This window comes from Rhizobium sp. JAB6 (assembly GCF_003024605.1).
Classification (GTDB): Bacteria; Pseudomonadota; Alphaproteobacteria; order Rhizobiales; family Rhizobiaceae; genus Rhizobium.
Genome location: NZ_PYJQ01000001.1, coordinates 830,391 through 883,983 on the forward strand (window position 1 = coordinate 830,391; position 53,593 = coordinate 883,983).

The 53,593-nt window shown below is 60.6% G+C and carries 62 protein-coding genes (1 of these 62 running past the window's edge); 33 read left to right on the top strand and 29 right to left on the bottom strand.

Going from position 1 to position 53,593, the window contains the following annotated elements; all coding sequences use genetic code 11:
• The 3 genes from C7U61_RS04015 to C7U61_RS04025 form a co-directional block, all read right to left on the bottom strand.
• Positions 1–381, bottom strand: the beginning of a protein-coding gene (locus C7U61_RS04015) for a pirin family protein (RefSeq protein WP_106996809.1). 543 nt of this gene lie to the left of the window's left edge; only the first 381 of its 924 coding nucleotides appear in the window; its start codon is at positions 379–381; its stop codon lies beyond the left edge, outside the window.
• Positions 382–465: 84 nt separating this feature from the next.
• The gene (locus C7U61_RS04020) at positions 466–717 is read right to left on the bottom strand and encodes an exodeoxyribonuclease VII small subunit (RefSeq protein WP_106996810.1); all 252 of its coding nucleotides are present in this window, start codon (positions 715–717) and stop codon (positions 466–468) included.
• Positions 718–719: 2 nt separating this feature from the next.
• Entirely contained in the window at positions 720–1,661 is a 942-nt protein-coding gene (locus C7U61_RS04025; protein ID WP_106996811.1) for a histone deacetylase family protein, read from the bottom strand.
• A 168-nt stretch (positions 1,662–1,829) separates the two neighbouring features.
• Here C7U61_RS04025 and C7U61_RS04030 point away from each other — a divergent pair, with 168 nt between their 5' ends.
• Complete coding sequence (locus C7U61_RS04030) at positions 1,830–2,231, top strand: thioesterase (protein ID WP_106996812.1); 402 nt, start codon at positions 1,830–1,832, stop codon at positions 2,229–2,231.
• An 8-nt stretch (positions 2,232–2,239) separates the two neighbouring features.
• Here the strand turns inward: C7U61_RS04030 and C7U61_RS04035 are convergent, their stop codons facing one another.
• From C7U61_RS04035 to C7U61_RS04045, 3 genes are read right to left on the bottom strand one after another with little or no spacing between them, the layout of a single operon-like run.
• Positions 2,240–2,797 (bottom strand): biotin transporter BioY, encoded by a 558-nt coding sequence (locus C7U61_RS04035; protein WP_106996813.1) that lies wholly within the window; start codon positions 2,795–2,797, stop codon positions 2,240–2,242.
• A 28-nt stretch (positions 2,798–2,825) separates the two neighbouring features.
• Positions 2,826–3,428: an energy-coupling factor transporter transmembrane protein EcfT gene (locus C7U61_RS04040; protein ID WP_106996814.1), complete on the bottom strand. Its 603-nt coding sequence runs from the start codon at positions 3,426–3,428 to the stop codon at positions 2,826–2,828.
• Positions 3,428–4,105: an ABC transporter ATP-binding protein gene (locus C7U61_RS04045; RefSeq protein ID WP_106996815.1), complete on the bottom strand. Its 678-nt coding sequence runs from the start codon at positions 4,103–4,105 to the stop codon at positions 3,428–3,430. Before C7U61_RS04045 ends, C7U61_RS04040 begins: the two co-directional genes overlap by 1 nt.
• Positions 4,106–4,212: 107 nt before the next feature.
• Here C7U61_RS04045 and C7U61_RS04050 point away from each other — a divergent pair, with 107 nt between their 5' ends.
• From C7U61_RS04050 to C7U61_RS04060, 3 genes are all read left to right on the top strand, one after another.
• Positions 4,213–5,403: a winged helix-turn-helix domain-containing protein gene (locus C7U61_RS04050; RefSeq protein WP_181315776.1), complete on the top strand. Its 1,191-nt coding sequence runs from the start codon at positions 4,213–4,215 to the stop codon at positions 5,401–5,403.
• 28 nt (positions 5,404–5,431) lie between these two features.
• The gene (locus C7U61_RS04055) at positions 5,432–6,538 is read left to right on the top strand and encodes a dipeptidase (protein ID WP_280952746.1); all 1,107 of its coding nucleotides are present in this window, start codon (positions 5,432–5,434) and stop codon (positions 6,536–6,538) included.
• Positions 6,539–6,612: 74 nt separating this feature from the next.
• Positions 6,613–7,191, top strand: a complete 579-nt coding sequence (locus C7U61_RS04060) for a GNAT family protein (RefSeq protein WP_106996817.1) — start codon at positions 6,613–6,615, stop codon at positions 7,189–7,191.
• A gap of 85 nt (positions 7,192–7,276) precedes the next feature.
• On the opposite strand, the gene ribB is transcribed toward C7U61_RS04060, so the two are convergent.
• Entirely contained in the window at positions 7,277–8,380 is a 1,104-nt protein-coding gene (ribB, locus tag C7U61_RS04065; protein ID WP_106996818.1) for a 3,4-dihydroxy-2-butanone-4-phosphate synthase, read from the bottom strand.
• Between the two features lie 10 nt (positions 8,381–8,390).
• Entirely contained in the window at positions 8,391–9,488 is a 1,098-nt protein-coding gene (gene aroC, locus C7U61_RS04070; protein ID WP_106996940.1) for a chorismate synthase, read from the bottom strand.
• A 398-nt stretch (positions 9,489–9,886) separates the two neighbouring features.
• On the opposite strand from aroC, the gene C7U61_RS04075 reads away from it, so the two are divergent.
• On the top strand, positions 9,887–10,147 hold the full coding sequence (locus C7U61_RS04075; protein WP_015339036.1) for a DUF1344 domain-containing protein: 261 nt from the start codon (positions 9,887–9,889) through the stop codon (positions 10,145–10,147).
• Positions 10,148–10,253: 106 nt separating this feature from the next.
• Here C7U61_RS04075 and C7U61_RS04080 read toward each other — a convergent pair whose 3' ends face one another.
• From C7U61_RS04080 to C7U61_RS04095, 4 genes are all read right to left on the bottom strand, one after another.
• Entirely contained in the window at positions 10,254–10,850 is a 597-nt protein-coding gene (locus tag C7U61_RS04080) for a histidine phosphatase family protein (protein WP_106996819.1), read from the bottom strand.
• Positions 10,851–10,867: 17 nt separating this feature from the next.
• Complete coding sequence (gene fabI / locus C7U61_RS04085) at positions 10,868–11,686, bottom strand: enoyl-ACP reductase FabI (protein ID WP_069613741.1); 819 nt, start codon at positions 11,684–11,686, stop codon at positions 10,868–10,870.
• Positions 11,687–11,808: 122 nt separating this feature from the next.
• A complete protein-coding gene (locus tag C7U61_RS04090; protein ID WP_106996820.1) occupies positions 11,809–12,954 on the bottom strand; it encodes a DnaJ domain-containing protein in 1,146 nt (381 codons plus the stop codon).
• Between the two features lie 315 nt (positions 12,955–13,269).
• On the bottom strand, positions 13,270–13,668 hold the full coding sequence (locus C7U61_RS04095) for an RT0821/Lpp0805 family surface protein (RefSeq protein ID WP_181315787.1): 399 nt from the start codon (positions 13,666–13,668) through the stop codon (positions 13,270–13,272).
• Positions 13,669–13,792: 124 nt separating this feature from the next.
• On the opposite strand from C7U61_RS04095, the gene pdxH reads away from it, so the two are divergent.
• The gene (gene pdxH / locus C7U61_RS04100) at positions 13,793–14,413 is read left to right on the top strand and encodes a pyridoxamine 5'-phosphate oxidase (protein WP_106996822.1); all 621 of its coding nucleotides are present in this window, start codon (positions 13,793–13,795) and stop codon (positions 14,411–14,413) included.
• A gap of 3 nt (positions 14,414–14,416) precedes the next feature.
• Here pdxH and C7U61_RS04105 read toward each other — a convergent pair whose 3' ends face one another.
• Complete coding sequence (locus C7U61_RS04105; RefSeq protein WP_106996823.1) at positions 14,417–15,475, bottom strand: polysaccharide deacetylase family protein; 1,059 nt, start codon at positions 15,473–15,475, stop codon at positions 14,417–14,419.
• A 227-nt stretch (positions 15,476–15,702) separates the two neighbouring features.
• Here C7U61_RS04105 and C7U61_RS04110 point away from each other — a divergent pair, with 227 nt between their 5' ends.
• Positions 15,703–17,010: a D-alanyl-D-alanine carboxypeptidase family protein gene (locus C7U61_RS04110; RefSeq protein ID WP_106996824.1), complete on the top strand. Its 1,308-nt coding sequence runs from the start codon at positions 15,703–15,705 to the stop codon at positions 17,008–17,010.
• A 108-nt stretch (positions 17,011–17,118) separates the two neighbouring features.
• Positions 17,119–17,424, top strand: a complete 306-nt coding sequence (locus tag C7U61_RS04115) for a pyrophosphatase (protein ID WP_106996941.1) — start codon at positions 17,119–17,121, stop codon at positions 17,422–17,424.
• Between the two features lie 9 nt (positions 17,425–17,433).
• Here C7U61_RS04115 and tldD read toward each other — a convergent pair whose 3' ends face one another.
• Both tldD and C7U61_RS04125 read right to left on the bottom strand, forming a co-directional pair.
• Positions 17,434–18,849 (bottom strand): metalloprotease TldD, encoded by a 1,416-nt coding sequence (gene tldD, locus C7U61_RS04120; RefSeq protein ID WP_106996825.1) that lies wholly within the window; start codon positions 18,847–18,849, stop codon positions 17,434–17,436.
• A 63-nt stretch (positions 18,850–18,912) separates the two neighbouring features.
• Positions 18,913–19,536 carry an invasion associated locus B family protein gene (locus tag C7U61_RS04125; RefSeq protein WP_106996942.1) on the bottom strand — a complete coding sequence of 208 codons (624 nt, stop codon included), beginning with the start codon at positions 19,534–19,536 and terminating at the stop codon, positions 18,913–18,915.
• Between the two features lie 339 nt (positions 19,537–19,875).
• On the opposite strand from C7U61_RS04125, the gene coxB reads away from it, so the two are divergent.
• From coxB to C7U61_RS04150, 6 genes are all read left to right on the top strand, one after another.
• Complete coding sequence (gene coxB / locus C7U61_RS04130; RefSeq protein WP_106996826.1) at positions 19,876–20,763, top strand: cytochrome c oxidase subunit II; 888 nt, start codon at positions 19,876–19,878, stop codon at positions 20,761–20,763.
• A 13-nt stretch (positions 20,764–20,776) separates the two neighbouring features.
• Positions 20,777–22,471, top strand: coding sequence for a cytochrome c oxidase subunit I (ctaD, locus tag C7U61_RS04135; protein ID WP_106996827.1), 1,695 nt, complete (start codon positions 20,777–20,779; stop codon positions 22,469–22,471).
• Positions 22,472–22,529: 58 nt separating this feature from the next.
• A complete protein-coding gene (locus C7U61_RS04140) occupies positions 22,530–23,489 on the top strand; it encodes a heme o synthase (protein WP_106996828.1) in 960 nt (319 codons plus the stop codon).
• Positions 23,486–23,626: a hypothetical protein gene (locus C7U61_RS19445; RefSeq protein WP_174173787.1), complete on the top strand. Its 141-nt coding sequence runs from the start codon at positions 23,486–23,488 to the stop codon at positions 23,624–23,626. Before C7U61_RS04140 ends, C7U61_RS19445 begins: the two co-directional genes overlap by 4 nt.
• Before the next feature lie 9 nt (positions 23,627–23,635).
• Positions 23,636–24,247, top strand: coding sequence for a cytochrome c oxidase assembly protein (locus C7U61_RS04145; protein WP_106996829.1), 612 nt, complete (start codon positions 23,636–23,638; stop codon positions 24,245–24,247).
• Between the two features lie 63 nt (positions 24,248–24,310).
• The gene (locus tag C7U61_RS04150) at positions 24,311–25,189 is read left to right on the top strand and encodes a cytochrome c oxidase subunit 3 (RefSeq protein WP_106996830.1); all 879 of its coding nucleotides are present in this window, start codon (positions 24,311–24,313) and stop codon (positions 25,187–25,189) included.
• Positions 25,190–25,247: 58 nt separating this feature from the next.
• On the opposite strand, the gene C7U61_RS04155 is transcribed toward C7U61_RS04150, so the two are convergent.
• Entirely contained in the window at positions 25,248–25,898 is a 651-nt protein-coding gene (locus tag C7U61_RS04155; protein ID WP_106996831.1) for a chloramphenicol phosphotransferase, read from the bottom strand.
• 154 nt (positions 25,899–26,052) lie between these two features.
• Between C7U61_RS04155 and C7U61_RS04160 the strand changes: the two genes are divergently transcribed.
• The 7 genes from C7U61_RS04160 to C7U61_RS04190 all read left to right on the top strand — a co-directional run bounded on the left by C7U61_RS04160 (position 26,053) and on the right by C7U61_RS04190 (position 32,292).
• Positions 26,053–26,472: a DUF983 domain-containing protein gene (locus tag C7U61_RS04160; RefSeq protein WP_106996943.1), complete on the top strand. Its 420-nt coding sequence runs from the start codon at positions 26,053–26,055 to the stop codon at positions 26,470–26,472.
• A complete protein-coding gene (locus C7U61_RS04165) occupies positions 26,465–27,226 on the top strand; it encodes an SURF1 family protein (RefSeq protein WP_106996944.1) in 762 nt (253 codons plus the stop codon). The genes C7U61_RS04160 and C7U61_RS04165 overlap by 8 nt, the downstream gene beginning before the upstream one ends.
• A 159-nt stretch (positions 27,227–27,385) precedes the next feature.
• Positions 27,386–28,393 (top strand): 4-hydroxy-3-methylbut-2-enyl diphosphate reductase, encoded by a 1,008-nt coding sequence (gene ispH / locus C7U61_RS04170; RefSeq protein ID WP_106996832.1) that lies wholly within the window; start codon positions 27,386–27,388, stop codon positions 28,391–28,393.
• A 205-nt stretch (positions 28,394–28,598) separates the two neighbouring features.
• On the top strand, positions 28,599–29,564 hold the full coding sequence (locus tag C7U61_RS04175; protein WP_106996833.1) for a homoserine kinase: 966 nt from the start codon (positions 28,599–28,601) through the stop codon (positions 29,562–29,564).
• Positions 29,561–30,001 (top strand): ribonuclease HI, encoded by a 441-nt coding sequence (gene rnhA, locus C7U61_RS04180; protein WP_106996834.1) that lies wholly within the window; start codon positions 29,561–29,563, stop codon positions 29,999–30,001. The genes C7U61_RS04175 and rnhA overlap by 4 nt, the downstream gene beginning before the upstream one ends.
• Before the next feature lie 38 nt (positions 30,002–30,039).
• Positions 30,040–31,476, top strand: a complete 1,437-nt coding sequence (locus C7U61_RS04185) for a PLP-dependent aminotransferase family protein (protein WP_106996945.1) — start codon at positions 30,040–30,042, stop codon at positions 31,474–31,476.
• A gap of 108 nt (positions 31,477–31,584) precedes the next feature.
• On the top strand, positions 31,585–32,292 hold the full coding sequence (locus tag C7U61_RS04190) for an NAD(P)-dependent oxidoreductase (protein WP_106996835.1): 708 nt from the start codon (positions 31,585–31,587) through the stop codon (positions 32,290–32,292).
• An 88-nt stretch (positions 32,293–32,380) separates the two neighbouring features.
• On the opposite strand, the gene C7U61_RS04195 is transcribed toward C7U61_RS04190, so the two are convergent.
• Together C7U61_RS04195 and C7U61_RS04200 are read right to left on the bottom strand one after the other, a co-directional pair.
• Positions 32,381–33,271, bottom strand: a complete 891-nt coding sequence (locus C7U61_RS04195; protein WP_106996946.1) for a dihydrodipicolinate synthase family protein — start codon at positions 33,269–33,271, stop codon at positions 32,381–32,383.
• Positions 33,272–33,344: 73 nt separating this feature from the next.
• Positions 33,345–33,953, bottom strand: coding sequence for a LysE/ArgO family amino acid transporter (locus tag C7U61_RS04200; RefSeq protein ID WP_106996836.1), 609 nt, complete (start codon positions 33,951–33,953; stop codon positions 33,345–33,347).
• Between the two features lie 164 nt (positions 33,954–34,117).
• On the opposite strand from C7U61_RS04200, the gene C7U61_RS04205 reads away from it, so the two are divergent.
• Together C7U61_RS04205 and C7U61_RS04210 are read left to right on the top strand one after the other, a co-directional pair.
• Complete coding sequence (locus C7U61_RS04205; RefSeq protein ID WP_106996837.1) at positions 34,118–35,017, top strand: LysR family transcriptional regulator ArgP; 900 nt, start codon at positions 34,118–34,120, stop codon at positions 35,015–35,017.
• A gap of 119 nt (positions 35,018–35,136) precedes the next feature.
• Positions 35,137–35,445, top strand: a complete 309-nt coding sequence (locus tag C7U61_RS04210) for a Dabb family protein (protein WP_106996838.1) — start codon at positions 35,137–35,139, stop codon at positions 35,443–35,445.
• Between the two features lie 47 nt (positions 35,446–35,492).
• On the opposite strand, the gene C7U61_RS04215 is transcribed toward C7U61_RS04210, so the two are convergent.
• The 3 genes from C7U61_RS04215 to C7U61_RS04225 are packed head-to-tail and all read right to left on the bottom strand — an operon-like array spanning position 35,493 to position 38,066.
• A complete protein-coding gene (locus C7U61_RS04215; protein WP_106996839.1) occupies positions 35,493–36,395 on the bottom strand; it encodes a zinc ABC transporter substrate-binding protein in 903 nt (300 codons plus the stop codon).
• A 19-nt stretch (positions 36,396–36,414) separates the two neighbouring features.
• Positions 36,415–37,287: a metal ABC transporter permease gene (locus tag C7U61_RS04220; RefSeq protein WP_106996840.1), complete on the bottom strand. Its 873-nt coding sequence runs from the start codon at positions 37,285–37,287 to the stop codon at positions 36,415–36,417.
• Positions 37,284–38,066 (bottom strand): ABC transporter ATP-binding protein, encoded by a 783-nt coding sequence (locus C7U61_RS04225; protein ID WP_106996841.1) that lies wholly within the window; start codon positions 38,064–38,066, stop codon positions 37,284–37,286. The genes C7U61_RS04220 and C7U61_RS04225 overlap by 4 nt, the downstream gene beginning before the upstream one ends.
• Positions 38,067–38,376: 310 nt before the next feature.
• Here C7U61_RS04225 and C7U61_RS04230 point away from each other — a divergent pair, with 310 nt between their 5' ends.
• Positions 38,377–38,622 carry a type II toxin-antitoxin system ParD family antitoxin gene (locus C7U61_RS04230; protein WP_106996842.1) on the top strand — a complete coding sequence of 82 codons (246 nt, stop codon included), beginning with the start codon at positions 38,377–38,379 and terminating at the stop codon, positions 38,620–38,622.
• A complete protein-coding gene (locus C7U61_RS04235) occupies positions 38,623–38,949 on the top strand; it encodes a type II toxin-antitoxin system RelE/ParE family toxin (RefSeq protein ID WP_106996843.1) in 327 nt (108 codons plus the stop codon).
• A 32-nt stretch (positions 38,950–38,981) separates the two neighbouring features.
• Here the strand turns inward: C7U61_RS04235 and C7U61_RS04240 are convergent, their stop codons facing one another.
• Positions 38,982–39,467 (bottom strand): peroxiredoxin, encoded by a 486-nt coding sequence (locus C7U61_RS04240; protein WP_106996844.1) that lies wholly within the window; start codon positions 39,465–39,467, stop codon positions 38,982–38,984.
• Between the two features lie 82 nt (positions 39,468–39,549).
• Positions 39,550–40,377 (bottom strand): protein-disulfide reductase DsbD domain-containing protein, encoded by an 828-nt coding sequence (locus C7U61_RS04245; protein ID WP_106996947.1) that lies wholly within the window; start codon positions 40,375–40,377, stop codon positions 39,550–39,552.
• 140 nt (positions 40,378–40,517) lie between these two features.
• On the opposite strand from C7U61_RS04245, the gene C7U61_RS04250 reads away from it, so the two are divergent.
• The 3 genes from C7U61_RS04250 (at position 40,518) to C7U61_RS04260 (ending at position 42,599) form a co-directional block, all read left to right on the top strand.
• Complete coding sequence (locus C7U61_RS04250) at positions 40,518–41,123, top strand: YqgE/AlgH family protein (RefSeq protein ID WP_106996845.1); 606 nt, start codon at positions 40,518–40,520, stop codon at positions 41,121–41,123.
• A 94-nt stretch (positions 41,124–41,217) separates the two neighbouring features.
• Entirely contained in the window at positions 41,218–41,409 is a 192-nt protein-coding gene (locus C7U61_RS04255; protein WP_106996846.1) for a CsbD family protein, read from the top strand.
• A 134-nt stretch (positions 41,410–41,543) separates the two neighbouring features.
• Complete coding sequence (locus C7U61_RS04260; RefSeq protein ID WP_106996847.1) at positions 41,544–42,599, top strand: putative zinc-binding metallopeptidase; 1,056 nt, start codon at positions 41,544–41,546, stop codon at positions 42,597–42,599.
• Between the two features lie 7 nt (positions 42,600–42,606).
• On the opposite strand, the gene C7U61_RS04265 is transcribed toward C7U61_RS04260, so the two are convergent.
• Genes C7U61_RS04265 through thrC form a run of 4 tightly spaced genes read right to left on the bottom strand, consistent with a single transcriptional unit; the run spans position 42,607 to position 48,898 of the window.
• Entirely contained in the window at positions 42,607–45,489 is a 2,883-nt protein-coding gene (locus tag C7U61_RS04265; RefSeq protein ID WP_245410737.1) for an EAL domain-containing protein, read from the bottom strand.
• 26 nt (positions 45,490–45,515) lie between these two features.
• Positions 45,516–46,130 carry a GNAT family protein gene (locus C7U61_RS04270; protein ID WP_106996849.1) on the bottom strand — a complete coding sequence of 205 codons (615 nt, stop codon included), beginning with the start codon at positions 46,128–46,130 and terminating at the stop codon, positions 45,516–45,518.
• Between the two features lie 51 nt (positions 46,131–46,181).
• Positions 46,182–47,480 carry a pitrilysin family protein gene (locus C7U61_RS04275; protein WP_106996850.1) on the bottom strand — a complete coding sequence of 433 codons (1,299 nt, stop codon included), beginning with the start codon at positions 47,478–47,480 and terminating at the stop codon, positions 46,182–46,184.
• A 20-nt stretch (positions 47,481–47,500) separates the two neighbouring features.
• The gene (gene thrC, locus C7U61_RS04280; protein ID WP_106996851.1) at positions 47,501–48,898 is read right to left on the bottom strand and encodes a threonine synthase; all 1,398 of its coding nucleotides are present in this window, start codon (positions 48,896–48,898) and stop codon (positions 47,501–47,503) included.
• A gap of 313 nt (positions 48,899–49,211) precedes the next feature.
• Here thrC and C7U61_RS04285 point away from each other — a divergent pair, with 313 nt between their 5' ends.
• Positions 49,212–49,832 (top strand): hypothetical protein, encoded by a 621-nt coding sequence (locus C7U61_RS04285; RefSeq protein WP_106996852.1) that lies wholly within the window; start codon positions 49,212–49,214, stop codon positions 49,830–49,832.
• Positions 49,833–49,930: 98 nt separating this feature from the next.
• Here C7U61_RS04285 and C7U61_RS04290 read toward each other — a convergent pair whose 3' ends face one another.
• A complete protein-coding gene (locus C7U61_RS04290; protein ID WP_106996853.1) occupies positions 49,931–50,623 on the bottom strand; it encodes an HAD family hydrolase in 693 nt (230 codons plus the stop codon).
• Here C7U61_RS04290 and C7U61_RS19450 point away from each other — a divergent pair.
• The 4 genes from C7U61_RS19450 (at position 50,622) to C7U61_RS04310 (ending at position 52,824) form a co-directional block, all read left to right on the top strand.
• The gene (locus tag C7U61_RS19450) at positions 50,622–50,771 is read left to right on the top strand and encodes a hypothetical protein (protein ID WP_162703346.1); all 150 of its coding nucleotides are present in this window, start codon (positions 50,622–50,624) and stop codon (positions 50,769–50,771) included. The two genes, C7U61_RS04290 and C7U61_RS19450, sit on opposite strands and share 2 nt — an antisense overlap.
• 109 nt (positions 50,772–50,880) lie before the next feature.
• On the top strand, positions 50,881–51,549 hold the full coding sequence (locus tag C7U61_RS04295) for a GntR family transcriptional regulator (protein ID WP_106996854.1): 669 nt from the start codon (positions 50,881–50,883) through the stop codon (positions 51,547–51,549).
• Positions 51,550–51,811: 262 nt separating this feature from the next.
• Positions 51,812–52,402, top strand: a complete 591-nt coding sequence (locus C7U61_RS04305) for a biotin transporter BioY (RefSeq protein WP_106996856.1) — start codon at positions 51,812–51,814, stop codon at positions 52,400–52,402.
• Complete coding sequence (locus C7U61_RS04310; protein WP_106996857.1) at positions 52,399–52,824, top strand: DUF1284 domain-containing protein; 426 nt, start codon at positions 52,399–52,401, stop codon at positions 52,822–52,824. The genes C7U61_RS04305 and C7U61_RS04310 overlap by 4 nt, the downstream gene beginning before the upstream one ends.
• Before the next feature lie 8 nt (positions 52,825–52,832).
• Here the strand turns inward: C7U61_RS04310 and C7U61_RS04315 are convergent, their stop codons facing one another.
• Complete coding sequence (locus C7U61_RS04315; protein ID WP_106996858.1) at positions 52,833–53,546, bottom strand: helix-turn-helix transcriptional regulator; 714 nt, start codon at positions 53,544–53,546, stop codon at positions 52,833–52,835.
• Between the last annotated feature and the right edge of the window lie 47 nt (positions 53,547–53,593).

Sequence of the window (53,593 nt, forward strand, 5' to 3'; positions counted from 1 at the left end):
GTCGCGCAGGTTCTCCGGCGTGCGCTCGGAATGCACGATGCCGCGCCCGGCGGTCATCAGGTTGATGTCGCCGGGGCGGATCACCTTGGCCGTGCCGAGGCTGTCCATATGGCGGATTTCGCCGTCGAACAGATAGGTGACGGTGGAAAGGCCGATATGCGGATGCGGACGAACGTCGAGTGCTTGGCCCGGCCGTAAAATGGCAGGACCCATGCGGTCGAAAAAGATGAACGGCCCCACCAGCCGCCGCCGGCTGCTCGGAAGTGCGCGCCGCACGGAGAAGCCGCCGAGGTCGCTGGTGCGCGGGATAATCAGATTTTCAATCGCGTCACAGGCGAAGGCATCACCGGCCCGGGGATCGTTGCCTGGGAAAAAGGACATATCGGCTCTCCTTTCGGTTGGAGCACAACCTACCGGGTTAACCTACCGGCAATGTCAACCAAACTCAAATTTTCCGGTTTCGTTTCAAGCGCCATCAAGCACTTCCGTGCCCTGCGGCTTGCCGGCTCGGTCGAGCCTGATCTTCTCGATGCGATTTTCCGCGGCCGAAAGCAGCGCCTCGCAATGCTTCTTCAGCGCTTCGCCACGTTCATAGATCGAAATGGATTCATCGAGCGCCACATCGCCGCGCTCAAGCCGGGCGACGATGCTTTCAAGCTCCGCCACGGCCTTCTCGAAGGAATAGCCTGATACATCTGCCTTGGCGTTCTCGCTCATCGTCAACCTCTCATCATGCGCAGAATATGCATCCCCGCCGACTCGGCGAGGCCTTCCAGATCATAGCCGCCTTCAAGCAGACTGACGACCCGGTTCTTGGCGCTGCGGTCGGCAACCTCGAGCAGCCGCCCCGTCGCCCAGTCGAAATCCTCGCCGGTCAGGTTCAATTGCGCCAGCGGATCGCGGTGATGGGCGTCGAAACCGGCCGAGATGATGATGAGATCGGGGCTGAAGTCAGCGAGCGCCGGCAGAATGCGCGATTTGAAGGCTTCGCGGAAATGATCGCCGCCCGTGTTGGGGGAGAGCGGTGCATTGACGATGGTATTATGGGTGCCGTTCTCGTCCTTTTTCCCCGTGCCGGGATAGAGCGGCATCTGATGGGTGGAGCAGAAGAGCACCGAGGGATCGTCCCAGAAAATATCCTGCGTGCCGTTGCCGTGGTGCACATCCCAGTCGACGATGGCGACGCGCTCGGCGCCGTGTGTCTTTTGCGCGTGGCGCGCGGCGATCGCGGCATTGTTGAAGAAACAGAAGCCCATGGCCTTGGTCTTCTCGGCATGGTGCCCGGGCGGGCGGGCTGCGACGAAGACATTGTCGGCGGCACCTGAGAAGACGTCGTCGACCGCCGCCATCGCGCCGCCGACGCCATGCATGATCGCCTGCAACGTCTTCGGGCTGGCATAGGTATCGGCTTCCAGCTGGCTGATCTCGCCGTCGTCGCCCTTGTCCGGCATCGAGCGCTGCACGAAATCCAGATGCTCTTCGGGATGGGCAAGCAGGACCGCATCCTCATGCGCGGCAGGCGCTTTCCGCCGGTCCAGCCGCTCGAAGTTCGGATGCTCCAGCGCGATATTCAAGGATCGGAGCCGATCCGGCCGTTCGGGGTGACCTGCCGGAACGATGTGTTCAAGGAAGATCGGATGTTCGTAAAGACGTGTGCTCATGGGGCCAATCTATAAACGAGGTGTGACGCCTATTACAGGACATGGACCATGTCACTACAATGTCAACAATCCATCTTAACCACTTTGGAATGGCGCCCGTTTACTTATCGAAGCGTGGTGTTAAGCTTTCATTAAGGTCAGTATGGCGTCGGCCAGGGTTATTGCGTCATGGCGAGAGTAGAACGATCCGATGTCATCGAGGTAAGGGTGCCGCCGCGCGATGTCGACCGGCACGGTCAGATGTTTATCGCCTCCTATATCTCGCAGGCAGAGACGGCACTCTCGAACTTCTGGCGTACGCGGCCGCTGGTCGATGACGAGCCCGTCTATATCGCCAGGAAGGCGTCCTGTTCGCTGCACAGGGCCTTGCACTATGACGACCTTGCCCGCTACTCGATCAGTGTCAACAAGATCGGCGGCAAGTCGGTCGGTTTCGTCGTCGTGGTCGAAACCGGCAACGAACTGGCGGCGGAAGTGGAAATCCTCTGGCTCGCGGTGCGCGGCGACGAGCATGATCCCGTGCCGCTGCCGGAAGACACGCGCGACTGGCTCTATAAATATCTGGCTTGAGCCTAATTCTAGCTCCGCTGCGGCAGCAGCGGATAGCCGGCCATGACAGCGCGGCCGACAAGAGCCGCAACCACCGCCTTGATGATATCGCCCGGCACGAAGCCCAGAGACCCGATAAATGCCTTGTTGAAGCCGATATTGATGGCGAGCCAGGCGATGCCGAACGCGTAGAGCACCACCACGCCGCCGATAACAGCAGCGATGAAGAAGCCGATACCCTGCGTGAGGCTGCTTTGCTCAGGCTTCACCAACCGCTCGCAAAGATAGCCGGTGACGAAGGCTGCGAATATCCAGCCGACGAAGAAACCGGCAGTCGGGCCTGCAAATACGGCAAGACCGCCGCGTCCGCCGGAAAGGACCGGCAATCCGATCGTCACGAGGACCACCACCAAGAGCACCGCGATCGTGCCGCGCTTGGCGCCAAGTACGACGCCGGCGAGCATGACGCCGAGCGACTGGGCGGTGATCGGAACCGGAATGATGCCGATGGGGATGGGCGGCAACAGGCCGAGCGCCACGATGATGGCGGCAAAAAGTGCCGAAAGCACGAGATCGCGGGTGTTCATGGCGGCTCCCTCCAACAAAGATCCATGTTCATTGACGCCGAATGCCGCGCGCGTCAATCGCCGCCGCGATATTGTCAGCATCGCGCAGCGTCAGGATGATCAGCGGCGCGAGCGTGGTTGCCAGGCGCACCTTGATCCCGCGTGCCTGATGCGCTTCGCGGATTGCGCGGTAGCGATCGAGAATTTCGGGCACGAAACGGATGACCAGGCCGACCGCCAATCCGATATCGGCTGCCTTGAGCAGGCCGAGCTTTTCGAGCGGCATGGCGAGGGCGGTGATCTCGTCGATTAAGGCAGCCATCGAGGTCGTGGCCGTGACCGTGGCGGCAAACAGCGCAAGCGCGGTCAAGCGCAGGGCGGTGACGATCGCCGCATGCAGCGGACCGACGAGTGCGGCGAAAATCGCCAGGACAGTAATCGAGATCAGGATGGGCCGCAGCCGCCGCAGCGCCTCTGCGACAGGCAAGCCGCTGCGAAAATAAAGGGCGGCGCCGCCAAGATTTGCACAGGCGAGCACCGGGATAGAGTGGGTCAGGAACAGCAGGAGGCCGAGCGTGGCAAGCGCAAGCAGTTTCAGGCGCGGCGAAAGCCGATGCATCCATGTATCCGCATCCACATGCAGCGTCTTCATCAGCCGGCCATTTCCCTGTAGCGCGCGATCGCTTCCGCAGCAGGAGCGTCGGCGACGAGCCGGCCCTGGTCGAACAGCAGCACGCGCTCAAAATCCTCAAGCAGCGGCAGATCGTGGCTGATGACGATGACATTCTCTGGAAGCGTCGCCATTGTCCTCTGCACGAGTGCCCGGTTCTTGAGATCGAGCTGGTTGGTCGGTTCGTCGAGAATAAGGATATCGGGGCCGGTGACGAGCACCGAGCAGAGCGCCGCCATCTGCAATTCCCCGCCGGAAAGTTCATGCGCCCGCCGCGCGCCGAGATGGCCGACGCCGAACCGCCCGAGAATGCCCTCGACCGCGGCTTCGATCTGCGCCTTGTCAAATCCGCGCGCCTTGAGCCCGAAGGCGATATCGTCGCGCACGATGGGCAGAATGATCTGGTTTTGTGGTGACTGGAAGATATAGCCCACCTTGCCGAGCACTTCGGCAGCGTCGCCAACCGTATCGAGCCCATCGACTACGACGCGCCCGCTCGTCGGCTTGACGAGCCCGTTGATCAACCGCGCAAATGTCGTCTTGCCGGAGCCGTTGAGGCCGATCACTCCGATCCGGCGCTCCTGAAGCGTAAGGTTCAGCGGAACCAGCGCCGTGCGGCTGCCATAGTCGACGCCGGCATTTTCGAAGCGGATGTCCAAGCGGCTTCCCTGTTCGGTGGTGTGCTCGCGGAGCTATAGCGCATCGCCTCGATTTATCAAATCGGCGCCTCTTTGAAAGCATGGGAATTTATGCCTATGATCCCGCAATGACGAATCTGCTCTCGAATCGTGACGCCCGCCGCGTGTTCCTTGCCAAGCAGGGGCTCGCCAATCCGCCCAACCGCGCCTTGACCAAGGCGGGGCTGCTGCAGCTTATCCACGATATCGGTTTCGTGCAGGTGGATAGTATCGCCACCGTCGAGCGCGCCCATCACCAGATCCTGTTTTCGCGTAACCAGACCTATCGGCGAGAGCACCTGACGGAACTCCTTGAAAAGGACGGCGCGCTTTTCGAGAATTGGACGCATGACGCCTCGATCCTTCCGAGTGCCTTCTTCGTCTATTGGAAGCACCGCTTCCGCCGCGAGGAAGCGGCGATCATCGAGCGCTGGCGGAAATGGCGCGGCGAGGGGTTCGAGGCGGCCTTCGAGGAAACCTACGAGCGCGTGCTGAAGAATGGCGCGATCACCGCCCGCGAGGTGAAGGCGGAGGACCATGTCTCCGGCGGCTGGTGGAACTGGCACCCCAACAAGACGGCGCTCGAATATTTCTGGCGCACCGGCAAGTTCGCCATTGCCGGCCGCACGAATTTCCAGAAGGTCTACGATCTCGTGGAGCGCGTGTTGCCGAGCCATTTCCACGAGCCGGAAGTCGGGCACGACGAGTTCGTCGACTGGGCCTGCCGCAGCGCGCTGCAGCGCCTCGGCTTCGCGACCTCGGGCGAAATCGCCGCCTTCTGGGATCTCGTGACGCCGCAGGAGGCGAAGAGCTGGGTCGAGACGCACCGCGATGAACTGACCGAAGTGCTGGTCGAGCCTGCCGCCGGCGGCAAGCCTCGGCTTTCCCTTGCTTTCCTCGATTTCCATGACACGCTCGACAGCCACGCCGAAGCGCCGGCGCGCATCCGCGTCCTCAGCCCCTTCGATCCCACGCTGCGCGACCGCAACCGCACCGAACGCCTCTTCGGCTTCTTCTATCGCATCGAGATCTTCGTGCCGGAACCGAAGCGGGAATATGGCTACTATGTCTTCCCGCTTTTGGAAGGAGACCGGCTGATCGGACGGATCGACATGAAGGCCGACCGCAAGGCGGGCACTCTGGATGTCAAGCGCCTCTGGCTCGAACCCGGTGTCAAGCGATCCGCCGGCCGGCTGGAGAAGCTGGAAGCGGAGCTGGAGCGCGTTGCCCGTTTCACCGGTGTCGAGAAAGTGGTTTTTCTCGAAGGCTGGCGGGGATGACCGACTGTTCCCTTTCGAGAAATCGGTGGTGAGTGGCCTCAGGGAAACTGCCGCTGATTTCGGGGACAGCGATCGGCTGGACACCGTTCGGATTTTCGATGGACATAATGATGCGGTCCAATTCATGCTGGACTATAAAGCTGACGGCCGCGATTTTCTGGTTCGGTCCGAGGCCGGACATCTCGATCTTCCAAGAGCACTCGAAGGAAGCCTGGCCGGCGGATTGTTTGCGATGTATGCCGCGCCGGAGCATGAGCCGGTGGATGATCTGACGATCACCCATGATGGCTATGAAGTTCGCTATGCAGAGGCCTTGAATCCGGACCATGCCCGCCGGCAAATCGACGGGCAGCTTTCGGCCATAAAGAAGCTGATCGGGCGCTCGGGCGATAAAATCCGTCTGGCAACGAGCGTCAGCCAGATCGAAGCGGCACGACATGCCGGCGTCTTTGCCGTCGTGCTCCATATGGAAGGCGCCGACGCCATTGGCCCCAATCTCGGTTATCTGGATAGCCTCTACGATGCCGGTCTTCGATCCCTGGGCATCGTGTGGAGCCGCCCCAATATCTTTGGCTACGGCGTTCCGTTCGCCTATCCAAGATCGCCCGATACCGGGCCCGGCCTCACGGATTTGGGAAAGGATCTGGTCAGAAGATGCAACGAACTGGGGATCATGATCGATGTTTCCCATCTGAACGAGCGCGGATTTTGGGATGTCGCCGCATTGAGCACCGCACCGCTCGTGGCCACGCACGCCTGCGCCCATGCCATATGTCCATCGACCCGAAATCTCACCGACCGGCAATTGGACGCCATCCGCGATAGCGGCGGCGTCGTTGGCTTGAATTTAGCCGTCAACGATATCCGCGCGGATGCCAATCTTGAGGAGGACACCCCGCTCGAGGCCGTCATTCGCCAGATCGACTATCTCGTCGCCCGCCTCGGTGCCGATGGGCTCGCTCTCGGATCGGACTTCGATGGCGCCGTCATGCCGCGCGAGATAAGAGACGCAAGCGGCTTGCCGCGTCTCGTCGATGCCATGCGCAAGAGCGGATTCGACGAGCTGAGCTTACGAAAATTCGCCTATGATAGTTGGTTGCGCGTATTCGACGTGACGTGGCCGGATCGATCGTAAGCTTTGCCACCTCCCCTTGAAGGGACATACCAACAGAGTCCAATAGGCAGAGAACACCCGAAGAGGAGAGTTCGTTGTCGTCGCTAATTCTAAAAGGCCGCAATGTCAGGCTCCGCCCGCCATGTGCCGAGGACGCCGATGTGCGCTTCGCCTTGGGTACGAATGCCGAGATCGCGGAGATGTATGGCGTCAACAGGGAGGACATCAAGCCCATCACCCGTGAGGGCGCGACGCAATGGGTTCAGGGTATCGCCGATCACCCTCACGCATGGGTTATCGAGATCGAGGGTGCCTTTGCCGGCGTGATCAGATTGGATAAGGTCAATCGCCGGGACCGGCGCGCGACGATGGCAATCGGGATTTATGATCCAGCGTTGCTTAGTAAAGGCTTTGGCACGGAAGCGATCACGCTTCTGCTAGCTCATGCCTTCGGCGATATGGGACTGCACCGGATCGGAATACGCGTGCTTGCCTACAACAAGCGCGCAATCCGCGCCTATGAGAAATGCGGTTTTGTTGTCGAGGGAAGGGAGCGGGAAACCGCCTACGTCAACGGCGCCTGGCACGACGACATCATGATGGGGCTGCTCGATCGCGAGTTTTCGCTATTACCCCTTGAGGGGAGGTCGCCGCCCAGCGGCGGGCGGCGGTGATCCTGAGTGCAGGGGGACATCGTCCCGCCCCAGCACTTTGTGCCGACCCTCCCCCTCAAGGGGCCCTCAAGGGGAGGGTCGGGAATCAGCAAATCTCCGTCGTGGCGATCTTGATGCCGAAGCCTTCCAGGCCGACATAGTGCCGTTCGCGGCTGGTGAGCAGCTTGATCGAGCTGACGCCGAGGTCCTTCAGGATCTGTGCGCCGAGGCCGATTTCCAGCCACTCGCTCTCGCGTGTCTGCGCCTCGGCATGGGCTTCCCGACCGGCCTGGCACGATTTTCGGCCGTTGTCGATATGGCCGACGCCGACGGAGCCTTCCCGCAGATAGACGATGATGCCGCGGCCCTCTTCGGCGATCTTTTTCATGTAGAAATCCACCGGGCTGCTCTTGCCGAAAATATCCTCGGCGACGTTTTCCGGATGCAGACGAACCGGAATGTCGATGCCATCGCGGATATCGCCGAAGACGACGGCGAGATGCTGCATTGGATCCCAGGGCAGCGAATAGGTGTGGGCGCGCGCCTTGCCGAATGGCGTCTCGATGTCGAAGCTGGCGCCGAGTTCGATCAGCGTTTCCTTGCGCTGGCGATATGCGATGAGATCGGCGACCGAAACAAGCTTCAGCCCGTGCTGTTCGGCAAAGCTCACCACTTGCTGGCCGCGCGTGACGGTGCCATCGTCATTGACGAGCTCGCTGATGACGCCGATCGGCGGAAGGCCGGCAAGCTTGCAGAGGTCGACCGCAGCTTCGGTATGGCCCGAACGCATGAGCACGCCGCCTTCGCGCGCAACCAGCGGGAAGATATGGCCGGGACGGACGAAATCGGTGGGACCGACATTCGGATTGGCGAGGTTTCGAACCGTCAGGGTCCGGTCGTCGGCGGAAATGCCTGTTGTGGTGCCGTGCTTGAAATCGACGGAAACGGTGAAGGCCGTCGTATGGGCGGAATCATTTTCCGCGACCATGGCGTTGAGGTTCAGCCGCTTGGCCTCCTCGCGCGGCATCGGTGTGCAGACGATGCCGGACGTGTGGCGAACGATGAAGGCCATCTTTTCCGGCGTGCAGTGAACGGCGGCAACGATCAGATCGCCTTCGTTCTCGCGGTCGTCATCGTCCATGACGACGACGATCTCGCCGGCTTCGAAAGCCCGGATGGCATCGACAACGCGCTTCTGGTCGTAAGACATCTCGAAGTTCCTATCTCTGCTGGCCCGTCTGGCCGCGATCCCTCAGATAATGGTCGGCAACGGCGCAGGCAACCATCGCCTCGCCGATCGGAACGGCGCGAATGCCGACGCATGGATCGTGGCGGCCCTTGGTGCGGACATCGACATTGTTGCCATCGGCATCGATCGACTGGCGTTCCGTCAGGATGGACGAAGTCGGCTTGATGGCGAAGCGGGCGACGATCGGCTCGCCTGTGGAAATGCCGCCCAGGATGCCGCCGGCATGATTGGACAGGAATATGCGCTTGCCGTCATTGCCCATGCGCATGGCATCGGCATTTTCCTCGCCTGTGAGTTCAGCAGAGGCGAAACCCTCCCCGATTTCGACGCCCTTGACGGCGTTGATCGACATCAGCAGCGAGGCGATGTCCTGATCGAGCTTGCCGTAGATCGGTGCGCCGAGGCCGGCCGGCACGCCTTCGGCCACGACTTCCACCACGGCGCCGATCGAGGAGCCGGCCTTGCGGATGCCGTCGAGATACTCTTCCCATACCGGCACGATGTCCGGATCAGGCGCGAAGAAAGGGTTTTGATCGACCTGAGCCCAATCCCAATTGGCGCGGTTGATCTTATGCTTGCCGATCTGCACCAGCGCACCGCGGATCGTCGCGCCGGGCACGACGAGGCGGGCGATGCCGCCGGCAGCAACACGCGCTGCCGTTTCGCGAGCCGATGAGCGGCCGCCGCCGCGATAGTCGCGAATGCCGTATTTGACGTCATAGGTATAGTCGGCATGTCCGGGACGATAGCGCCGGGCGATTTCGCCATAGTCCTTCGAACGCTGGTCGGTATTCTCAATCAGCATCGAGATCGGCGTTCCGGTCGAGATCATCGTCTCGCCGTCCTCGTCTATCATGACGCCCGACAGGACCTTGACGAGATCGTCCTCGCGCCGCTGGGTTACGAATCGCGATTGCCCCGGCTTGCGCTTGTCGAGCCAGGTCTGAATGTCCTGCAGTTTGAAGCGGAGGCCAGGAGGGCAGCCATCGACGACGCAGCCAAGCGCCGGGCCGTGGCTTTCGCCCCAGGTGGTGACGCGGAAAAGATGACCGAATGTATTGTGCGACATATAGAACGACCGGATTGGTGCAGCCTGTCGGGCAGACCGCGTCTTGTCTCTTGCAATTTCGGCCCACTCATAGAGCATGACGCCGAAAAGTGTAAGCGGTTTTCGGGCAACATCATGCTCTGCCTATTTGATTGCAATGCCGGACCACTGAGACGGTTCAACCTCGACCATTGGCGGCCAAAAGCCGGCAAGACAAGATCTTTCTTCAGCCGCGCGGCATCTCCCTTTGCTTGCGCGTGCCGCATGGTAAACAAAGATTAATCTGCCCTGTGGATTGTGACGAAGCATTCACCAATTGGGCGGGCGAAGCCACTATTGCGGGCAACTTCCGCCATATTCGACGTGTTTTCTAGGCCGCATAAGAAATCACAAGCAATTTGACCTGAAGGGTGACGACGATGCGCTTCTTTGTAGCGACGCTTTTGGCCACGGCAAGCCTGCTTGCTCCTGTCGCTGGTTTTGCTGAAAGCGCGGATGTCGAGGCCGTCATCAAGAAGGTCGATGCGAAGAACTTCAACATCACGCTGGATGATGGCAAGAGCTATCAGGTGCCGGAAGATTTCGATTTCAGCGGCCTGCAGGCAGGCGTCAAGGTCGTCGTCTTCTATACGGAAGTCGACGGCAAGCGCGTCGTCAACGATCTTGATATCGTTCAATAAACCCCGGCATCGTCAGGCACATCCGGCGGCGGTGAAACTCAGAAGTGGCTTGATCGATTTCAAGCGGTTCTCCGAGCAACGCTCCCCGGTCTCATCCAGAAGCGCGTTACATCCAGCCGATGATCTTCATTTCCGGATCGACTTTCAGGATCTGGTCCTGATGGATGGGGATTTCGGCAGCTTCTTCCTTTTCGACATCGCCGATCAGACGGAACAGCGTGCGTATGACGCCGCCATGCGTGACGCAGACTGTCGGCCGGTCGATGGAAGTCAGCCAGGAGCCGACGCGCCAGGAGAGGATCTCGTAGCTTTCGGCATCGTCACCGGGCGGGATAAAATCCCATTTGTTCGCCTTGCGCTCGGCAAGACGGTCAGGCTCGGTCGCCTTCAATTCCTTGAGGGTAAAGCCTTCCCAAGCCCCGAAGGATACCTCGATCAATCGGTCGTCGGTGCGGTAATCCCTGGGCGGCAGCCCCATGGCCTGCCGAAGGATTTCCATGGTTTCGCGGGTACGCCTTAACGGGCTGGCGACGAAATCGAAGGGAATGTTTTCGAAGGCGAGGATTTCGGCGAGATCGATGCCGTTCTGCCGTGCCTGTTCGCGGCCGATGGCGTTCAGATCGATATCTTTCTGCCCTTGCAGGCGACGCTCGGCATTCCAGTCGGTCTGACCGTGACGTATCACATAAAGGATGGGCGACACGGTCAGATTCCTGTTGGTCAGTCCTTCGCGACGGAAATGTCGGGCGCGTCCACGGCCTTCATGCCGACCGTGTGATAGCCGGAATCGACGTGGTGGATTTCGCCGGTCACGGCCGTCGACAGATCGGACAGCAGATAGAGGGCGGAATTGCCGACTTCGTCGATCGTGACGGTCCGCTTCAGCGGCGCGTTGTACTCGTTCCACTTCAGGATGTAGCGGAAGTCGCCGATGCCGGAAGCAGCGAGCGTCTTGATCGGGCCTGCCGAGATCGCATTGACGCGGATGCCGCGGCTGCCGAGATCGACCGCGAGGTAGCGCACGCTTGCTTCGAGAGCAGCCTTTGCGACACCCATGACGTTGTAGTGCGGCATGACCTTCTCCGCACCATAATAGGTGAGGGTGATCATCGAGCCGCCGTCATTCATGATTCGCTCGGCGCGCTGCGCAACCGCCGTGAAGGAATAGACGGAGATGTCCATCGTCTTCGTGAAGTTGTCGCGGCTGGTATCGAGGTAACGGCCGGTCAGCTCGTCCTTGTCGGAAAAGGCGATGGCGTGCACGACGAAATCGATCTTGCCCCATTTCGCCTCAAGCGTGTCCATGACGGCATCGATCGTTGCCGGCTCGGTCACGTCGCAATGGCCGGCCATGAAGGCTCCGAGTTCCTGAGCGAGCGGCTCGACGCGCTTCTTCAGGGCATCGCCCTGCCACGTCAATGCGATTTCGGCTCCGGCATCCGAGCAGGCCTTGGCAATACCCCACGCTATCGAACGGTTGTTTGCTACGCCGAGGATGACGCCGCGCTTGCCTGCCATGAGGCCAGTGGATTGAGCCATATTCTGCTCCCTTGAACTTTCGAATGACCCTGCCTATGGCATAGGCCGTTCCCCTGTTCAAGCATCGTAAAGATCATCAACTGTTAGGGATCGTAACAAAGGGTGCTGTTGTCACCAAAATTTCACAGGAAAAGCCCTTCGCGCATGCTGCGCATGAGATCCGTGACCTTGTCGTCGGGTTTTTCCCAGAGCATCAGCCGCAATTCGACAATAAGATCACCCTTTGCGCCGTTGGCATCGGGCAATCCCTCGCCGGAAATGCGAACCACCTGATCCGAGCCGGACCATGCCGGCACCGTGATCGTGACCGGCCCGTTCAATCCTTCGACGGTTGTCTCGCAACCAAGGACCGCATTTTCGATGCTGACGGGCAATATCGTGCGCACATCGCTGCCATCGAGCGTGAAGCGCCCGTCGGTCGACAGATGCACGGTGACGGCGACGTCACCGCGCAGCATGCCCTGCAGTTTCAGCCCCTGGCCCTTGAGGTGCAGCACCTGGCCGTTGGAAATATCCGTCGTCGCCTGGAAGCGCGCCTCGCGGCCGTCGGGCAGCGGCACGATGATCCAGCGGCTCTTCAGCATGTCGTCGAGCGTCACCGTGGCTTCGGCGGCGACCTCCGGAGTTTTTTCCGGCCACTTTTCGGGTACATTGCCGCCCGTGATGCGCCGCACCAGGGAGCCGAGAATGCCGAAGGCAGAGCGCGAGCCGGCCGAGACGGTTGCGAGCTGCTCTTCTTCCGCCTGCTCTTCTTCCGCTGCTGCGGTATTGGGTTGCTCCTGCGGCTTTTCCGCCTGCGGTGCGGCGGCAGCCGCGGCTTGCGCCTGGCCAGCCTTCACTCCGAAAATGCGCTCGACCATATCTTCCGGCGACTCGGCGGCATTGTTCTGCTGGGCGGATGCGGCTGATGCTGCCGCCTTGCGGGCATTGGCGCGTGCGAGTTCTTCCATGATCTTCTCGGCATTGGCACGCGCTGCCCGGGCTCGTTCGGCCGCCTCGCGGGCCGCTTGGCGCTGCTGCATGATCGTCTGTTCCCGGCTCTGGCCTTTCGCTTCGGCCATGCGCGCGATCTGATCGTAGCGGCTGCGCTTCTGCGGATCCTTCAAGGTCTCGTAGGCACGGCCGATTTCGGCAAAACGCTCCGATGCGGTCGGATCACCCAGATTGTGATCGGGATGGGCGGTCTTTACCAGGCTACGCCAGGCGGATTTGATTTCGTCCGCCCCCGCATCCTTCCTAACGCCCAGCACCTTATACGGATCCTGCATCTTTCCCGCCATCATCCCATGGATGTGCTCAGCCCCATCGGAGCACCCCAAGCAAAGAAACCATTGATGGCGCTTCGCCATCCCGCCTCCTGTCATGGAAGGCAAGGCTGGTGCGCCGATGAGCCAATCCTGCGGGAAGAGTTGCTAATCAGGCGTTACGGCGGAGAGGGGCAGCAAATCCTGATTTTGGGGCATGGTTAGCCAATCGCTAACAGGCGACCCCAAAAATTCGCAGCTGAATGGAGCGCACTGATGACAGCGCCATGCATGTGGGCTCAAAATGCTTTGGAGGCGAGAAAAACGGAAAGGCGGCGGTCAGCCCGCCTGCTGGAAGCTTAGCAGCTGCCATTCGCCGAGACCGACAAGGCATGTCCTGCCAGAGAAATTGGCAACGCCCTGATAGGAGTGCCGGCTGGTGCGGAATTGGCGGCAGACCACGCCGGATGCATTGCTTTCGACAATCGTGTCGATGACGCCGGCGCTGCCGGTCGAGGTATTTGCCCAGGGTATGGGCTGGCCGTTGAGCTTATTGAGGTCCGCCGAGGTAACTGCGTTACGTACCGTGGTCTCGTCGGAGATGCTGTCCGTTGTCACGGGCGCCGTCGGCACGGTGCCTGTCGATACGCTACGGTCCACCTTGGTCGAGCTGAGATAGTCCATGCTGCCGCCGACGCAGCCGCCAAGGGTGAAAAGGGAGATGAGGGCGGCAGCCATCGTCACGCCTTTTGCAAGCTTGCGCTTTGTATGAACGATCGACTTTGCTATGACTTCCACCCGAACTTCTTGGCCAGCCAGAGGGGCTGGCGGTTATTAGGAATTGCGGAGCTTTTGAATTAATATGTCGGAAAACGAGTTAACAAGCGGTGACTTCACCGAGCAGAACGAACCTTTCAGTCTCTTTGCGTCCTGGCTCCGCGAGGCGGAGACCACCGAACCGAACGATCCGAATGCGGTAGCGCTGGCAACGGTGGATAAGGATGGTTTGCCAAATGTCCGCATGGTTCTTCTGAAAGGCTTCGATAGCGACGGATTCGTATTCTATACAAATTTCGAAAGCCAGAAAGGCCAAGAAATTCTTTCCCAGAAGAAAGCGGCCATGTGCTTCCACTGGAAGTCGCTTCGTCGCCAGGTACGCCTGCGCGGTCTGGTTGAGGTGGTGAGCGACAAGGAAGCCGATGAATATTTCAAGACCAGGGCGCGGGGCAGCCGCATCGGCGCCTGGGCCTCGAAGCAGTCGCGCCCTCTGGAAGGCCGCTTCGCGCTTGAAAAGGCCGTTGCCGAATATACCGCCCGTTACGCGATAGGCGATATTCCGCGCCCGCCTTTCTGGTCCGGCTTCCGCATCCGGCCCCTGTCGATCGAATTCTGGCACGACCGCCAGTTCCGCCTGCACGATCGCATCGAATTTCGCCGCGATGTACCGGAAGGTGCTTGGCAGAAGGTGCGGATGTATCCATAAACACTATGCCGTTCCCCGGCGTCCCATCAGCCGCATGGGAATGCCGGATGCAAGTGCCGACGCATAGCGTGGCTTCTGGTAATGGCCGTTCAGCGATAGCCGCGGCAGCAATAGCGGCGCGTTGCCGTTCGCTGCCGTGATCGTACCGGGGCGGGTGGTGACGCCGACGGAAAAGCCGAGTTCTGCCGCAAGCCGGCCCTCGCGCGGGGAGACGGCTTCGGTCGTACCATAGGGATAGGCGACTGCGGTCGGCCGCTGCCCCGTGATATCGGCGACGTAATCGGCCGAAAGGGCCATTTCTGCCGCAGCCTCCGCTTCCGTGAGCCTTGCCAGGGCCCGATGGCTCACCGTGTGTGCGCCAAGCGCAGCAAGCGGATGGTGCGAGAGTTGCAGCAACTCGTTCCGATCCATGATCGATGCATGGACAATATCGAGCGGTTCCAGCCCGTGATGCCGGGCAAGTTCATCGATGCGGCCGACGGCTTCGCTTTCTTCGTGGCTGTGGACGAAAGCGGCGAAGCGGGCAAATGCGGCATGCTTCTGGCCATCCTTGCCGAGCGGTAGAAATTCTTCGCCCGATCCGAAATCGAATGTCAGCCGATCCAGCCGGCCGAGCAATTCGGCAAGCGTCTCCCACCATATGCTGTGGGTCCGTTCCGAAAGCCCTTGGGCGACGAAGACGGTGAAGGGCACCTGATGGCGCGCAAAAATCGGCAATGCGTGATCGAGATTGTCGCGATTGCCGTCGTCGAGCGTGAAGGCGACGAAGGGCGGCTTGCCGGCGGCGCTCGCTGCTCGTGAAGGAAGGGCGTCGAGCGCGATGAACTCGTAACCGTCCTGTTTCAGCCGTGCGATGGCACGATCGAGAAAATCCGGCGAAACCTCCAGATGCGCATTGGGCGCAAAGCGGCGGGGGAGGGCAGGGCGGACGTGATGCAGAGTGAAGATCGTGCCGAGGCCGGCAACATCGCGCATCAGCCCCGCACCTTTCAAGATTGCGGCAGCCTCCAGCCCGCTTGAGATCATCGTGCGCTTCAGGCGGACCTTAATGCCCTGTTCCATGCGGCTCGACCCGGTTGACCAATGTCAACGCTGTAGCGCAAGCCCGTTAAACCTTACTGAATCTTTGTCATCATTTCCAATGCGTTAATGCTTATTTTACCAGGAAAGGCAAAATTGAAGAACTATCGAGGCTGTTGCCTCAATATCGCACCGATATCACGCTTTTTGTCGCAAAATCATACAGGGATTGATGCGGTGTGTTGGCATTCTTTCGGTTGGGGACAATTATGAAACGACTTCTGATGGCTTTGTCTGCGGCCGTCTTGCTGTTGAGCGCTCCCGCGGCGAGCTTCGCCGGCAGCGCCTATTTCATCATGGACGCGAAGACCGGTAAGGTGCTGACATCGAGCAATGCGGATGACCTCAACCATCCGGCATCGCTGACCAAAATGATGACTTTGTATATGACCTTCGAGGCCATCCACCGGGGCAAGCTGAGCTGGAACAGCCGGATCCCGGTTTCGCGCTTGGCCGCTGCCAAGCCGCCAACCAAGCTGGGCCTCAAGCCCGGTGGCACGGTGACTGTCCGCGAAGCCGTCGATGGCATGATCATCAAGTCCGCCAATGATGCCGCGGCCGCCATGGCGGAAGCGCTCGGCGGCAGCGAAAGCGGCTTCGCGCGGATGATGACGCAGAAGGCGCGCGAACTCGGCATGCGCCGCACCACCTTCCTGAATGCTTCGGGCCTTCCGAACATGCAGCAGTGGACGACGGCGCGAGATATGTCGACGCTCGCCGTCGCGCTGATCAACAACTATCCCCAGGAATACCGTCTCTTCTCGCAGGCGAGCTTTAACTATCGTGGTCGTTACGTGCGCGGCCATAACAATCTGATGTATCGTTATGAAGGCATGGACGGCATCAAGACCGGCTATACCAATGCCTCCGGCTTCAACCTGGTCAGCGCCGTGCGCCAGGGCAATCGGCGCGTGATCGGCGTCGTTATGGGCGGCGCCACCGCGCGCGGCCGCGATGCGCTGATGGCGTCGCTGCTGGATCGCTATATCCCCAAGGCAAGCCCAGTCGCGACATCGCGTCTGGTGGCGAGCGTCGGCGGCGGCAAGGCGGCCAAGCAGGTCGAAGTGGCGTCTGCATCGGACGATGTTGCCGTGGATGTCGATGCGCAGACCACCGCAGCCACCCCGCGCAAACGCGCGGAGATTGTTCCGATGGCATTCGCTGCCGCCTCGAATGTCACTGTTCCGATGGATCGCCCGGCTGCGATGGACGAAATCCTCGTCGACAACAAGCAGTCGGCAGCCGCAGCCAAGCCGGCGGTATCCGGAAGCTGGCAGGTGCAGATCGCGGCGACGCCGACCGTGCAGGCTGCCAAGGATCTGTTGTCCGAAGCGAAGTCCAAGGCAGGCAACGCGCTCGCCAACGCCTCGCCCTATACGGAGGCCGTCGGCAAGGGCCCCAGCACCGTCTATCGCGCCCGCTTCACCGGCTTTGCAAGCCGCGACGATGCGAGTTCGGCCTGCTCCGCTTTGAAGCGCAAGGACTTCGATTGCATGCTGCTGCCGAGCAAGGGCTGAGCACAATCTCAATTGTAATAAGGTCGAGCCGGCGGACCCATCTTCGCCGGCTCGACTTTTTTGCGGGAATCGTTCATGGATGTGGGGAACATAGAGGGAACGATTTCGATGCTGAAAGATCTGATGGAGCAATTCGAAACGGCCTCGGCCCTCTACGCCGCCGACAACGGGATGGAGCGCGACGACGATTGGTTCGTGCTGAAGCTCCAGGAGGAGATGGGCGAGCTGATCCAGATCTGGAACAGGGTCACCGGCCGCGGCCGTCGCAAGGGCATGAGCGATGCGGATCTGGCAACCGCACTTGCCGACGAAACGGCCGATGTGCTCGGCCATATTCTTCTATTCGCGCATCGCAACGGCCTGGATCTCAACGCTGCCATCGAGCGCAAGTGGCGTTTCCGCCCGTATGAATAGGGGAGGGGGTTACGCCTTGGTGCCGCCCACCGTGATCTGATCCATGCGCAGATGCGGCTGGCCGACCCCGACGGGAACCCATTGGCCCGCCTTGCCGCAATTGCCGATGCCGGTATCGAGCTTCATGTCGTTGCCGATCATCGAAACGCGCTTCATCGCATCCGGCCCGTTGCCGATCAGCATGGCTCCCTTGATCGGAGCGCCGACCTTGCCGTCCTGGATGAGGTAGGCCTCGGTGCAGCCGAAGACGAATTTGCCTGAGGTGATATCCACCTGACCGCCGCCGAAGGAAATGGCGTAGATGCCCTTCTTCACCGAGGCGATGATTTCTTCCGGCGTCTTGTCGCCGCCGAGCATATAGGTGTTGGTCATGCGCGGCATGGGCGTATGCGCATAGCCCTGGCGGCGGCCGTTGCCGGTCGCCTTCATGCCCATGAGCCGCGCATTCTGCCGGTCCTGCATGTAGCCGACCAGCTTGCCGTTCTCGATCAGCACGTTATAGGCGGAGGGCGTGCCTTCATCGTCGACGGTAATGGAGCCGCGGCGGTTCTCGATCGTGCCGTCATCGACGACGGTGACGCCGGGTGCTGCCACCATCTGGCCCGTCAGGCCAGCGAAGGCCGATGTCTTCTTGCGGTTGAAATCGCCTTCGAGCCCATGCCCGACGGCTTCGTGCAGCATGACGCCCGGCCAGCCGGAGCCGAGCACGACATCCATCGTACCTGCCGGCGCCTCGATCGCCTCCAGATTGACGAGCGCCTGGCGCAGAGCCTCGTCGGCGCCGTGATGCCAATTGTCCTCTGTAACGAAATCGCCGAAGCCGATGCGGCCGCCCGTGCCGAAGGAGCCTGATTCCTGCCGGTCGCCATCACCCACCATCACGGAGATATTGACACGCGTCATCGGCCTCACATCGCGAACACGATGACCGTCGGCGCGCAAAATGTCGACCACCTGCCAGCTTGCGGCGATGGATGCCGTCACCTGGCGCACCTTGGGATCCTTGTCGCGCAGATAGCTGTCGATCCGCTGCAGAAGCTTCGCCTTCTCCTCGAAACTCGGCGTGCCGATCGGGTTCTCATCGCCGTAGAGCACCTTGTTGGTACGCTGGGGTGCGGCCGCATAGGAGCCGGCATAGCCCGACGTTACCGCTCGCACGGCATCGGCGGCGCGCTTCAGCGCTGCCTCGGAAAGATCCCCCGCATGGGCATAGCCCACCGCTTCGCCGGCAACGGCGCGAAGGCCGAAGCCCTGTTCGGTATTGAAGCTGCCGCCCTTCATCCGGCCATTGTCGAATGTCAGCGATTCGGCCTGGACATGCTCGACGAAGAGCTCGCCATCGTCGGCGCCCGAAAGCGCCTCGGCAACGATGCCGCGCAGCTTGGCTTCATCGGCATCGAAAAGAGTGAGGAGATCGGTATTCATGGGTCAGGTGCTCCGTTCAGAGCCGATGTAGGCTTCGCACCGCGCAAGAGCAAGCCCATCCAGTCAGGGAAGAGCGTCGTAACCTTCGGCGAAGCCCTTCAGATCCACGGGGATGCCGATGCCTTCTTCCGGTGACTGGAAGACGATGAAGGTTGCCGTGGCCCCGCTGCGCAGGGTCTTCAGCAATTGGTCCTCCAGCACGACTTCCGCGTAGCAGCCGTCGGAGAAGCAGCGCACGAAATAGGCGCGGCCGATATCCTTGCCGTCGATATTGAGGCCGAGACCGTTGGGCAACAGCACACCGAGCGGCGCCAGCACGCGAAGAATCTTGGACTTGCGGTCAGCCGTCTTCAGCACGACGACGGACAGACCGATTTCCGGCCGATCCTCGGCAATCACGTTCTGCATCAGCGCGCATTGCTCGGTCGAAGCGCCGGCCGGCTTGTCGCAGACGACGGACCACGCGCCATGGCTGGAGCGAACCGTACCCGGCGGTTGCGGGACCTGGCTTGTCGGAACCTGCTGCGTGTGCGGCTGCTGCTGGCCCGGCTGGTCCGGCTGCAACTGTTGGGTCTGCTGCGCCGGCGGCTGAGTCTGCTGGCCCTGTTGCGCCCACGCGGGTGCGGCAACTGCGGCAGCGACGCTGCCGGTAACGAGCAAAAGCCGGGCAAGGGAACGAAAACCCATGGAAACCTCTAGATTCGAATCAGTGCCGCTATTGTTGAAGCCCAGGCCGGCAAATGAAAAGCCCCGGCTGCTGGATTCCAACCGAGTACGGCGGAAATACGACGTCTACTCCATTTTGTCCCGGCGGCGCCATGGACCGCGATGCAATTTTTCGTATGATGATGAAATGCTTGCCATGTCCGCGACAAGCATGGGGGATATTCGCGCAAAAATGCCGCACTAACAAATGTCTTGAGTTGTTGCGGAGCACCCCAAACTGTGGTTTGAAGCGCAATGGATTGTAGGGATACTGCGTTTGAGGAAGATCTGGGATCAAACGCTGGAGGGAGAGACATCGTGATGAAAAGAGCTTACGCGGCTCTGGCGGCTATGATCTGTCTGCTTTTTGCGACAGGCAGCTACGCCGATCAGCCGAGACCTTGGGAAACCGGTATGCAGCAGGCGGCAACCGGCAACATGCATCAAATCCGCTGGTTTGAGGCATACACGCTTTGGTTTATCATTCCGATCACGCTGCTTGTTTTGGCCCTGCTGGTGGTGGTCATGGTCAAGTTCCGGGCTTCCAAGAACCCGGTTCCATCCAAAACGAGCCACAATACGCTGATCGAAGTCATCTGGACCATCGGACCGGTCCTCATTCTTCTCTTCCTGGCTATTCCCTCCTTCAATCTACTGACCGATCAGCTGACCTTCCCGGAGAAGACGGATGTCACCGTCAAGGCGACGGCGACGCAATGGCAGTGGAACTATGAATATGAGGGCAGCGGCGCAACGCCCGTCGCCTTCGATTCCTTCATGCTGAAGGAGCAGGACCGCACCGCCGCCGGCAAGGACGACAAATCGAAATATCCGCGGCTGCTTGCTGTCGACAACGAAATGGTCGTTCCCGTCGGCAAGAACGTGCGCCTTCTCATCACCGCCGCGCCGACCGACGTCATCCATTCCTTCGCCATGCCTGCATTTGGTGTTAGGATTGACGCCATTCCGGGTCGTCTGAACGAAACCTGGTTCAATGCTGACCGCGAAGGCCTGTACTATGGACAGTGTTCCGAGCTCTGCGGCAAGGATCATTCTTTCATGCCGATCGCCATCCGTGTCGTCTCCGACGATCAGTACAAGCAGTGGCTGGCCGCTGCTGCAACCGATGTCGGCAAGGCGAACAAGGCTCTGATGGCCGCCGTCGATCAACCGACGACCGTCAAGGTCGCGGAAAATACGGCGAAGTAAGAGGGTAGGAACAATGGCTGGATCCAAGGTACACGACGATCATTCGCATGATCTTCAAGACGCGCACGCGCACGACGATCATCACGCACACAAGCAGACCTTCGCCGAGCGTTGGCTGTTTTCGACGAATCACAAGGACATCGGCACGCTCTATCTGATCTTCGCGATCTTTGCGGGCGTGATCGGCTTCCTCCTCTCCGTTGCCATCCGCATGGAATTGCAGGAGCCCGGCATCCAGATCTTCAGCGGTCTGGCCTCGATGGTCTACGGCTTCTCGGGAGATGCCGCCATCGATGGCGGCAAGCAGATGTACAACGTCTTCGTCACCGCCCATGCGCTGATCATGATCTTCTTCATGGTCATGCCGGCGATGATCGGCGGCTTTGCCAACTGGATGGTGCCGATCATGATCGGCGCGCCTGACATGGCGTTCCCGCGCCTCAACAACATTTCCTTCTGGCTGCTCGTTCCGGCCTTCCTGCTGCTCATCCTTTCGATGTTCGTCGAAGGCCCGGCAGGCGCATACGGCGCGGGCGGCGGCTGGACGATGTATGTGCCCTTGTCGGGCACGGTCGGCCATCCCGGCCCGGCGATCGATCTGGTCATCTTCGCGCTGCATATTGCGGGTGCTTCTTCGATCCTCGGCGCGATCAACTTCATCACCACGATCCTGAACATGCGCGCTCCCGGCATGACGCTGCACAAGATGCCGCTGTTTGCCTGGTCGGTTCTGATCACCGCCTTCCTGCTGCTTCTGTCGCTCCCGGTTCTCGCCGGCGCCATCACCATGGTGCTGACCGACCGCAATTTCGGCACGACCTTCTTCGCGCCGGAAGGCGGCGGCGACCCGCTGCTCTACCAGCACCTCTTCTGGTTCTTCGGCCATCCGGAAGTCTACATCCTGATCCTGCCCGGCTTCGGCATGATCAGCCACATCATCTCGACCTTCTCGCGCAAGCCGATCTTCGGTTATCTCGGCATGGCCTACGCCATGGTCGCGATCGGCGCCGTCGGCTTCGTCGTCTGGGCTCACCACATGTATGTGACCGGCCTGTCGCTCGACACGCAGCGCTACTTCGTCTTCGCGACGATGGTCATCGCGGTACCGACGGGCGTCAAGGTCTTCTCGTGGATAGCGACGATGTGGGGCGGCTCGATCCAGTTCCGCACGCCGATGATCTGGGCGCTCGGCTTCATCTTCCTGTTCACGCTCGGCGGTGTCACCGGCGTCCAGCTCGCCAATGCCGGCCTCGACCGCGAACTGCATGCGACCTATTACGTCGTGGCCCACTTCCACTACGTTCTGTCGCTCGGCGCCGTCTTCGCCATCTTCGCCGCCTGGTACTACTGGTTCCCGAAGATGACCGGCTATATGTACAATGAGCGGATCGGCAACTGGCACTTCTGGATCACCTTCATCGGCGTGAACATGGTGTTCTTCCCGCAGCACTTCCTGGGTCGTGCCGGCATGCCGCGCCGTTACATCGACTATCCGGATGCCTATGCCGGCTGGAATTTCGTTTCCTCCATCGGCTCCTATGTCGCAGCCGTAGGCCTTTGCTTCTTCTTCTGGGGCGTTATAGATGCCTTCGCAAAGAAGCGTGTCGCAGGCGACAATCCCTGGGGCGAGGGCGCAACCACGCTCGAGTGGCAGCTTTCGTCGCCGCCGCCCCACCATCAGTGGGAAGAGCTGCCGCGCATCAAGTAGCTCATTTCCGGACGCCGTGATAAGCGGCGTCCGGCTCAACGGATCATTGGAAGAAAGAATGACGGTCATCGACAATCACGAAGCGCTCGCAAAGCAAGGCGATACTGGCCTGTCGGAAGCGGGTGCGCGCGATTATTTCGAGCTTCTGAAGCCGCGTGTGATGTCGCTGGTCGTCTTCACCGCCTTTACCGGGCTGGTGCTGGCCCCCGGCCACATTAACCCCGTTCTCGGCTTCATCGCCATTCTTTGCATTGCCGTCGGTGCCGGCGCGTCGGGCGCGCTGAACATGTGGTACGATGCCGATATCGACGCCGTCATGAGCCGCACCGCACGCCGGCCGATACCCTCTGGCCGCATCAACCCCTCGGAAGCCCTGGCCTTCGGCCTGGTGCTGTCGGGATTTTCGGTGACGATCCTCGGCCTGGCGATCAACTGGCTTTCGGCCGGCATTCTCGCCTTCACCATTTTCTTCTATGCCGTCGTCTACACGATGTGGCTGAAGCGCTCGACGCCGCAGAACATCGTCATCGGCGGTGCAGCCGGCGCTTTCCCGCCCGTCATCGGCTGGGCCTGCGTGACCGGCAGCGTGCCGGTCGAAAGCATCGTGCTCTTCCTCATCATCTTCCTTTGGACCCCTGCCCATTTCTGGGCGCTGGCACTGTTCAAGATGGGGGATTACGAGGCCGTCGGCGTACCCATGCTGCCGAATGTCTCCGGCGCCCAGACGACGAAGAACCAGATCGTCGTCTATGCGGTGCTGACCGCGATCTTCGGCGTCGTGCCGGCCTTCCTGGGATTTGCAAGCTTCGGTTATGGTGTCGTTGCCGCAGCGCTCGGCGCGATCTTCGTGCACTGTTCCATCGCCGTCTGGCGCATGGCCGATAGCGACGTGAAGATGGTGCCGGCAAAGAAGCTCTTCGGCTTTTCCATTTTCTATCTTTTCGCGATCTTTTCCGCGCTGCTGATCGACCGCCTCGTTGCCGTGCTGATGTCGGGCGGTGCCGGAGGCTGGCTATGATCGAACTTGTCAAGCTGACGGACGCGCAGAAGAAATCGCGGCGAGGGCGCAACATTGCGCTCGGGCTGGTACTTGCCGGTCTGGTGGTCCTGTTCTACGCGATCACCATCATCAAGGTCGGTTCCGGACACGTTTGAGGAGGCGTGATGGAGGGGGAGGTTACAAAAAGCACGAGGAGCGGCGCCCGTAACAACGGGATGATCGTTGCCATGTGCCTGAGCTTCGTCGTCGGCATGAGCGCCATGTGCGCCGCCGCCGTGCCGCTCTATCGCATGTTCTGCCAGGTGACGGGCTATAACGGTACCACGCAACGAGCCGAGCAGGTGTCGAACGTCATCCTCGACAAGAAGATCCAGGTTTCCTTCGATGCCAATGTCGCGCCCGGCCTGCCATGGGATTTCAAGCCGCTGCAGGCATCGGTAAGCCCGAAGATCGGCGAGACCGTCGAGGTAAAGTTCCAGATCGAGAACAAGTCGGACAAGACGGAGCGCGGCCAGGCGATCTTCAACGTCTCGCCCCTGGAGGCCGGGGTCTATTTCAACAAGGTCCAGTGCTTCTGCTTCAACGAGACGGATCTCGCGCCTGGGGAAAAGCGCGAGATGTCGGTGGTTTTCTATGTCGATCCTGAGATCGCCAGGGCTCCGGAAACCAAGACGATCAACGCGCTGACACTATCCTATACCTATTACCCACGGGAAGGCGCAAAGCCCGTGGCATCCAACGACGCCGCAGTGCGGCGGGTGGAAAAAAAGCTTTGATGGAGAGTGCTTTTCGGTTTGACCGGAAGCAATATGGGAAAAAGTTATTCGGGGATTGCTGATATGGCCGAAGTGCATCAGAGAAAACACGATTATCACATTATCGATCCCAGCCCATGGCCGATCATTGCGGCCTTTGGGGCCTTCGTGATCACCTTCGGCGGTGTCTGCTTCATGCGCTACCTGAATGGCGGCGCGCTGCATCTGTTCGGGATCAATTTCGCCCAGCCCTGGCTGTTCTTCATCGGTCTCGCCGTCGTCCTCTACGTCATGTACGGCTGGTGGGCCGATACGATCAAGGAGGCCCACGAGGGCGCGCATACCCGCGTCGTGTCGCTGCATCTGCGCTACGGCATGATCATGTTCATCGCCTCCGAGGTGATGTTCTTCGTCGCCTGGTTCTGGGCCTATTTCGATGTCAGCCTGTTCCCGAACGAGGCGATCCAGGCGTCGCGCACGGCCTTCCTCGGCGGCCAGTTCCCGCCGAAAGGCCTTGAAGTTCTCGACCCCTGGCACCTGCCGATTTACAACACCATCATCCTGCTCCTCTCCGGCACGACGGTCACCTGGGCGCACCATGCGCTGCTGCATGGCGACCGCAAGGGGCTGATCCAGGGCCTGACGCTGACCGTGCTGCTCGGTGCGCTGTTCTCCTGCGTCCAGGCCTATGAATATGCGCACGCTCCATTCGCGTTCAAAAACTCGATTTACGGCGCGACTTTCTTCATGGCGACCGGCTTCCATGGTTTCCACGTTCTGATCGGTACGATCTTCCTGCTGGTCTGCCTGGTTCGCGCCATCAGGGGCGATTTCACGCCGAAGCAGCATTTCGGCTTCGAGGCGGCGGCCTGGTACTGGCACTTCGTCGACGTGGTCTGGCTTTTCCTGTTCTTCTGCATCTACATCTGGGGCAGCTGGGGCGCACCGCTCGCCGCTGGTTGATCGGCAGTGATCTCTGGAAAACAAAGGGCGGGCGCTCAGCGTCCGCCTTTTTACGTCCTCAATCTTTAGAGGCAAGCCTTTCGAACGCAGTCGGATAGGGCAGGCCTTTGGCGAGCAATTGCCGGATTTCCTCGGCGCAGGTCTCAGGGCTTTTCACCGACGTATCGACTTCCAGATCATAGATGCCGGGTCGGTGCACCTGTTCCTGCCAGGCAATTACCGGCGCGGGGACAGGCATACCAGCTTCGATCTTCACGTAAGTACCCTGTCTTTCCGGCCCTTCCGCCAGTCGCCGCTGCATGATGACATCGAGCGGGCAGCGCACTCCGACGAACAGAACGGGCAGCCCTGCCAGCAGCCGAGCGCAATCGGCAAGGATGCCGCGCGGTTGCGAATAGCTGTCGTGATGGCCGAATTCGGCGATGACATTGAGCCCCATGCGGCTATGTGCGGCGATCGAGGCATAGAGTGCGGCATAAAGGCGCGCAACCAGCGGCTCCAGGTCGGGCCGCTCGCCGCCGGCGCGCAGGCCGATACCCGGACGATAGCGTGGAGGCGTGATATGCCGCACATGGGCATCGACGCCGAGATTGACCCACACGCCCTCGAAATCAGCCTGTATCACCTCGACGATGCTGCTTTTTCCGGATCGCGGCGCGCCGTTGAGAATGATGATCTGACCAAGAGGCGAGCCTTCGTTGCCGGCCATGACTTCAATCCTTTTAGCGTGCTTTCCCTGGCCGCAGAGGCGGGAGGTGTCCGCGCTTTTCGATTGGACGGATGCCTGCATCGCGGTTACTGATGATGACAGGGGCGAGATCGACAGGCTCGCTCGCAAAAGGCAGACCGATCGAGACCGAACTTTGACCTCAGAGAAAGACAAGACGCCGGACGAGGCTTCCCATGGTGACAGCGCTCTCTTTGCGCCTGTCGATCCATTCAAGGTCGGCATTAAGGGATGTTGCCCGCGTTGCGGCCAAGGCAAGCTCTTTGATGGATTATTATCGCTGAAGCCGCGCTGTGCCGCCTGCGATCTGGATTATGCCTTCGCCGATGCCGGCGATGGCCCGGCGGTCTTCGTCATCCTTATCGTCGGTTTCATTGTCATCGGCCTGGTCCTCTGGATGCAGATCAATTATGCGCCGCCGGTATGGGTCTATATCGTGCTGTTCGCTCCGCTGACGATCATCCTTTCGCTTCTGTCTCTGCGCTGGTGCAAGGGCATCCTGATCGCCCTGCAATATCGCAATAATGCAGCCGAAGGGCGCGTCCATCGTGACTGAGTCCGCAGTGCCCATCCGTCGCGCCAATCCTTTATGGCAGATCGCCAAGGCACTGCTTCTGCTCGTTGCGCTCGTCATCCTGCTTGGGCTCGGCACCTGGCAGGTCGAGCGCCTGCAGTGGAAGGAAGGTCTGCTGGCAGACATTGCCGCCCGCAAGGACGCACCCGCCATACCCTTGTCGGCGATCGAGACGATGGCGGCATCCGGCGGCGATATCGAATATCGCGTCGTGACGGCGACGGGCCGTTACCTCAACGACAAGGAACGGCATTTCCTTGCCACCTACGACGGCGATCCCGGCTATCACATCTACACGCCGCTGCAGCTCGACGACGGCCGCTTCATCTTCGTCAACCGGGGCTTCGTTCCCACCGAGGCCAAGGATCCCGAAAAGCGTAGGAAAGGCGAACTGGCGGGCGAACAGACCGTGACCGGCCTTGCCCGCGCCAAACTCGCCGAGCGGCCCGACGGCATGCCGGATAATGATCTCGGCAAGAACATCTTCTTCTGGAAGGATCTGGATGCCATGGCCGCCAGCGCCGGCCTCCCAAAGGACAAGGTGCTGCCCTTCTTCATCGACGCCGACAAGACGCCCAATCCAGGGGGCTTGCCGATCGGCGGGGTGACGATCATCGATCTGCCGAACAACCACCTGCAATATGCCGTGACCTGGTATGGCTTGGCGGCGGCGCTGACAGCGATCGTCGCCATATCCTGGTGGCGCAAGCGCCATCCGGATGCACCCTCACAATAGAGACATGCAATAGAATAGCTTCATTTCGATGGAATATTCCGCTAGAGCATGATCCCGATAAGTGCGCCGCGGTTTTGGATAGGATCGTGCGGACTGAATCGAGCAGGCGGCAGGGGCACTATCTATGGCTCAGCCATCGCCGCGCATTTCGGAAGAGAGATGAACATAGCCGTTTCCAAACCTGACCTGACCATCCGGCTTTGCGGGCCGCGCGGCTTCTGCGCCGGCGTCGACCGCGCTATTCAGATCGTCGTTCTGGCTCTGAAGGCCTATGGCGCGCCTGTTTATGTCCGTCACGAGATCGTGCACAACCGCTACGTCGTCGAGGGTCTGGAGGCCAAGGGCGCCATCTTCGTCGAGGAGCTGGATGAAATCCCGGCCGAGCATCGCGCCCAGCCCGTCGTCTTCTCGGCTCATGGCGTGCCGAAATCCGTGCCGGCCGATGCCGATGCGCGCAATCTCTTCTATCTCGATGCCACCTGCCCGCTGGTCTCCAAGGTGCACAAGCAGGCCATGCGCCACAATCGCCTCGGCCGTCATGTCATCCTGATCGGCCATGCCGGCCATCCGGAAGTGATCGGCACCATGGGCCAGCTGCCCGAAGGCGCCGTGTCGCTGATCGAGACGGTGGAGGATGCCGACGTTTACGAGCCTGATGATCCCGACAATCTCGGCTTCGTCACGCAAACGACACTCTCGGTTGACGATACCGCCGGCGTCATAGCGCGCCTGCAGGAGCGTTTCCCGAATCTCACTGCGCCGGCTGCGGATTCGATCTGCTACGCCACCACCAACCGGCAGGAAGTGGTGAAGGAGGCGGCATTGGGCTGCGATCTTTTCCTCATCGTCGGGGCGCCGAATTCCTCCAATTCCAAGCGCCTCGTCGAAGTGGCGCTGAGGGCGGGGGCGAAGAAGTCCGTGCTCGTCCAGCGTGCCTCGGAGATCGACTGGGACAATATCGGCGACATCAAGACGGTCGGCCTCTCGGCTGGCGCATCTGCGCCGGAAGTCATCGTCAACGAGATCATCGAAGCGTTCCGCGCCCGCTACAATGCCGTGGTGGAACTCGCTGAAACTGTGAAGGAAACCGAGAATTTTCTCGTCAATCGCGAGCTTCGCAGTATAGAGCTGACGGCAGCAGACATGGCTTTCGTTAACGGAGAATGAGAGGGCCACCTCGTCCTTCGGGGCTTTGCCGCCCGCGCTGACGCCGCATCGGCAACGCACCTCAGGATGAGAGGACAAGAGTTTCGCCGCCAGACGCTTGGATCAGCCCTCATGGTGAGGAGGTTCGCCTGAGCATGTCGAAGGGGGCGTCTTGAACCACAAGGGCGGGTGGTTACGGCGCACGCGTATATCAAGGGAATAGTTCGTGGCTGTTTATACCGATATTACCGAAGACGATTTGAAGTGGTTCCTGACTGAGTATGATGTCGGCGAGTTGCTTTCCTATAAGGGCATTGCCGAAGGCGTCGAGAATTCGAATTTTCTGCTGCATACGAGCCGCGATCCGCTGATCCTGACGCTCTATGAAAAGCGCGTCGACAAGGGCGATCTGCCGTTTTTTCTGGGGCTGATGCAGCATCTGGCAAGTCGCGGCCTATCCTGCCCGCTACCCTTGCCGCGCCGCGACGGCGCCCTGCTCGGCCATCTCTCCGGTCGTCCTGCGGCCCTGATCTCCTTCCTTGAGGGCATGTGGCTGCGCAAGCCTGAGGCGCACCACTGCCGCGAAGTCGGCAAGGCGCTGGCCTCCATGCATATTGCCGGCGAGGGTTTCGCTATCCGCCGCCCGAACGCGCTGTCGCTCGAGGGCTGGCAGATGCTCTGGGAAAAATCCGAGGCCCGCGCCGACGAAGTCGAAGCGGGTCTGCAGGACGAAATCCGCGGCGAACTCGATTTCCTCGCAAAGCATTGGCCAAGCGATCTGCCCGAGGGTGTCATCCACGCCGATCTCTTCCCGGATAATGTCTTCTTCCTCGGCGACACGCTGTCCGGCCTCATCGACTTCTATTTCGCCTGCAACGATCAGCTCGCCTACGATGTCTCGATATGCCTGAATGCCTGGTGCTTCGAGAAGGATCACGCCTACAACATCACCAAGGGCATGGCGCTGCTGGAGGGCTATCAGAGCGTGCGGCCGCTGAGTGCTGCCGAAATCGCCGCCTTGCCGACGCTTGCACGGGGCTCGGCTCTGCGCTTCTTCCTGACGCGCCTCTATGATTGGCTGACGACTCCGGCCGGCGCTCTCGTCACCAAGAAGGACCCCATCGAATATCTGCGCAAGCTGCGCTTCCACCGCCAGATCGCTTCCTCAGCCGAATATGGGCTGAAAGCATGAAGCACGTCGATATTTTTACCGATGGCGCCTGCTCCGGCAATCCCGGCCCCGGCGGCTGGGGCGCGGTGCTTCGTTACGGCGAGGTGGAGAAGGAATTGTCCGGTGGCGAGGCGGAGACGACCAACAACCGCATGGAGCTGTTGGCGGCGATCTCCGCACTCGGCGCTCTGAAGAGCCCTTGCGAGGTCGATCTCTATACCGACAGCGTCTACGTCAAGGACGGCATCACCAAGTGGATTTTCGGCTGGAAGAAGAATGGCTGGAAGACCGCGGACAAGAAACCGGTGAAGAATGCCGAGCTCTGGCAGGCGCTGGACGAAGCCTATAAGAGGCACAAGGTGACGCTGCACTGGGTCAAGGGCCATGCGGGACACCCGGAGAATGAGCGCGCCGACGAGTTGGCGCGCAAGGGGATGGAGCCGTTTAAGCGGAAGTAGGTTGGGGCGCCAGGCCCGATATGCAGGAAATGGCCATCATGGCGAAGCAGGCATTTTCGGATCAGGCGAAAGACATGGCGCTTTTGCGGGACGATGGCGATCCGATCTACCTGCAGATCTGCGCCCGTTTCAAGACCGCCATTGCCGAGGGGCGCATGGCGCCGGGGGATAGGGTGCCATCCGTGCGGGCGCTTGCCAGTGAACTGGGCTTATCGCGCGGAACCGTAAATCTTGCTTATCAGATCCTTGCAGAACAGGGGTATTTCGAATTTCGCGGCGCCGCCGGCACCTTCGTTGATCCGCAGCTGAAAAGCAGCGCCAGCCGATCGAACTCCTTGCCGGTAAGGGCCCCGTCGGAGCCGTCGTCAAACGCAAAGCCGTTTCAGCTCGGGCTTCCCGCGCTTGATGCCTTTCCGCGCAAGACCTGGAGCCGCCTCGTCAGCCGCCGATCCCGGCAGCTCGGCGCTGAACAGCTCGGCTATCCCGAACCTGCCGGCCTCATGGCGCTTCGCGAGCGTATTGCAGCCTGTCTCGCATTTTCGCGCGGGATTGTCTGCCAGCCGGAGCAGGTATTCGTGACAGCAGGCCATCGTGCCAGTCTCGCGCTGATCATGCAGGCGGTCTTTCGGCCGGGCGATGGCATATGGTTCGAAGATCCTGGCTATCCGGTTGCCCGCGAGTTCCTGCTGGCGATGCAGGCGAGGCTTCAACCCATCCCTGTCGATCAGGATGGGCTGGTGGTGGAGGAGGGCAGGAAACGTGCGCCGAATGCCCGCTTTGCTATCGTCACACCGGCCAACCAAAGCCCGCTCTGCGTGATGATGTCCAAGGACAGGCGCGGCGAGCTGCTCAAATGGGCCGAGGAGGGGCAATGCTGGATCGTCGAGGACGATTACGATAGCGAATATCGCTACAATCGCCGGCCGCCGCTCTCGCTGAAGGCCATGGACCGCGGCGAGCGCGTGCTGTTTACGGGCTCGTTCAGCAAGGTCCTCTATCCCGCGCTGCGGCTCGCCTATGTGGTGGTGCCTCCCTCGGAGATCGACGTCTTCGAGCGCGCTTGCCGGTCGATGGGCTCGGGCTGTCCTGAACTCCATCAGGCCGTTATCGCCGATTTCATCGAACAGGGCTATTTCATCCGCCACCTCAAGAAGATGCGCATGCTCTATGCCGAACGCCGGCAGATGCTGGTCGACGTCATGCAAGAGGTGTTTGGCGACAGCGCCAGGACGATTTCTCCGCCGGCCGGGCTGCACCTCGTCATGCAGATCGATCGACATCGTGCATCTTACAAAAAGATTGCCGCATTGGCGCATGCAGACGGCTTCGGCCTGCAACCCCTGGCGCTCTGGCACATGGGGCCGCAATCGGTCGATGGCCTGCTTCTCAGCTTTACCAATCTCAGCAGCAGACCGATGGCGCAATCGCTTGCGGCGCGGCTGAAGGCCATCTGCATTGCGTCCGACAAGGAATAGGCGAGATCTTGGCCTAGTCGAATCCGCAATTCTTGCATCTGTCTGCCAAGCCAAGCCTATGCAAAAAAATTGCCGTCAACCATGATGCAAACCTCATAGGAGTTCAAAATGGGCGAGACTGTTTTTCTTGCCGGAGCAACCGGCGCTATCGGACGCAAGCTCGTGCCCCTGCTTGTGGAGGCAGGCTTCACCGTCTACGGATCAACGCGCAAGCCGGAACGCCGCGAAAGCCTGCAGCAGGCAGGTGCCACACCTGTCGTCCTTGATGTCTTCGACGGCGAGGCGCTGAAGGCGGCAGTGGGACAGATCAGGCCCCGCATCGTCATTCATCAATTAACCGATTTGCCATACGGCCTCGATCCCGCACAGATGGAGGAGGGGCGTGCCCGCAACGCCCATATTCGCGAGGTGGGAACCAGAAACCTCGTCGACGCCGCCATTGCAGCCGGCGTGGAACGGATGGTGTCGCAAAGCATCGCCTGGTCCTATCGGGCCGGTGCTGGCCCGATCACGGAAGAAACGCCGCTTCAGGAGGGGGCGACCGCGATAAGAACGCTTGAGACCCTTACCCTCACCACCTCGGGCATTGCCGGAACGGTTTTGCGATACGGCCTCATTTACGGGCCTGGAACCGGCTGCGACGTGCCGAGCGGTCCCATAAGTCTGCATGTGGACGACGCTGCCCGCGCGGCCCTGCTCGCAGTGCAGGCTTCCGTGACCGGCGTCTTCAACGTGGTCGACGATGGCGGGCCGGTTTCAAACGCGAAGGCAAAATCGATATTGGCATGGCAGCCGGCCCAGCGCGGTTGGGAGTAGCTGCAGGCAAATCACGGCAACCCGTTGAAGCGGATGTACAGAAATTGATTCTTTGCTCCTTCGTTCTGTCTTCATGAGGCCAAAGCGATCACGCCCAGACATGCTCGAGAGCGCTTCTCACTCTCGGCTTTGCGGCGGCGGGCAAGGGCAGAATCGGGCGCGGCGGCTCGATCCTGCAAAGGTCCAGCGCTTCCGCAATCGCATACATGACGCGGAAGCTGCCGAACTCCTTGAACAGGCTCCATAGCGGCTGGAATTTTTGATCGAGCCGGCCGGCTTCGGCGGCGTCGCCGGCTTGGGCAGCCCGTGTGAGCGACAGCGCTTCGGCCGGCAGGAGGCCGGCGACCACGCTGTACCAGGCGTCGGCGCCGGCCAGCAGCCCGGCCGCCGCTCCCCAATCGCCGCTATAGCCGATGGCGAAACCCTTTGGCGTTTCCCGGCGCAGGCGCGCCATCTCTCCCTCGAAATCGCCGCCTTGTGGCAGAGGCATCTTCACTGCCACGATATTCGCGATCTTTGCCAGGCGGGCAATCAGCCCATGGCTGAATGTGAATTTCGTCGTGCCGGGATTGTTGTAGATGCAGAGCGGCAGCTCGCCGGTCTCCGCGACGGTAGCGAAGTGCTGATAGACCTCTTCCTCCGTGAGCGGAGTATAGGATACGGGGGCAAGCAGCAGCCCATCCGCGCCGGCCGCCTTGACGTCACGCGCCAATGCCTGCGCTTCGTCGGTCCGCAGCGCTCCGACACCGACGATGACCGGGATCTTGCCGCCGACACGTGTCATCGCCGTCTGTACGGCCCGCCGGCGCTCGTCGCGTGACAGAAAAGCATAACCGCCCGTACTGCCGAGCAGCCCGATGGAGTCAGCGCCCGCCAGATGAATGCGTTCGAGCAGGCGGGTGAGCGCTGCAACATCCACGCGCCCGGAAGCGTCGGTCGGGGTAATGGGAAAGGCCGAAAGACCAGTAAAGAGCGTCATGATCGTCTTCATCCTTCATCGAGCTCCGGGCAATCGCAGCGATCGAAAACTGGCTTTGAATAGACCACGCAAGTCATATCCCGCTCAGTAGTTTGGTGGCAATCATCCACATGACAAACGCGATGAGCGTTTCCAGAATGCGCCAGGATGCGGGTTTTGCGAAGATCGGTCTCAGCCATCTCGCGCCGAAGCCGAGCGAAAAGAAGAACAGCAAAGAACCCGTTATGGCACCCGCCGCAAATGAAACCTCGTTTCCTGGAAATCGGGTCGAGATCGTGCCGAGCAGCGCCACCGTGTCGAGATAGACATGCGGGTTGAGCCAGGTGAGCGCCAGGCACATGGCAAGCGTCTGCCGGAAGCTCGATGATTTCGCCTCTCCGGCAGCCAGCACCGCGGACGAACGAAAGGCGGAATAGAGGCTCCTGGCTCCATACCAGATCAGGAACGCCGCTCCGGCATAGCGCATGACGGGATCGAGCCAGGGCAACAGCGCGGAGATTTGGCGGAAGCTCGTCACCCCGAGGATGATGAGCACGGCATCGGAGAGCGCACATGCCAGGCACACGGCGAATACATTCTCATTGCGAAGGCCCTGACGCAGGACGAAGGCGTTTTGCGCGCCGATTGCGACGATCAGGCTGAGCCCCATCATCAGGCCCGTCATATAGATTGAAAAATTCATGCTTGGAGCAATTCCAGGAAAAGTGCGAAGCGGTTTTCCGTCCGGAATTGCGCAAAAAACGAAAGACTCCAGCGAAATGCACCGAACGAAGAGCATTTCCGATATCGCCTCAGAAAGGTTTAGGCTACTTAATGCTACTAACCCGGATTAAGAAAAACTAAGCCATGCTCGACTATTCCGCCCTCCGTGCCGTCTCCATGGTCGTTCAGACCGGCAGCTTCGAAAAGGCGGCAGCCATTCTCAATGTCACGCCTTCCGCCGTTTCGCAGCGGGTGAAGCAGCTCGAAGAACGGCTGGGTATCGTCCTGATCGTCAGGGGCAATCCCTGTACCGCGACGGAGAAAGGCGAATGGCTCTGTCGCCATATGGAGAATGTCGGCATGCTGGAAGACGAGCTTTTCGGACGCTTGCCGGCGCTTGTCGATCCCGGCGAGCCCAAGCAAAGGGTCACGCTTCACATTGCCACGAATGCCGACAGTCTCGGGACGTGGTTCGTGGAGGCCATATCGGGCTTTGCCGAAAATTCTCCCTATCTGCTGAATATCGCCATCGACGACCAGGATCATACCGCCGAATGGCTGCAGCGTGGCCGGGTCATCGCAGCCGTCACCGGCCTGGAAAAGCCGATCCAGGGGTGCCGGCGCATATCCCTCGGCGCCCTCCGCTACCATGCAACCGCGAGCCCCGGTTTCGTCGCCCGGCATTTTTCACAGGGCGTTACCCCAAAAGCGATCCAGAATGCGCCGGCCCTGACCTTCAACCAGAAGGACAGGCTTCAAAGCCGGTGGATTCGCCAGACTTTTGGAGAGGATTTTGCCTATCCGAGCCACTGGCTGCCTTCGACTCAAGGCTTCGTCGATGCCAGTCTTTCAGGTATGGGGTGGGGAATGAATCCCATCCAGCTTGTACGGGAGCATCTGGAAAGCGGTCGCCTGGTCGAGCTGATTCCCGGCACGCCGTTGGACATTCCGTTGTATTGGCAGGTAAACCGCCTCGCAGCCGACCGGCTTGCCGAGCTTACGCGCAGGATCACTGCGACGGCCAAAGCTCATCTGTCACCGTGAGATGTGCATCTAGCTAACTGCCATTCGCCGCGCTACCGGAACGCAATGTTCGCGAATTGGTGCCTTGCCCGGTTGCCCTTTCTCTCTATGCTGCCCCCGACTTCCAGGGAGATTGCCTTATGATCCTGCATTGCGTTTTTCTTAGACTCAAATCCGCCCTGACACAGGATGAGAAGAAGGCGCTCTTCGATTCCGTCCTCGCCTTGCAGAAGGTCATTCCGGGGATTGTCGGCGTGAAATACGGGCCGAATGTTTCGCCCGAAGGCCTGCATGGCGGTTTCGCCGATGGATTTGTCGTCACCTTCGAAAGTGTAGAAGCGCGCGATGCCTATCTGGTGCATCCCGATCACGTCGCCGTCGGCGAGCGGATCGTTTCGTCGACGGATGGCGGTCTGGCTGGCCTGATGGTCTTCGATTTCAACATTTAAGCGGGCAGTCGCAGGCAGCCCGTGCCTGCGACTTTCTCGTTGCGTGATCAGCTTGATTTCGCCATCGCCGCGGCGAGTTGATCAACGTTATAACGGAACATTTTTTCGTAAGTCGAAGCCGGTCCGTTGGCCTTTGAAAGCGATTCGACATAAAGCTCACCGCCGGGCTCGGCGCCGGTTGCCTTGGCAACCTGCTTGACGAGGCGCGGATCGTTCGAGTTTTCGAAGAAATAGGTCTTCACATGCTCGGTCTTGATCTGCTCGATCAGCTTGGCGACATTGGCGGCCGAGGCTTCCGTCTCGGTGGAAACGCCGAGCGGCGACAGGAAATTGACCTTGTATTCGCGGCCGAAATAACCGAAGGCGTCGTGGCTGGTCAGCACCTTGCGGCGGTCTTCCGGGATCTTGTCGAACTTGCCGTGCGCATAGGCGTCGAGCTCGCTCAGCATTTTGGTGTACCGTTCGGCATTCGCCTTAAAGTCAGCGGCATCGGCCGGATCGGCAGCGGAAAGAGCCTTCTCGATATTGGCGACCCAGATCTTCACATTGACCGGACTGTTCCACACATGCGGATCGGTGACCGTCTTGCCGTCATCGACCATCGTACGCGTGTCGATGCCTTCGGAGACAACGACGGGCGTTCCCTTGTAGCCAGAGGCGCTGATCAGCCGGTCCATCCAGCCTTCCAGCCCTTCGCCGCTGACGAAGACGACCTTGGCGGCATTCAGCGTCTTGGCATCGGCCGGCGAAGGCTCGAATTCATGAGGATCGCCGTTAGGGCCGACGAGGCTCGATACCTTCACATGGTCGCCGCCGACATGCTTGACCACATCGGCAAGCACGGTGAAGGACGCCACGACATTGAGCGTTTCGGCGGAGGCCGGTGCGGCAACGCCGAAGGCGACGAAGGCCGCCGCCGCGGCTGAGAGGAGCAGTCTCTGTGTGTTCATGCGAGTCTCCTTGTTCGGATTAGCCCCGGAGATGGGGACGGGGGAAGAGCCGCCGGGCAAGGCCCGAGGGTGCGAAGAGAATGGAAAAGCCGTAGATCAAGCTGGCGGTGATGATGATGGTCGGGCCTGACGCGAATTCGAGATGGTAGGAGGCGATGAGGCCGACATAGCCTGACGCCATCGCCGTTCCTGTCGCGATCATCATCATGGCGGGCAGGCCGCGCGACCAGAGCTGCGCCACGGCCGCGGGCAACATCATCAGCCCGACGGCCATCAGCGTGCCGAGCGCCTGGAAGCTGGCGACGAGATTGAGAACGACGAGCAGCAGGAACAGGAAGTGATAAAGCGGCCCGCGCCCGCCGACGGCCCGCAGGAAACCGGGATCGAAGCATTCCATCACGAGCGGGCGGTAGATGACGGCGAGCGTCAGCAGCGTCGCCGTGGTGATCGCGCCGATCTGGTAGAGGGCAGGGGCGTCGATTGCGAGGATGGTGCCGAAGAGCACATGCAGGAGATCGATGTTGGAGCCGCGCAGCGATACGATGAGAACGCCAAGCGCCAGCGAGGCCAGATAGAAGCTCGCGAAACTCGCATCCTCCTGCAGCACCGTCGTGCGGCTGACGAGGCCTGACAGCAGCGCCACCGAAAGGCCGGCGACAAGGCCGCCCAGCCCCATGGCGGTCAGCGAAAGAGAGCCGGCAATGAGATAGCCGATGGCGGCGCCAGGCAGGACGGCGTGGCTCATGGCATCGCCCATCAGGCTCATGCGCCGGAGCATCAGGAAGACGCCGATCGGCCCTGAGCCGAGGCCGAGGCAAATACACGCGATCAGCGCGCGCCGCATGAAACCATAATCCGCAAAGGGCGCGAGGAAGACGTCGTATATGGTCATTCGCACAGCTCCCGCTTCACGAGGCCGCCTTCGTCATGCTCTTCTTCCGGCAGGCATGTCTCGGCTTCCTCGTCCCAGTGCTCGGCCATGGCGCGCGCCTCGATGAGATTGCCGGGGCTCATGATATCCTGCGTCTTTCCCCATCCCACGAGTTCGCGGGCGATCAGCAGCGTTTCCGGGAAATAGCTTCGCACCTGCTCGAAATCGTGCAGCACGGCGATGACGGTGCGCCCCTCCCCGTTCCATTGCAGCACGAGGTCGAGAAGATCGCGCGTCGTCCGCTGGTCGATCGCCGTGAAGGGTTCGTCCAGCAGGATGACACGGGCATCCTGCAGCAGCAGCCGCGCAAAGAGCACGCGCTGGAACTGTCCGGCCGAAAGTGAGCCGATATGCCTTTTTTCGAAACCCGAGAGCCCGACAATGCCAAGCGCCTCGCGCGCCCGCTCGGCATCCTCTCGGGAAAATTGGCCGAAAGCACCGGCATTCTTCCAGGTGCCTAGCATGACGGTATCGGCGACCGAAATTGGAAAGCGTCTGACGATATCGGACACTTGCGGCAGGTAGCCGAAATCGTTGCGCGTCAGCGCCCCTCGATCGATCGACCCTTCCGCCGGCCGTAATTCGCCGACGATGGCCTTGAGCAGGGTCGACTTTCCCGCCCCGTTCGGCCCGGCAATCGCCGTCAGACTGCCGGCCGCAAAGCCGCCCGAGATGTGATGCACGGCGGGATGACGCTCATAGGTGACGGTGAGATTGTCGAGGCGGATGATGTCGCTCATGCCAGCGCCACTGCCCAGCCGATTGCCCCCCAGAGTAACGCTACGCCAATGGCCACGTAGGCAAGGCGCATCAGAGCCGAGCGTCCCATGAGGGACGATGCGAAGGGATCACGGTTAAAGGGCATTCCCGAGCTTTCATTATGTAATAACATTACGGGGTAGTAGCCGACGAAATGCGGCAAAAAAGAGGCGGATGGGAAATTGATAACGGTTGAGCCCTGGCAATTGGTTCTTTCCACCGACAATGCTATATACGGTGCATTAATTGCTATTCGGTGACCTGGTTCGGCGATCGGGAAGGGAGACGCTTATGAATGTTTCTATCGGTGAACGCTGGGAAAAATTCGTCGAGAGAACGGTGGAAGAGGGTCGTTACAGCTCCGCGAGCGAGGTTGTGCGCGAAGGTCTCCGGCTCGTAGAGGAGCGTGAAGCCAAAATAGCAGCTCTGCGGCGTACTCTGGAGGCATCGATCGATCGCGGCGGCGATATATCTGACGAGGAGCTTGGCGCCGCTTTGGAAGCCAAGGCTGCCGAACTGGCAAAAGAAAGCACTTGAGTGCCTCGGCTTCGTTATACAGCCGCTGCGCAAGATAACATCCTGGATATTCTTGTATTCATAGCGCGTCAAAGCGGCAGTCCAAAGGTCGCTTTGAAATTCACAGCGGAGCTACGCCGCAAATGCGCAAGTCTTGCGGCCTTACCCGGTCAAATGGGCCGTCCGCGCCCGGAACTGAGAGACGATATCCGCAGCTTCGCATTTCGTGGGCATATGATCTTTTTCCGCTATGTCGACGATGTTTTCGAGGTTTTGAATGTGTTCGAAGGACATCGTGATTTCGACAGTTATTTCAATGATGAAGACAAAAACAAGGGGCGCTTTTGAGACGCCCCTTATTTCTTCCATCCATCAAAATCTTAAAGCTGCTCCATCATCGCAGCGGCGCCCGAAACCGTCGCTTGGCCGGGACTTTCCTCAATGTTCAGCGTCTTCACCACACCGTCTTCCACCAGCATGGAATAACGCTTGGAACGAATGCCAAGGCCGCCGGCAGAAAGATCGGCCTCAAGACCGAGAGCCTTGGTGAAGGAGCCGTCCCAGTCGGCGAGGAAGTGTATCTTGCCCATGCCGCCGGACGATTGTGCCCAGGCGCCCATCACGTGCCAGTCGTTGATGGAAACGACGGCGATGTCATCGACGCCCTTGGCGAGAATGGTGTCGCGGTTTTCGAGAAAGCCCGGCAGGTGATTGAGCGAGCAGGTGGGCGTAAACGCACCGGGCACGGCGAAGAGCACGACGCGCTTGCCGGCAAAGAGCTGTTCGGTGCTGATCTCGACCGGGCCGTCGGCGGTTTTTTCCTTGAAGGTGGCGGCAGGCAGCGTGTCGCCGATGGCGATAGTCATGGCACTCTCCTTGGTCGTTGTTTCGGGGCGCTCGAATGGCCGCCGATGGCATGAAGACGGTTCAGAGAACTATAGATCCGGCCTATTCCAGCGCAAGAGTGGTTTCCATCGCCCGGTCGCCATCGACAACGAGGATGCCCCAGCTCTTGCCCTTCGGATCGTAATCCTTCGGCAGCTTGCCGATCTCGATATCGGCCGAGAAGGTGGTTCCCTCGTGCTTTGCATTCGCCTGCTGAAAGAATACATAGCCCGATGGCCCCGTGACGTAGATTTCGGGCGCCTTTCCTCCCGCTTCCGGCAGCGTCAGCCGCAGCGAGAGGCTCTTGGCGTCAGCTGAGATCTGATAATTCTGGATTGCGAAATCCGCGGAGGGGGCTTCGGGAAGCACCGCCTGCGCCGCATCGAGCAAGGCCAGCTCGCGCGAGGTCGGTTGTGCATTTGCCGGCAAGGGCAAGGAATATTCGGCCTGGAAGGGGATGCAGATATCCTTGCAGAGGCCGACGAAAGCCGTCAATTCGAGCTTGTCCGGTGCCTCGCCGGTGACGCGAAGATCGAGCGGAAACGTGACCGGAGCGTCGTAGCCGATTTCCCGGACAGGGCCGACGCTGATTGGTTTCGGTACCGGGTAGCTCGCCCTTGCCAATGTTACGCCGCTGCCCGGTGCCGGCGTTATTTGCGGCGGAATTCCGCCCTGACCTGGCTCGCGCCAATAGGTGATCCAGCCCGGCTCCGGTTCGATCTGCAAGGCGGCGCGGATATGCCCTTGGGTGTCCGGCGCCAGCGCAACCAGACGCATTCTGCCGCCCTGATTGTCTACCCAGTCGCTCGTTGCGGCATGGACCGCCGCGGTCCCGCAAAAGAAAGTGGCGAGAAGGGCCGTCAGGCGGGCAATGGTACTTATTTCGATCATGCAGCAAGGATTTAGCCGATCGAGCTGCCAGGAGCCAGCGCGGACGAAGAGCCAAATGATCATTTTCAGTTGATTGATTTATGACATTGCCCCATCTTGATCATAGGCGGTGCAGTTGCGGACTGCGGTCAGGAGGCACAATGTCCCTATCAACGCTGAAGAATAGACGCGAAAGAGGTTTTCTCGACGGTCAGTTCCTGATCGCCATGCCGGGCATGGAGGATCGGAATTTCCATCGAACGGTGATTTATATCTGCGCCCATTCCGATGCCGGTGCCATGGGCTTCGTCATCAATCGGGCTCAGAAGCTGACATTCACCGATGTGCTGCTACATCTCGAAATGATCAAGGACGACGACGCGATCGTGCTGCCGCAGAGGGCGCGCGACTTCCCTATCCAAACCGGCGGTCCCGTCGAAAGCGGCCGAGGTTTCGTTCTGCATTCGGACGACTATATCAGCGACAGCAGCATCCCGGTCAGCGACGACATCAGCCTGACGGCGACGCTCGATATCGTACGGGCGATTTCCAGGGGGAGCGGCCCGAAACGTGCCACGATGCTGCTCGGCTATGCCGGCTGGGGCGCAGGCCAGCTCGAAGCCGAGATCGGAAATAATGGCTGGCTGAATTGCCCGGCAAACGAAGAGCTGATCTTCGATCGAAGTCTCGACAACAAGTATGATCGCGCGCTGGCTCTGATGGGCATCAATCCTGCGATGCTATCGCTGCAGGCGGGGCATAGCTGAGCCGATATGCCGCTATTTTGGAACGAAATAGCCTAGGTGACGTTTTCTTGTCACCGACGGCAATTCCGCCGTCTCAGGCAAGGAGGCGTCAGAGATGAGCAGCACGACCGACAAGGTGTCCGGTAAGATGAATGAAATGGCCGGTAAGGCCAGGCAGGCGGCCGGCAAGGCGACCGATGACAAGGAAATGCGCGCCAAGGGTTCTGCCCAGGAAGCCAAAGGCAAGATGCAGAGCGCCGTTGGCAAGGCGAAGGATAAGGTCAAGGGTGCAGTCGACCGGATGTGACTGCTTGCATTTGCCAGATCCATGATCGCCGCTCCGTCAGGATGGATGTTGTAGCGGCGGTAATGGGAGGAAGGGCCTGTTACGGAAACGTGGCAGGCTCTTTACTGTCGGCCAATAATTTTCCGAGGGTACGCATGCGGCTTTTCACCTGCGACCATTGCGGCCAGCCCGTTCACTTCGATAACAGACAATGCGTCCGCTGCGGCCATCAGCTCGGTTTCATTCCGGATCGCCTGGCGATATACGCGCTGGAAGCTGAAAATGCCGCCAATTGGCATCCGGTGTCCGAGCCGGCACACCATGTGCGGTTTTGCGCGAACGCCGGACTCGATATCTGCAATTGGCTCATCGATGCGGACGATCCGCAACCCTATTGCGTCGCCTGCCGGCACAATCGTCTCGTGCCGAACACCGGCACTGAACAGGGCGTAGATCGCTGGAGGCGTATGGGCCAGGCGCAGCGGCATTTGTTCTATTCGCTCTTGCGCTGGAACCTGCCGCATCCCGATCGGCAGCAGGACCCCCAAAGTGGGCTCGTCTTCGATTTTCTCGAGGATGAGGTGCAGGGCGATACCGTGGTCCCGGCGATGACCGGTCATGAGGAGGGACTGATCGCGATCCGAGCCGCCGAGGCCGACGATGTGACGCGCGAACAGGCGCGTACCTCGATGAACGAGCCATATCGCACCTTGCTCGGCCACTTCCGCCATGAGATCGGTCATTTCATCTGGAACAAGCTTGTCCGCGACCGCGATCAGTTCGATGCCTTTCGCGCCGTCTTCGGCGACGAGCGCGCCGACTATGGTTTGGCACTTCAGGCTCATTACGAGAACGGGCCGCCCGCGAACTGGCAGGAAAGTTTCATCAGCGCCTATGCCAGCTCCCATCCCTGGGAAGATTTCGCGGAATGCTTCGCGCATTATCTGCACATCGTGGATACGCTGGAAACGGCGCGCTCCTTCGGCTTGGCGATCGATCCTCACCGCTATCACGACATGGCGGCCGAAGTGGACTTCGACCCCTATAAGGCTAAAAGCGCCGAGCAGCTCGTCAATGCCTGGATCCCGTTGAGCGTGGCGATCAATTCCATCCAGCGCAGCATGGGGCAGCCGGATTCCTATCCCTTCATCCTCTCGCCGCCGGTAGTTGCCAAGCTCGACTATATCAGGGAATTGATCGACAGCGCCTGATCAAGACTCAGGCGCGCTTCGTCAGCGGAAAGCGTTCCTTTAGCAGGCGGACCACGGAATCCGAACCCATCGGCGGGCCGAAGATGAAGCTCTGACCATAGGTGCAGCCGATCTTGGCAAGCTCCAGCGCATCCTCTTCCGATTCGATGCCTTCGGCGACGACGCGCATGTTGAGTTCTCGCGCCATGGAGATGACCGAACGCAGCAGAACCGCCTTCTTGTCGCTATCGTCTCTGACCATCGCCTTGTCGAGCTTGATCGTGTCGAAGGGAAAGCGGGTGAGATAGGCGAGGGAGGAATAGCCGGTGCCGAAATCGTCGAGCGCGAGGCCGATCCCGGCTTCACGCAGCTTATCGAGCACCAATCGCGCCTGCTCCGGATTCTCCATAACCTGCGATTCCGTCAGCTCCAGCTTGATCCGGTGCGGATCGCAATGGGTCTTGGCGAGCAGGGCGCGGATATCGTCGTAAAGCTCGTTGTTGAGCAGCTGTACGCTGGAAAGATTGATGGAGACGAAGAGCGGCAGGTCGCCGGTCTGTCGCTGCCATGCCTTCAGGTCGTTCGTTGCCTGCTCGAGCGCGAACATGCCGAGCGGACCGATGATATCGGAAGCTTCGGCGATCGGGATGAACTCCGACGGCGGAATATTACCCCGCTTTGGATGCTCCCAGCGCATCAGCGCCTCGAAGCCGGCAATCTCGGCATCTTCGAGCCGAACGATCGGCTGGTAGACGAGCGAGAGTTCCTTTCGTTCGACCGCGCGGCGCAGATCGGTTTCCAGCTGCAGCCGGTCGGTGCCGAAGCTGCGGAAGGCCGGCTGGAACGGTTCGACGCGATTGCCGCCGGCGCGCTTGGCGCGGTACATGGCGAGCTCCGCGTCACTCAGCATACCCGTCGCGTTCTCCTGCTGATCCACCCAGGACGTCAGTCCCACAGATGCCGTCAGGATGATTTCGCGATTGGCGAAATTGATCGGCACCATGATGGCCTTGCTGATCGCGTCGGCGAAGTCGGCGACCTTGGCGGGATCGCGTTCGGAAACGAGGATGAGGCCGAACTGGTCGCCCGAAAGGCGGGCAAGCGTATCCTGCGGCTTCATCAGCCGGCGAAGACGCCGCGTCAGCGCGATCAGGATATTGTCGCCTGCGGCAAAGCCAAGGGTATCGTTGACGAGCTTATAGCGGTCGATATCGATGACGATGACCGTCGGCCTGAGCTGATTGCCGTCCGAGGCAAGCGTCAGTACGGACTGCAAGCGGTCGAGAAAGACCTGTCGGTTCGGCAGTCCGGTGAGATTGTCGTGCACGGCGTCGTGCAGCAGCCGTTCGATCGAATTCTTCTGCTCGGTAATGTCGACAATGGTGCCGACGCAGCGAATGATCTCGCCGTTGGAGCCGAGCACCGGCCGGGCGCGGATCGACAGCCAATGGAAATGTCCATCCTCTGCACGAATGCGGAATTCATGATTCAGCCGGCCGCGCCGGTGTTCCAGAAGCACGTCGAGCGTGGCGCGGAAGCGGTCACGATCATCGGGATGCAGGCGCGGCAGCCAGTTGCGCGCGGCGCCATGCATGGTGCCGGGCGAAAGGCCGAGCTTCAGCGAGATGTCGGGCGTCGTCACGACACGGTCGCGCGCCACGTCCCAATCCCAGACGGTATCGCCGGAACCTGTGAGAGCCAGGGATTGCCGCTCCAAATCGGAGAACAGGCCCTGCTGGAATGCGCCGCCGGCAAAGGCGTGCTGCATGACAGTGAAGCCGATCAGCAGCACGATCAGCACGAGGCCGCCGCCGAGTGCGGGCTGGATGATGTCGTTGTCGAGCTTGCCCATGACCGTCATCCAGGCCCCGAACAACCAGACGAGGATCAGCGCCCAGGCGGGCACGAGCAGGATGGCCCGATCATAACGGCTGAAGCCGAGATAAATGATGAGGAGCAGGCCCGCCGTCGCGGTCAGCGCCAGCGACAGTCGGGCGATGCCGGCGGCAATCGACGGATCGTAGATCGCCACACCGAAGAGCAGCGCTAGACCGAGCACCCAGGCAAGCGTCACATAGCCGAGATGAGCGTGCCAGCGATTGAGATTGAGATAGGTGAAGAGGAAGATCACCAGGCTGGAGGCGAGCGCCACCTCCGCGCAGGCGCGCCATATTCGCTGGTCGCTCGAGGTGAGGCTGATGAGCTTGCCGAGGAAGCCGAAGTCCACGCAGATATAGCCGAGCACCGCCCAGGCAAGCGCCGCCGTCGCTGGCAGCATCGAGGTTCCCTTGACCACGAAAAGGATGGTCAGGAACACCGCCAGCAGGCCGGCAATGCCGAGCACGATGCCGCGATAGAGCGTAAAGGCGTTGACCGTATCCTTGTAGGCGTTCGGCTCCCACAGATAGAGCTGCGGCAGGTTCGGTGACGAAAGCTCGGCAACGAAGGTGACGACCGCGCCGGGATTCAGCGTAATGCGGAAAACGTCCGCTTCGTCGCTCGGCTGACGGTCGAGCGCGAAGCCTTCGCTCGGCGTGATCGCGACGATGCGCTGCGAGCCGAGATCGGGCCAGAAGACCTTCGAATTCACCAGGCGGAAATGCGGGGCGACGATGACGCGCTCGAGCTGCTCTTCTGAAACGTTGGCGAGCGCGAAGACCGCCCAGTCGCCTTGGTGGTTCGGCGAGGAGGAGCGGACCTCGATGCGGCGGCGGATGCCATCGGCGCCGGCAGCGGTCGAAACCTGAAAGGCTTCACCCTGATTGGTGTAGATCTCGGTTGTCGCCGTCAGGTCGAGCGCCGTATCGTCGCGGGAAATCTTGACGGGCTCTGCGGCATGCGCCATTCCGGCGATGAGCAGCAGCAAAATGGCTGCAAGCGTAGAGGTTAGCGCGGATAGCCGCCTGGCCATCGGCCATGTCTGCATGATTCCGGCGATCATCGCTGGTCAAAGCTTTGGTTCGGGTTGGTATCGGATGCCAACCTTGAAAACATCACATGGTCGCGCCACTGACCGTTGATTTTAAGATAACCGCGCAAATGACCTTCCCGCTGGAAACCGGCTTTTTGCAAAAGCCGCATGCTACGCTCGTTATCCGGAATACAGGCTGCTTCAATTCGGTGCAACTCAAGTCCGGAAAAGATATAGGGTATAACCAACTGAAGTGCGGCGAACATATGTCCCTGACCGGAGTAGCGCTCGCCCATCCAATACCCGATCATGCAGCTCTGCGCAGCACCGCGGCGAATATAGCCGATCGTGATGCCGCCAACCAGCGTCATGTTTTCCCTTAGAAAAATGAAGAGCGGTATGGCCTGACCGGAACTGTATTCCTGCTTGCCCCGAATGATACGCGCCCGATAGGCGCCCTCTGTCAGCTCGTCGTGGCGCCACGTAGGCTCCCAGGGTTCGAGAAAGCGGCGGCTTTCCGCCCGAAGCTTGTGCCATTGATTGAAGTCGGAGTAGCGCGGCAGACGCAGCAAATAATTGTCGTTTTCGAGTTCAACCGCGTCCGAATGACGTGAGAGAAACCGAAAGACAGATTTTTGCATGCCGCCAAGCACTCCCCCGAGAATTGCACCCATAGGCCTGCCGGCGTGCCCTTAGCCGCTTGCGCTTCTGGAGGCAGGGGCCGGCGACGACAGCGAGGTGACGATGTCTTCCATCGGTGCAAGCTGCTCCAGCGGCCCGATCGCAGAAAGCGTCGGTACTGTATCGAAGAACAGGCGGCCGGCAAGATCCGTCAGGCGCTCGATCGTGATGCCTTCCAGGCGCTCCAGCATCTCCTGGTTCGGGATGGGGCGGCCATAAAGCATCATCTGCCGGGCGACCTGGCCGGCGCGGGCGGCCGGGCTTTCCTGGCCCATCAAGAGCTGTGCGCGGATCTGGGCTCGAGCCCGCTCGATTTCCTGCTGCTGAATGTCATGGGAGGATTTATGCAGCTCGTCGACGATGACGGGCAGCAGCTCCGGCAGGTTCTCGCCGCCGGTCGCGGCATGGATGCCGAAGATGCCGGTGTCGGAGAAGCCCCAATGGAAGGCATAGACCGAATAACAGAGGCCGCGGAATTCGCGCACTTCCTGGAAGAGCCGCGAGGACATGCCGCCGCCGAGGATGTTTGCGAGAATCTGCGAGCAGTAGAAATCGCGGGTGTGATAGGCGCGGCCTTCGAAGCCCAACAGGATCTGCGCATCCATCAGGTCGCGCGTTTCGCGAATGTTGCCGCCGATATAGCGCGCCGGCTCGACAACGGGCGGAGCGGACGGTTTAGTCGGCAGGCTGGAGAAGCGCTCTTCGACCTGCCGCACGAAGCTTTCATGGTCAACCGCGCCGGCCGCCACCACGAACATGCGGTCCGTCGTGTAGTTGCGGCCGAGGTAATGGCGGATCTGTTCCGGCGAGAAGGAGAGGACGGTTTCCGGCGTGCCTAGAATGGCGCGCCCAAGCGTCTGATCGCGATAGGCGACCTCCGAAAACTTGTCGAAGACGACATCGTCGGGCGTATCGTTGGCGGCATTGATTTCCTGCAGGATGACCTGCTTTTCGCGCGCCAGCTCTTCTTCCTCGAAAGCCGACTCCGTCAGGATATCGGCGAGAATATCGACGGCAAGCGGCACATGGTCCTTCAGCACGCGGGCATAATAGGACGTAGTTTCGGTCGAGGTGGCGGCGTTGACTTCGCCGCCGACATTCTCGATTTCCTCGGCGATCTCCCGGGCGGAGCGCCGCGCCGTACCCTTGAACGCCATATGTTCGAGCAGATGCGCGATACCGTGTTCTGCTTCGGTCTCGTTGCGCGAACCCGACTTGATCCAAACGCCGAGGGCCACGCTTTCGAGGTGTGGCATCGATTGGGTCGCTACTGTCAGCCCGGACGCTAGCCGGGTGCACTCCACTGTCATCGCCTGTCTTTCCGCGTCTGTTATTCGCCGGTCCGGATATGCTTGCCGATAAAGTTTTCAACGGCTTTAAGTTCCGGATCGAGAATGTCGAAACGCTCCTCCCTGGTCATCAGACCAGCAAGCCACGTCGGAAGCGCCGGGTCAATACCGGATGCGGATTTTACTGCGGCGGGGAATTTTGCCGGGTGGGCCGTCGCCAGTGTCACCATCGGGCTGCTGGGACGCTCGTTCTTGCCGGCAATGAAGACGCCGATCGCCGTATGCGGATCGAGCAGATAGCCCGTATCGGCAAGGGTCTGACGGATCGTTTCGGCCACCTGCTTCTCGCTGGCGCGGCCGGCGCGGAAATCCTTCCTGATGAGCTTCAGTGCCTCTTCGCTGACGGAAAATCCGTTCGACTGCTTCAGGCTCTCCATGGCGGCGCGCACCTTGGAGGCGTCGCGGCCGTTGGCCTCGAACAGCAGCCGCTCGAAGTTGGAGGAGATCTGAATATCCATCGAGGGCGAGGTGGTTGCCTTGACGGACCGCATCTCATAGCGCCCGGTTTTCAGCATACGTGCCAGGATATCGTTCTCATTGGTGGCGATAACCAGTCTTTCGATCGGCAGGCCCATGCGCTTGGCGACATAGCCGGCGAAAATATCGCCGAAATTGCCCGTGGGTACAGTGAACGAGATTTTCCGATCCGGACCGCCAAGGGCGACGGCTGTCGTGAAATAATAGACCACCTGCGCCATGATTCGCGCCCAGTTGATGGAATTGACGCCCGAAAGCTTGACCTTGTCGCGGAAAGCGGCGTCGTTGAACATGGCTTTGACGAGATTCTGGCAGTCGTCGAAATTGCCCTTGATCGCCAGCGCATGCACATTTGCCGCCGTCGAGGTGGTCATCTGCCGCTGCTGCACCGGCGAGACTTTACCATGCGGGAAGAGAATGAAGATGTCGGTTCGCTCTCGCCCGGCAAAGGCGTCGATCGCCGCGCCGCCGGTATCGCCCGAGGTCGCGCCGACGATGGTGGCCCGCTGGCCGCGCTTCTCCAGCGCATAATCCATCAGCCGCGCCAGCAGCTGCATGGCGACATCCTTGAAAGCGAGCGTGGTGCCGTGGAAAAGCTCCATGACGAAGCTGTTCGGTCCGGTCTGAACGAGCGGCGCCACTGCCGGATGCCGGAAGGTGGCATAAGCATCGTCGATCATGCCGCGGAAGACATCGGCCGGGATCTCGCCATTGGTGAAAGGCGAAAGGACGGCGAAAGCGATATCCTGATAGCTCTTGCCGCGGAAGGCACGGATTTCCTTCTTCGTCAGCACAGGCCATTCACGGGGAACATAAAGCCCGCCGTCACGAGCAAGGCCGGCCAGAAGAGCGTCGCAGAAGCCAAGGGCAGGGGCTTCTCCCCGCGTTGAAATGTAGTCCACGGTCTAGAATTCCTTTGGTCGCAAAATTGCCTGAGTGATCGATTGAGAGGGTAGAGGAACGAAGCGACGGCGGCCGGTCTTTTTGCGTCGGATCAACCGCGTGGTTTTCGTGTTTGCGCAAGGCGGGTCCGATCAGCGCCTGGTGGGGGCCGCTTGTGGCAATCTGTCGATCTCGAAAAGTGAGCCAAACGGTGTCTACCCAATCGATTTTTCGCTGTGTCGCTGGTATAGACCATCGCCAAGTGTCATAAAAGGCCCGTTTGACAGGCTGCGGGCCGATAATGTGAAATTATATGGAGAGGGTGGAATAATAGTGTTTGGCAAGGTTTCGCGTCGTCTTTTCTCCGCTTCCCTTCTGGCATTGCTGACGGGCTGCAGCACTCTCGGCATCGGCGGCAACAGTGAAAAACAGCCGGCAACGGATGTAACGGTAGCGCCGCAAGCAAGCGCCGCGACGGCGGCTCCGACCGGCGGCCAGGCCTATGTTGCAGGCAAGTGCCCGCAGGCTGTCATCCGCGACGAGGATTCGGTCTATCGCACCTACGCCAAGGGCGCCAAGGACGACCCGAAACAGCTGATCTACCAAGCTTCGCTGGCTGAGGCGACCCGCCAGTGCACCACGGACGGCACCAGCCTCGGCATTCATGTCGTGGCGCAGGGACGCCTGGTTGCCGGTCCCATGGGCGGCTCCGGCAAGATTACCCTGCCGATCCATGTTGCCGTCATGGACAACGACAATGCGCTCTATAGCAAGACCATTATGTATACGGCGGATATTCCGCCAGGCGAAAGCACGGCGCAATTCCTCTTCACAGATAACGATATCCAGATTGCCGGCGGCTCCGGCGGCTTCACCATCGTCCAGATCGGCTTCGATCAGGGCCCGCAGAAGCCCGTGAAGGGTGCGAAGCCGGTACGCAAGAAGCGTCACTAAAGTTGGGGTCAGCTAGTAGGCAGTAGGCAGTAGGCAGTAGGAAAAGATCACCTTGTCCTTGCTGCCGCCGGCACTATAGCCCCAACATGCCTATTGCCTCAGAGCACGCCGTCCCATTCCGCGAGCGCCATGACGACGCCGGGCAGGTCGGCCATGCGGCTGACGACGGTTTCGGCGCCTGCATCGGTCAGGCGGTCGGCATGCGAGGGATAGGTATGAGATGCCCCGGTGAAGCCGATGACGCGCATGCCGGCGGCGCGCGCGGCGTGAACGCCGTGGACGGAATCTTCGACGACGATCGTGTTCGCCGGGCTGACATTCATCTGTTTGGCGCCGTGCAGGAAGATGTCCGGTTTGGGCTTTACTCGGTCCGCGCCGAGATCCTTGGCGGAGTAGATATGCGGCGCAAAGAGTTTGAGATAGCCGACCTTCGTCAGCATCATCTCGAGGCGGGCGGAGCTCGAATTCGAGCAGATGCAGCGCGGCATCGGCAGGCGCGAGAGCGCCTGCGGAACGCCAGGAATAGGCTGAACGTCGCTGGCAAGCTTCAGGTCGAGCAGCTTTTCCGATTTGTCGAGGAGTGAAGCGGAAAGCGGAATGCTCGCCTCGCGCTCGACTTCGAACAGAATGTTGCGCCAGGTCATGCCGGCGAAGCGCTCGCCCATTTCCTCGGTGCTGATCGGGTAGCCGGCATCGGTCAGCAGCTTCGATTCGACCTCGGCCGCGATGATTTCCGAATCGACCAGAACGCCGTCGCAGTCGAAGATGATGAGATCGAAGCCATTGCTCATGAAAATTGCTGCCTTTGATGTGGCTTGGTTCGGCACGCTGCAGGAAACCATTGGTGTTTCGGGGCGTGCTCTCAAAAATGACCGCCGCGCTTTACACGATATGCCGGTAAAGCTCAACCAATTGGCGGGCATGGCTGCGCTGCAATGAGCGAAAGGGTCGAAGTGTGCGAAAGAGGTGATGACGATTTCTTGTCGCTCGACGCCGACCCTCGACATCGGCCCTCGACATCGGATTGGCCCGCCTTTAAGGATCGGCCATGGCCAAGGAGCGCGACGACACTATTGCCAGCCGCATCAGCCGGGTGCTTGCCGACCGCATCATCCGCGGCGAGATCGCGCCCGATGCCCGCCTGCGGCAGGATCACATCGCCGAAGAGTTCGGCACCAGCCATGTGCCGGTGCGCGAGGCGTTCCGGCGGCTGGAGGCGCAGGGGTTGGCGATCAGCCTTCCGCGCCGTGGCGTACGCGTCGCCTCCTTCGATCTCAAGGAAGTCCGCGAGGTTGCGGAAATGCGCGCAGCCCTCGAGGGACTCGCTCTCAAGCACGCGGCGCCGCATCTGACTTCAGCCATCCTGGACGAGGCCGAGCAGGCCACGCGCGACGGTGATGCCGCCGGCGACGTCCATGCCTGGGAGGAGGCGAATCGCCGTTTCCACCGCCTGATCCTGGCGCCCTGCGGCATGGCGCGGCTGCTCGCGGCCATCGACGACCTGCATGCCGCGAGCGCTCGCTTTCTCTTCTCCGCCTGGCAATCCGGCTGGGAAAAACGCACCGATCACGATCACCGCGCCATTCTGGCGGCGCTGCGCCACGGACGGGCCGACGAGGCGGCTGGGATCCTGCAAAAGCATGTGCAGTGGATCGGTCGCGCGCCGGTGCGCACGCCTTCCGGATCGACGCGCGACGCCTTCGCAATCGTCGGCTGAAATTATAGATAACTTAGGATGGATGGCTGAGCATTCCCCCGGCAACGGTGCTTTACGAGGGATTCGATCGCTCTGTCGCCCACCGCGCCTTGGCCGGGGCCGAGCCGCGGTTCGCCGCGCTCCCTAGATTTATTGCTCTTGTTTTCCAATATGATCTCAAGATTGCTCAGAATTTTGAGCGCTTGCCACTTGCCTGATTTTGCGATCTCTCCCATAAAATAGATGAGATCGGAAAATTATCTATAATTTGAAAGGAGAGCCCATGTCTCTATTGCAGCATCATGATGAAGTCGCTTTCGATCCGCTTCGTCTCGGCCAGCGTTCGCTTGTTGCCAAGACTGCGTTCGTTCTCGCCGGAACGCTGATTCTGGCGTTGGCATCGCAAATCGCAGTGCCGATGGTGCCGGTGCCGATCACCATGCAGACATTCGCGATCACTATGATCGGCGGGCTCTATGGCTGGCGTCTTGGTGCAGTCACGGTTCTCGCCTGGCTGGGTGAAGCTGCGATCGGCTTTCCGGTTCTTGCCGGCGGGGCAGGCGGCATTGCGCCGTTTATGGGGCCGACGGCGGGTTATCTGGCCTCCTTCCCGATCATCGCTGCCCTCGCCGGCTGGCTTGCCGAGCGCGGCTGGAGCGGCAACCGCGTCGTGCGCAGCTTTCTCGCCCATCTCTCGGCCAACATTCTCTGCCTCGCCATCGGCGGCGCGTGGCTGGCGGCATTGATCGGCGCGGAAAAAGGCTGGCTGCTTGGCGTGGCGCCATTCATCCTCGGCGCCGTGCTCAAATCCGCCCTTGCGGCTGCGGTGCTGAAGACCGTCCAGATCTACGGCGGCAAGGCGCGTCTGAATTGATTGTCAGGCTTCGTGCCCACCATCTGCTCTGCATGCTGACCTTCGTCGGTGAAGGCTATACCTCGGCATTCACCGACAATTATCGCCGCATCGCCGAGCGGCTGTCGGAAGGGGAGGAGATCAAACTGGTCTCCGGCCCGGATGACATCTGCGCGCCGCTGCTTGGCGAGGAAGAACCGCACTGCTTCAAGGCTTCGGTCATCGAGCGGGATGCGGCGGCTCTTGCCGACATCGCGGCATTGCTGGGGGAGGAGATCGGCTCTGGCACTGTGTTGGTGCCGGATGCCAGACTGCTTTCCAAGCTGCGCCGCAATTTCGCCAGCGGCGAAATCCGTCACGCTTGCCTGGGCTGCGAATGGGGTGAGCTCTGCAGCCGCATTGCTGACAGCGATTTCAGTGGTGTCCTGATCAAGGCAGACTAAGGTTCATCCTACGGCTCGGGTCGTGTGACCTCATCACTTAACTCAAGCGGAAAAAGCGCCAGAAAGCGGCGCTCGCCCTCGGGTGTGAAGAAGATCGAGCGGCTGTTTTCGGTGCGCCGCGCCCATCCCTTGTCGAGGAAATTCGAAAGCAGCGCCTTGCCGAGACTGCCGGCCAGATGCGCCCGTCGCTCGCTCCAATCCAGGCAGGATCGGCAAAGCGGGCGGCGGCTGGAGCGCAATCCGGAGATGTCGATGCCGATCGATCCCAGATGCCTTTCGCCATCGGCCGTCAGGCTCAGACCTTCTCCCACGGCGGAAATCGATCCTGCCTCTATCAGGCTGTCGAGCATGCGCACGCCATAATCGCCGGCCAGATGATCGTAGCAGATGCGCGCCTTGCGCAGCGCCGGCTCCTTCGGGCCGGGACGATGGCGCAGATGACCGCGGCTCGCGGCAAAGCCCATGATGCCCTCGAGCAGCTTGCCGACGCGATCGTCCGCCAGCGTGAAATAGCGATGACGGCCCTGCTTGCGTTGCGCCAGCAGGCCGCCCGTTTCGAGCTTGGAAAGATGGGCGCTCGCCGTCTGCAGCGTCACGCCGGCAGCCGCCGCCAGCTCGGTTGCCGTCAACGCCCGACCGCCCATCAGCGCCGTCAGAATGTTCGCTCGTGCGGGATCGCCGATCAGCGAGCCGATCTGTGCTATGTCTGGACCTTCTTTCATACTTCGATCGTAACCGAACCATCTCCGTCCTGCAATGTGAGAAAACA

Excerpts from the sequence above, each read along its gene's own strand:
- C7U61_RS04275 (WP_106996850.1), bottom strand. The coding sequence starts at position 47,480 with ATGACAGTGGAGTGCACCCGGCTAGCGTCCGGGCTGACAGTAGCGACC.
- tldD (WP_106996825.1), bottom strand. The coding sequence starts at position 18,849 with ATGAATACCGATCTCCTCACTCTTTTCGATGCCGATGAAGCCAAGCTG.
- C7U61_RS04305 (WP_106996856.1), top strand. The coding sequence starts at position 51,812 with ATGTCTCTATTGCAGCATCATGATGAAGTCGCTTTCGATCCGCTTCGT.
- fabI (WP_069613741.1), bottom strand. The coding sequence starts at position 11,686 with ATGGCTCAATCCACTGGCCTCATGGCAGGCAAGCGCGGCGTCATCCTC.
- C7U61_RS04205 (WP_106996837.1), top strand. The coding sequence starts at position 34,118 with ATGCTCGACTATTCCGCCCTCCGTGCCGTCTCCATGGTCGTTCAGACC.
- C7U61_RS19450 (WP_162703346.1), top strand. The coding sequence starts at position 50,622 with ATGAAAATTGCTGCCTTTGATGTGGCTTGGTTCGGCACGCTGCAGGAA.
- C7U61_RS04220 (WP_106996840.1), bottom strand. The coding sequence starts at position 37,287 with ATGACCATATACGACGTCTTCCTCGCGCCCTTTGCGGATTATGGTTTC.
- C7U61_RS04195 (WP_106996946.1), bottom strand. The coding sequence starts at position 33,271 with ATGACGCTCTTTACTGGTCTTTCGGCCTTTCCCATTACCCCGACCGAC.
- coxB (WP_106996826.1), top strand. The coding sequence starts at position 19,876 with ATGAAAAGAGCTTACGCGGCTCTGGCGGCTATGATCTGTCTGCTTTTT.
- C7U61_RS19445 (WP_174173787.1), top strand. The coding sequence starts at position 23,486 with ATGATCGAACTTGTCAAGCTGACGGACGCGCAGAAGAAATCGCGGCGA.
- C7U61_RS04115 (WP_106996941.1), top strand. The coding sequence starts at position 17,119 with ATGCTGAAAGATCTGATGGAGCAATTCGAAACGGCCTCGGCCCTCTAC.
- C7U61_RS04225 (WP_106996841.1), bottom strand. The coding sequence starts at position 38,066 with ATGAGCGACATCATCCGCCTCGACAATCTCACCGTCACCTATGAGCGT.
- C7U61_RS04075 (WP_015339036.1), top strand. The coding sequence starts at position 9,887 with ATGCGCTTCTTTGTAGCGACGCTTTTGGCCACGGCAAGCCTGCTTGCT.
- rnhA (WP_106996834.1), top strand. The coding sequence starts at position 29,561 with ATGAAGCACGTCGATATTTTTACCGATGGCGCCTGCTCCGGCAATCCC.
- C7U61_RS04255 (WP_106996846.1), top strand. The coding sequence starts at position 41,218 with ATGAGCAGCACGACCGACAAGGTGTCCGGTAAGATGAATGAAATGGCC.
- C7U61_RS04185 (WP_106996945.1), top strand. The coding sequence starts at position 30,040 with ATGGCGAAGCAGGCATTTTCGGATCAGGCGAAAGACATGGCGCTTTTG.
- C7U61_RS04230 (WP_106996842.1), top strand. The coding sequence starts at position 38,377 with ATGAATGTTTCTATCGGTGAACGCTGGGAAAAATTCGTCGAGAGAACG.
- C7U61_RS04240 (WP_106996844.1), bottom strand. The coding sequence starts at position 39,467 with ATGACTATCGCCATCGGCGACACGCTGCCTGCCGCCACCTTCAAGGAA.
- C7U61_RS04260 (WP_106996847.1), top strand. The coding sequence starts at position 41,544 with ATGCGGCTTTTCACCTGCGACCATTGCGGCCAGCCCGTTCACTTCGAT.
- ribB (WP_106996818.1), bottom strand. The coding sequence starts at position 8,380 with ATGTCTTACGACCAGAAGCGCGTTGTCGATGCCATCCGGGCTTTCGAA.
- C7U61_RS04210 (WP_106996838.1), top strand. The coding sequence starts at position 35,137 with ATGATCCTGCATTGCGTTTTTCTTAGACTCAAATCCGCCCTGACACAG.
- C7U61_RS04140 (WP_106996828.1), top strand. The coding sequence starts at position 22,530 with ATGACGGTCATCGACAATCACGAAGCGCTCGCAAAGCAAGGCGATACT.
- C7U61_RS04095 (WP_181315787.1), bottom strand. The coding sequence starts at position 13,668 with ATGGCTGCCGCCCTCATCTCCCTTTTCACCCTTGGCGGCTGCGTCGGC.
- C7U61_RS04155 (WP_106996831.1), bottom strand. The coding sequence starts at position 25,898 with ATGGCCGGCAACGAAGGCTCGCCTCTTGGTCAGATCATCATTCTCAAC.
- C7U61_RS04265 (WP_245410737.1), bottom strand. The coding sequence starts at position 45,489 with ATGGCCAGGCGGCTATCCGCGCTAACCTCTACGCTTGCAGCCATTTTG.
- C7U61_RS04050 (WP_181315776.1), top strand. The coding sequence starts at position 4,213 with ATGACGAATCTGCTCTCGAATCGTGACGCCCGCCGCGTGTTCCTTGCC.
- C7U61_RS04315 (WP_106996858.1), bottom strand. The coding sequence starts at position 53,546 with ATGAAAGAAGGTCCAGACATAGCACAGATCGGCTCGCTGATCGGCGAT.
- C7U61_RS04215 (WP_106996839.1), bottom strand. The coding sequence starts at position 36,395 with ATGAACACACAGAGACTGCTCCTCTCAGCCGCGGCGGCGGCCTTCGTC.
- ctaD (WP_106996827.1), top strand. The coding sequence starts at position 20,777 with ATGGCTGGATCCAAGGTACACGACGATCATTCGCATGATCTTCAAGAC.
- C7U61_RS04025 (WP_106996811.1), bottom strand. The coding sequence starts at position 1,661 with ATGAGCACACGTCTTTACGAACATCCGATCTTCCTTGAACACATCGTT.
- pdxH (WP_106996822.1), top strand. The coding sequence starts at position 13,793 with ATGTCGGAAAACGAGTTAACAAGCGGTGACTTCACCGAGCAGAACGAA.
- C7U61_RS04035 (WP_106996813.1), bottom strand. The coding sequence starts at position 2,797 with ATGAACACCCGCGATCTCGTGCTTTCGGCACTTTTTGCCGCCATCATC.
- C7U61_RS04125 (WP_106996942.1), bottom strand. The coding sequence starts at position 19,536 with ATGGGTTTTCGTTCCCTTGCCCGGCTTTTGCTCGTTACCGGCAGCGTC.
- C7U61_RS04040 (WP_106996814.1), bottom strand. The coding sequence starts at position 3,428 with ATGAAGACGCTGCATGTGGATGCGGATACATGGATGCATCGGCTTTCG.
- ispH (WP_106996832.1), top strand. The coding sequence starts at position 27,386 with ATGAACATAGCCGTTTCCAAACCTGACCTGACCATCCGGCTTTGCGGG.
- C7U61_RS04150 (WP_106996830.1), top strand. The coding sequence starts at position 24,311 with ATGGCCGAAGTGCATCAGAGAAAACACGATTATCACATTATCGATCCC.
- aroC (WP_106996940.1), bottom strand. The coding sequence starts at position 9,488 with ATGTCGCACAATACATTCGGTCATCTTTTCCGCGTCACCACCTGGGGC.
- C7U61_RS04090 (WP_106996820.1), bottom strand. The coding sequence starts at position 12,954 with ATGCAGGATCCGTATAAGGTGCTGGGCGTTAGGAAGGATGCGGGGGCG.
- C7U61_RS04145 (WP_106996829.1), top strand. The coding sequence starts at position 23,636 with ATGGAGGGGGAGGTTACAAAAAGCACGAGGAGCGGCGCCCGTAACAAC.
- C7U61_RS04105 (WP_106996823.1), bottom strand. The coding sequence starts at position 15,475 with ATGGAACAGGGCATTAAGGTCCGCCTGAAGCGCACGATGATCTCAAGC.
- C7U61_RS04290 (WP_106996853.1), bottom strand. The coding sequence starts at position 50,623 with ATGAGCAATGGCTTCGATCTCATCATCTTCGACTGCGACGGCGTTCTG.
- C7U61_RS04200 (WP_106996836.1), bottom strand. The coding sequence starts at position 33,953 with ATGAATTTTTCAATCTATATGACGGGCCTGATGATGGGGCTCAGCCTG.
- C7U61_RS04270 (WP_106996849.1), bottom strand. The coding sequence starts at position 46,130 with ATGCAAAAATCTGTCTTTCGGTTTCTCTCACGTCATTCGGACGCGGTT.
- C7U61_RS04110 (WP_106996824.1), top strand. The coding sequence starts at position 15,703 with ATGAAACGACTTCTGATGGCTTTGTCTGCGGCCGTCTTGCTGTTGAGC.
- C7U61_RS04245 (WP_106996947.1), bottom strand. The coding sequence starts at position 40,377 with ATGATCGAAATAAGTACCATTGCCCGCCTGACGGCCCTTCTCGCCACT.
- C7U61_RS04190 (WP_106996835.1), top strand. The coding sequence starts at position 31,585 with ATGGGCGAGACTGTTTTTCTTGCCGGAGCAACCGGCGCTATCGGACGC.
- C7U61_RS04295 (WP_106996854.1), top strand. The coding sequence starts at position 50,881 with ATGGCCAAGGAGCGCGACGACACTATTGCCAGCCGCATCAGCCGGGTG.
- C7U61_RS04020 (WP_106996810.1), bottom strand. The coding sequence starts at position 717 with ATGAGCGAGAACGCCAAGGCAGATGTATCAGGCTATTCCTTCGAGAAG.
- C7U61_RS04030 (WP_106996812.1), top strand. The coding sequence starts at position 1,830 with ATGGCGAGAGTAGAACGATCCGATGTCATCGAGGTAAGGGTGCCGCCG.
- C7U61_RS04250 (WP_106996845.1), top strand. The coding sequence starts at position 40,518 with ATGTCCCTATCAACGCTGAAGAATAGACGCGAAAGAGGTTTTCTCGAC.